52 protein-coding genes are annotated in these 57289 nt (G+C 63.7%); 17 read left to right on the top strand and 35 right to left on the bottom strand.

From position 1 onward, the window contains the following. Positions 1 to 236: 236 nt before the first annotated feature. The 4 genes from galE to PQQ51_RS10925 are packed head-to-tail and all read right to left on the bottom strand — an operon-like array spanning position 237 to position 4547. Positions 237 to 1262 (bottom strand): UDP-glucose 4-epimerase GalE, encoded by a 1026-nt coding sequence (gene galE / locus PQQ51_RS10940; protein ID WP_408496793.1) that lies wholly within the window; start codon positions 1260 to 1262, stop codon positions 237 to 239. A gap of 12 nt (positions 1263 to 1274) precedes the next feature. Further along, on the bottom strand, positions 1275 to 2423 hold the full coding sequence (locus PQQ51_RS10935; protein ID WP_408496792.1) for a glycosyltransferase family 4 protein: 1149 nt from the start codon (positions 2421 to 2423) through the stop codon (positions 1275 to 1277). Between the two features lie 25 nt (positions 2424 to 2448). Then, positions 2449 to 3288, bottom strand: a complete 840-nt coding sequence (locus PQQ51_RS10930) for a glycosyltransferase (RefSeq protein WP_408496791.1) — start codon at positions 3286 to 3288, stop codon at positions 2449 to 2451. Then, positions 3285 to 4547, bottom strand: coding sequence for an oligosaccharide flippase family protein (locus PQQ51_RS10925; protein WP_408496932.1), 1263 nt, complete (start codon positions 4545 to 4547; stop codon positions 3285 to 3287). Before PQQ51_RS10925 ends, PQQ51_RS10930 begins: the two co-directional genes overlap by 4 nt. 295 nt (positions 4548 to 4842) lie before the next feature. On the opposite strand from PQQ51_RS10925, the gene PQQ51_RS10920 reads away from it, so the two are divergent. From PQQ51_RS10920 to waaA, 4 genes are all read left to right on the top strand, one after another. After that, on the top strand, positions 4843 to 6237 hold the full coding sequence (locus tag PQQ51_RS10920; protein ID WP_408496790.1) for a phosphomannomutase/phosphoglucomutase: 1395 nt from the start codon (positions 4843 to 4845) through the stop codon (positions 6235 to 6237). A 237-nt stretch (positions 6238 to 6474) separates the two neighbouring features. Continuing rightward, a complete protein-coding gene (gene waaC / locus PQQ51_RS10915; protein ID WP_408496789.1) occupies positions 6475 to 7476 on the top strand; it encodes a lipopolysaccharide heptosyltransferase I in 1002 nt (333 codons plus the stop codon). A 45-nt stretch (positions 7477 to 7521) separates the two neighbouring features. Next, entirely contained in the window at positions 7522 to 8406 is an 885-nt protein-coding gene (gene kdoO / locus PQQ51_RS10910; protein WP_408496788.1) for a Kdo hydroxylase KdoO, read from the top strand. A gap of 100 nt (positions 8407 to 8506) precedes the next feature. Further along, the gene (gene waaA, locus PQQ51_RS10905; RefSeq protein WP_408496787.1) at positions 8507 to 9820 is read left to right on the top strand and encodes a lipid IV(A) 3-deoxy-D-manno-octulosonic acid transferase; all 1314 of its coding nucleotides are present in this window, start codon (positions 8507 to 8509) and stop codon (positions 9818 to 9820) included. Between the two features lie 67 nt (positions 9821 to 9887). Here the strand turns inward: waaA and ureG are convergent, their stop codons facing one another. The 14 genes from ureG to PQQ51_RS10835 all read right to left on the bottom strand — a co-directional run bounded on the left by ureG (position 9888) and on the right by PQQ51_RS10835 (position 23825). Further along, positions 9888 to 10541, bottom strand: a complete 654-nt coding sequence (gene ureG / locus PQQ51_RS10900) for an urease accessory protein UreG (protein WP_408496786.1) — start codon at positions 10539 to 10541, stop codon at positions 9888 to 9890. A gap of 11 nt (positions 10542 to 10552) precedes the next feature. Then, on the bottom strand, positions 10553 to 11233 hold the full coding sequence (locus tag PQQ51_RS10895; RefSeq protein ID WP_408496931.1) for an urease accessory protein UreF: 681 nt from the start codon (positions 11231 to 11233) through the stop codon (positions 10553 to 10555). Continuing rightward, on the bottom strand, positions 11220 to 11906 hold the full coding sequence (gene ureE / locus PQQ51_RS10890) for an urease accessory protein UreE (RefSeq protein ID WP_408496785.1): 687 nt from the start codon (positions 11904 to 11906) through the stop codon (positions 11220 to 11222). The genes PQQ51_RS10895 and ureE overlap by 14 nt, the downstream gene beginning before the upstream one ends. Before the next feature lie 3 nt (positions 11907 to 11909). Then, entirely contained in the window at positions 11910 to 13625 is a 1716-nt protein-coding gene (gene ureC, locus PQQ51_RS10885) for an urease subunit alpha (RefSeq protein ID WP_408496784.1), read from the bottom strand. 67 nt (positions 13626 to 13692) lie between these two features. After that, positions 13693 to 13998, bottom strand: coding sequence for an urease subunit beta (locus PQQ51_RS10880; RefSeq protein ID WP_408496783.1), 306 nt, complete (start codon positions 13996 to 13998; stop codon positions 13693 to 13695). 28 nt (positions 13999 to 14026) lie between these two features. Beyond that, on the bottom strand, positions 14027 to 14329 hold the full coding sequence (gene ureA, locus PQQ51_RS10875) for an urease subunit gamma (protein WP_012431981.1): 303 nt from the start codon (positions 14327 to 14329) through the stop codon (positions 14027 to 14029). Between the two features lie 177 nt (positions 14330 to 14506). Continuing rightward, positions 14507 to 15310, bottom strand: a complete 804-nt coding sequence (locus tag PQQ51_RS10870) for a transporter substrate-binding domain-containing protein (RefSeq protein WP_408496782.1) — start codon at positions 15308 to 15310, stop codon at positions 14507 to 14509. Positions 15311 to 15509: 199 nt separating this feature from the next. Continuing rightward, entirely contained in the window at positions 15510 to 16391 is an 882-nt protein-coding gene (locus tag PQQ51_RS10865) for an urease accessory protein UreD (RefSeq protein WP_408496781.1), read from the bottom strand. A gap of 119 nt (positions 16392 to 16510) precedes the next feature. Next, positions 16511 to 17203 (bottom strand): urea ABC transporter ATP-binding subunit UrtE, encoded by a 693-nt coding sequence (gene urtE, locus PQQ51_RS10860; protein WP_408496780.1) that lies wholly within the window; start codon positions 17201 to 17203, stop codon positions 16511 to 16513. 46 nt (positions 17204 to 17249) lie between these two features. Then, entirely contained in the window at positions 17250 to 18113 is an 864-nt protein-coding gene (gene urtD / locus PQQ51_RS10855) for an urea ABC transporter ATP-binding protein UrtD (RefSeq protein ID WP_408496779.1), read from the bottom strand. After that, positions 18110 to 19291: an urea ABC transporter permease subunit UrtC gene (gene urtC, locus PQQ51_RS10850; protein ID WP_408496778.1), complete on the bottom strand. Its 1182-nt coding sequence runs from the start codon at positions 19289 to 19291 to the stop codon at positions 18110 to 18112. Before urtC ends, urtD begins: the two co-directional genes overlap by 4 nt. A 1-nt stretch (position 19292) precedes the next feature. Continuing rightward, positions 19293 to 20915 carry an urea ABC transporter permease subunit UrtB gene (gene urtB / locus PQQ51_RS10845; RefSeq protein ID WP_408496777.1) on the bottom strand — a complete coding sequence of 541 codons (1623 nt, stop codon included), beginning with the start codon at positions 20913 to 20915 and terminating at the stop codon, positions 19293 to 19295. 127 nt (positions 20916 to 21042) lie between these two features. After that, a complete protein-coding gene (urtA, locus tag PQQ51_RS10840) occupies positions 21043 to 22347 on the bottom strand; it encodes an urea ABC transporter substrate-binding protein (protein WP_408496776.1) in 1305 nt (434 codons plus the stop codon). Between the two features lie 374 nt (positions 22348 to 22721). Then, the gene (locus PQQ51_RS10835; protein ID WP_408496930.1) at positions 22722 to 23825 is read right to left on the bottom strand and encodes a DUF3443 domain-containing protein; all 1104 of its coding nucleotides are present in this window, start codon (positions 23823 to 23825) and stop codon (positions 22722 to 22724) included. Positions 23826 to 23899: 74 nt separating this feature from the next. Here PQQ51_RS10835 and PQQ51_RS10830 point away from each other — a divergent pair, with 74 nt between their 5' ends. Beyond that, positions 23900 to 24046, top strand: coding sequence for a hypothetical protein (locus PQQ51_RS10830; RefSeq protein ID WP_408496940.1), 147 nt, complete (start codon positions 23900 to 23902; stop codon positions 24044 to 24046). A gap of 199 nt (positions 24047 to 24245) precedes the next feature. Here PQQ51_RS10830 and PQQ51_RS10825 read toward each other — a convergent pair whose 3' ends face one another. From PQQ51_RS10825 to PQQ51_RS10800, 6 genes are all read right to left on the bottom strand, one after another. Continuing rightward, positions 24246 to 24659, bottom strand: a complete 414-nt coding sequence (locus PQQ51_RS10825; protein WP_408496775.1) for a DUF2844 domain-containing protein — start codon at positions 24657 to 24659, stop codon at positions 24246 to 24248. 247 nt (positions 24660 to 24906) lie between these two features. Continuing rightward, a complete protein-coding gene (locus PQQ51_RS10820) occupies positions 24907 to 26205 on the bottom strand; it encodes a DUF3443 domain-containing protein (RefSeq protein ID WP_408496774.1) in 1299 nt (432 codons plus the stop codon). 29 nt (positions 26206 to 26234) lie between these two features. Beyond that, entirely contained in the window at positions 26235 to 26702 is a 468-nt protein-coding gene (locus PQQ51_RS10815; protein WP_408496773.1) for a DUF2844 domain-containing protein, read from the bottom strand. Between the two features lie 92 nt (positions 26703 to 26794). After that, on the bottom strand, positions 26795 to 28318 hold the full coding sequence (locus PQQ51_RS10810; protein WP_408496929.1) for a TolC family outer membrane protein: 1524 nt from the start codon (positions 28316 to 28318) through the stop codon (positions 26795 to 26797). Between the two features lie 103 nt (positions 28319 to 28421). Continuing rightward, a complete protein-coding gene (locus tag PQQ51_RS10805; RefSeq protein WP_115105973.1) occupies positions 28422 to 28745 on the bottom strand; it encodes a rhodanese-like domain-containing protein in 324 nt (107 codons plus the stop codon). A 104-nt stretch (positions 28746 to 28849) separates the two neighbouring features. Next, entirely contained in the window at positions 28850 to 29503 is a 654-nt protein-coding gene (locus PQQ51_RS10800; protein WP_408496772.1) for a protein-L-isoaspartate O-methyltransferase family protein, read from the bottom strand. Between the two features lie 334 nt (positions 29504 to 29837). Here PQQ51_RS10800 and PQQ51_RS10795 point away from each other — a divergent pair, with 334 nt between their 5' ends. From PQQ51_RS10795 to PQQ51_RS10770, 6 genes are all read left to right on the top strand, one after another. Then, positions 29838 to 30902 carry a LacI family DNA-binding transcriptional regulator gene (locus PQQ51_RS10795; protein ID WP_408496928.1) on the top strand — a complete coding sequence of 355 codons (1065 nt, stop codon included), beginning with the start codon at positions 29838 to 29840 and terminating at the stop codon, positions 30900 to 30902. A 3-nt stretch (positions 30903 to 30905) separates the two neighbouring features. Then, on the top strand, positions 30906 to 32393 hold the full coding sequence (locus PQQ51_RS10790; RefSeq protein ID WP_408496771.1) for a sugar ABC transporter ATP-binding protein: 1488 nt from the start codon (positions 30906 to 30908) through the stop codon (positions 32391 to 32393). Continuing rightward, positions 32374 to 33387 carry an ABC transporter permease gene (locus PQQ51_RS10785; RefSeq protein WP_408496770.1) on the top strand — a complete coding sequence of 338 codons (1014 nt, stop codon included), beginning with the start codon at positions 32374 to 32376 and terminating at the stop codon, positions 33385 to 33387. The genes PQQ51_RS10790 and PQQ51_RS10785 overlap by 20 nt, the downstream gene beginning before the upstream one ends. A gap of 83 nt (positions 33388 to 33470) precedes the next feature. After that, positions 33471 to 34433 (top strand): substrate-binding domain-containing protein, encoded by a 963-nt coding sequence (locus tag PQQ51_RS10780; protein ID WP_408496769.1) that lies wholly within the window; start codon positions 33471 to 33473, stop codon positions 34431 to 34433. 103 nt (positions 34434 to 34536) lie between these two features. After that, the gene (locus PQQ51_RS10775; protein ID WP_408496768.1) at positions 34537 to 35586 is read left to right on the top strand and encodes a sugar phosphate isomerase/epimerase family protein; all 1050 of its coding nucleotides are present in this window, start codon (positions 34537 to 34539) and stop codon (positions 35584 to 35586) included. Positions 35587 to 35654: 68 nt separating this feature from the next. Further along, entirely contained in the window at positions 35655 to 36806 is a 1152-nt protein-coding gene (locus PQQ51_RS10770) for a Gfo/Idh/MocA family protein (RefSeq protein ID WP_408496767.1), read from the top strand. Between the two features lie 22 nt (positions 36807 to 36828). Here the strand turns inward: PQQ51_RS10770 and PQQ51_RS10765 are convergent, their stop codons facing one another. The 11 genes from PQQ51_RS10765 to PQQ51_RS10715 form a co-directional block, all read right to left on the bottom strand. Further along, on the bottom strand, positions 36829 to 37089 hold the full coding sequence (locus tag PQQ51_RS10765; protein WP_408496766.1) for a hypothetical protein: 261 nt from the start codon (positions 37087 to 37089) through the stop codon (positions 36829 to 36831). A gap of 102 nt (positions 37090 to 37191) precedes the next feature. Then, positions 37192 to 38478 (bottom strand): D-tagatose-bisphosphate aldolase, class II, non-catalytic subunit, encoded by a 1287-nt coding sequence (locus tag PQQ51_RS10760; RefSeq protein ID WP_408496765.1) that lies wholly within the window; start codon positions 38476 to 38478, stop codon positions 37192 to 37194. Next, the gene (locus PQQ51_RS10755; RefSeq protein ID WP_408496764.1) at positions 38471 to 39454 is read right to left on the bottom strand and encodes a tagatose kinase; all 984 of its coding nucleotides are present in this window, start codon (positions 39452 to 39454) and stop codon (positions 38471 to 38473) included. The genes PQQ51_RS10760 and PQQ51_RS10755 overlap by 8 nt, the downstream gene beginning before the upstream one ends. Next, the gene (locus PQQ51_RS10750; protein WP_408496763.1) at positions 39447 to 40451 is read right to left on the bottom strand and encodes an ABC transporter permease; all 1005 of its coding nucleotides are present in this window, start codon (positions 40449 to 40451) and stop codon (positions 39447 to 39449) included. Before PQQ51_RS10750 ends, PQQ51_RS10755 begins: the two co-directional genes overlap by 8 nt. After that, positions 40448 to 42001 (bottom strand): sugar ABC transporter ATP-binding protein, encoded by a 1554-nt coding sequence (locus PQQ51_RS10745; RefSeq protein ID WP_408496762.1) that lies wholly within the window; start codon positions 41999 to 42001, stop codon positions 40448 to 40450. Before PQQ51_RS10745 ends, PQQ51_RS10750 begins: the two co-directional genes overlap by 4 nt. An 8-nt stretch (positions 42002 to 42009) precedes the next feature. After that, the gene (locus tag PQQ51_RS10740; protein ID WP_408496761.1) at positions 42010 to 42903 is read right to left on the bottom strand and encodes a substrate-binding domain-containing protein; all 894 of its coding nucleotides are present in this window, start codon (positions 42901 to 42903) and stop codon (positions 42010 to 42012) included. A 24-nt stretch (positions 42904 to 42927) separates the two neighbouring features. Then, complete coding sequence (locus PQQ51_RS10735) at positions 42928 to 43743, bottom strand: DeoR/GlpR family DNA-binding transcription regulator (RefSeq protein WP_408496760.1); 816 nt, start codon at positions 43741 to 43743, stop codon at positions 42928 to 42930. Positions 43744 to 44035: 292 nt separating this feature from the next. Next, a complete protein-coding gene (locus tag PQQ51_RS10730) occupies positions 44036 to 47239 on the bottom strand; it encodes an efflux RND transporter permease subunit (protein ID WP_408496759.1) in 3204 nt (1067 codons plus the stop codon). Positions 47240 to 47254: 15 nt separating this feature from the next. Next, positions 47255 to 48415: an efflux RND transporter periplasmic adaptor subunit gene (locus PQQ51_RS10725; protein WP_408496758.1), complete on the bottom strand. Its 1161-nt coding sequence runs from the start codon at positions 48413 to 48415 to the stop codon at positions 47255 to 47257. A gap of 178 nt (positions 48416 to 48593) precedes the next feature. Continuing rightward, positions 48594 to 49760 carry an ABC transporter substrate-binding protein gene (locus PQQ51_RS10720; protein ID WP_408496757.1) on the bottom strand — a complete coding sequence of 389 codons (1167 nt, stop codon included), beginning with the start codon at positions 49758 to 49760 and terminating at the stop codon, positions 48594 to 48596. Between the two features lie 39 nt (positions 49761 to 49799). After that, a complete protein-coding gene (locus PQQ51_RS10715) occupies positions 49800 to 50741 on the bottom strand; it encodes a CysB family HTH-type transcriptional regulator (RefSeq protein ID WP_091796464.1) in 942 nt (313 codons plus the stop codon). 220 nt (positions 50742 to 50961) lie between these two features. On the opposite strand from PQQ51_RS10715, the gene PQQ51_RS10710 reads away from it, so the two are divergent. From PQQ51_RS10710 to cobA, 6 genes are all read left to right on the top strand, one after another. Next, positions 50962 to 52641: a nitrite/sulfite reductase gene (locus tag PQQ51_RS10710; protein ID WP_408496756.1), complete on the top strand. Its 1680-nt coding sequence runs from the start codon at positions 50962 to 50964 to the stop codon at positions 52639 to 52641. A 22-nt stretch (positions 52642 to 52663) separates the two neighbouring features. Further along, positions 52664 to 53203 carry a DUF934 domain-containing protein gene (locus PQQ51_RS10705; protein WP_408496755.1) on the top strand — a complete coding sequence of 180 codons (540 nt, stop codon included), beginning with the start codon at positions 52664 to 52666 and terminating at the stop codon, positions 53201 to 53203. Continuing rightward, entirely contained in the window at positions 53200 to 53949 is a 750-nt protein-coding gene (locus PQQ51_RS10700) for a phosphoadenylyl-sulfate reductase (RefSeq protein WP_408496754.1), read from the top strand. Before PQQ51_RS10705 ends, PQQ51_RS10700 begins: the two co-directional genes overlap by 4 nt. 114 nt (positions 53950 to 54063) lie before the next feature. Next, entirely contained in the window at positions 54064 to 55026 is a 963-nt protein-coding gene (cysD, locus tag PQQ51_RS10695; protein WP_408496753.1) for a sulfate adenylyltransferase subunit CysD, read from the top strand. A gap of 25 nt (positions 55027 to 55051) precedes the next feature. Further along, positions 55052 to 56368, top strand: coding sequence for a sulfate adenylyltransferase subunit CysN (gene cysN, locus PQQ51_RS10690; protein ID WP_408496752.1), 1317 nt, complete (start codon positions 55052 to 55054; stop codon positions 56366 to 56368). Positions 56369 to 56426: 58 nt separating this feature from the next. Further along, positions 56427 to 57182, top strand: a complete 756-nt coding sequence (gene cobA / locus PQQ51_RS10685; protein ID WP_408496927.1) for a uroporphyrinogen-III C-methyltransferase — start codon at positions 56427 to 56429, stop codon at positions 57180 to 57182. Positions 57183 to 57289 lie beyond the last annotated feature (107 nt).

Genomic DNA, 57289 nt, shown 5'->3' with positions numbered 1-57289 from the left:
CTGGACGTAGCGGCCGGTTTATAACTTCCATTGTGAATTGTGTTTCGCCGCAAGCCGCTGTTGTCCGGCTCATGCGGCGACCGCCCAGTTTAAGCGCCATCGCCGCACTCCGTTTCTGAAAGTGCTAATTCCGACATGAGTTTTCAGGCTACCGATAATCGAATACCGTGCATCGTGTCTCGCTTCCCATTCGCGCGATGCCCGGCCACGGCTACCGTTTATCCACCCCTCAGCCCCTAAACCGCAAACCCCCGCGGATTCTGCGACTGCCAGCGCCAGTGATCCGCGCACATCCGCTCGATACCATACTGCGCACGCCAGCCGATAATCCTCTCGGCTGCCGCCGGATCGGCGAAGCACGACGCCACATCGCCCGGACGGCGCGCGACGATTTCATACGGCACCGGCCGCCCGGCCGCCTTCTCGAACGCGTTGACCACGTCGATCACGCTATAGCCCTGGCCCGTGCCGAGATTGACGACGAAGCTCGCGTCGTGCGCGACCAGCGCGTCGAGCGCGGCCAGATGCCCGCGTGCCAGATCCACCACGTGGATATAGTCGCGCACGCCAGTGCCGTCAGGCGTGTCGTAGTCGCCGCCGAACACCCGCAGCTTGTCCAGTTTGCCGACCGCCACCTGCGCGACATACGGCATCAGATTGTTCGGCACGCCGGCCGGGTCTTCGCCGATCAAACCACTTTCGTGCGCGCCGACCGGATTGAAATAGCGCAGCGTCGCGATGCGCCATGACGGATCGGCGAGCTCCAGATCGCGCAGCACCTGCTCGGCGATCAGCTTTGACTGGCCATACGGATTGGTAGCCGACAACGGGAACGATTCGTCGATCGGCGAGCTTTTCGGCACGCCGTACACAGTGGCCGACGAACTGAACACGAACTGCTTCACATTGCGATCGCGCATCACGCCGAGCAGCGTTAACAGGCTGCCGACGTTGTTGCTGTAGTACTCGATCGGCTTCGCAACCGATTCGCCCACCGCCTTCAGCGCGGCGAAGTGAATCGCGCCGGTGATCGGATGAGCATCGAAGATACGCTTGAGCGCCGCTTCGTCGCGTACGTCGGCTTCGTAAAAGGTCACGGGCTTGCCGGTGATTTTCTCCACGCGCCGCAGCGATTCGCGATTGCTGTTCACGAGATTGTCGATTACCACGACGTCGAAGCCGCCATTGAGCAGTTCGACGCTTGTGTGCGAGCCGATGAACCCTGCGCCGCCCGTTACCAGAATCGTGCCCTTCGTGGTCATGCTGTTGCTCCGTTAAAGTAAAACACCCGTCATTTTTTGCACCAGGTCTTTATACGTTTCGACGACGACCCGTTCGTCGAATTCCTGTGCGACTTTCTGTCGGCCGCGTTCAGCCATGGCGCGGCGCTCGGCGCCGCTCATGTCGAGCATCTGTGCGAGTTTTTGCGCAAGGCTCTCCGCGTTGCGCACTTCGCACAGCAATCCGTTGACACCGTCTGCGACTACTTCGCGGCAACCGGGCACGTCGGTGGTGACGATCGGCCGGCCCATCGCCGACGCTTCCATCAGCGTGCGTGGCACGCCTTCGCGATACGACGGTAAAACAATGCAATCGGCATCGGCTATGAAAGGGCGCACGTCGTGCGCCTCTCCAAGATACTCGATGATGCCTTGCTTTTCCCAGTCGGCGACCTCTTCACGCGTGATCGCGCTCGGGTTGTCGACGCCGACCGGGCCGAGCAGTTGGAACCGCGCGTGCGGATAACGTTCGCGCACGCGCCGCGCGGCTTCGACATATTCGCCGACGCCTTTGTCCCACAACAGCCGTCCGATCAGCACGAACTTGAACTCGGCGCGCTCGGGCAGCGGCGTGAACGCGAACTGTGCGAGATCGACGCCCTCGCCATGCAACAGACGCGCGCGCTCGGGATGCACCAGCAGTTTCTGATCGACGAACGCGGCTTGATCGTCGCGATTCAGAAACCAGACTTCGCGCGGAAAGCGGAACGCGAAACGGTACAGCTTCTTCGCGACCTGCGCCGCGCGGCTCTGCTGGATGAACACGTAGCCGAGCCCGGTGGTAACCGCCACCGACTCTACACCCGCCAATTTCGCGGCGATCGAGCCATAAATATTCGGCTTGATCGTGTAGTGGAACACCACGTGTGGGCGAATGCTTTTATACAGCCGGTACAGCGACCACAGTGTGCGCAGGTCGTCGCGCGGATTGGTGCCTTTGGACGCCACCGGCAATTCGATGCAGCGGCAACCCATCGCGCTCAGCAATTCGAACGTGCGGTCGCGCGGCGCGAGCACCGTGACATCGACGCCGCGTCCGACCAGCATGCGGATCAGCCCTTGCCGATACGTATAGATTGCCCACGCGGTGTTACACACGAGTGTAATGCGCAGCGCGGGCGTCGATTTGAAAGCAGGCTTCATGCGGGAACGTGCTCGACGGTGAGGGTTAGCGGCTCGCGCGCGGCGTGCGCAACGTGAGCAACGTGCGTTTGACTCGCTGCAACGCGCGATACGGCGTCACCAGATGCAGCAGATTCTTCGCGAGACCGAGCCAGTCGTATGGATTGGCGACGTTGAAGTGGCGCAGTTGCAGCCGCAGCGTCGACACGATCTGGCGGCGCCGTTTGGTCGCGCTGATTCCGCTTTCGTTCAGTTCGTAGTAAAGGCCGAGTTCTGGCAGGTTCGCGCAGTCGTATTGCGCCATCAGACGCACGAACAGATCGAGATCTTCGGCCGAGCGATAGCGCGCGCGATAGTTGCCGACCGCGCGTACCGCGTCGATACGCAACATCATCGACGGATGCGCGAGGCATGAACGGAAGAAGCGCAGCCGCCGGATCTGCTTCGGCTCGGCCGGCGGGGTCAGCATGAACAGCGGCTCGCCTGCGCGCGTCACCACTTGCGTCCACATGCCGAGGCCGGCCACGCGCGGATGCAACTCCATGAACTCGCGCTGTTTCGCGAGGCGTTGCGGCACGCTGCGATCACCCGCGTCGATGCGGGCCGCGTAACGGAAGCCGCGTTGAGCGAGTGCGTCGATGCCCATTTGCAATGCGCGTTCGATGCCGCCGTTCTGCGGCAGGCGCAGCACTTCGATTTTCAGATTCGCAAGTGCCGGCGCGACGATCGGCGGCGTGCTGCCGTCGTCGACGATCAGTACGTGTACTAGCGCACGTTCGCTGAACGACGCGAGCGTAAGATCGACATCGGCCTGGCCGTTATAGGCGGGTATCAGCACCGCGACGTCGTCGAGGCAGGGTTGCGCGGCGGCGGATGAATTCGTCATGGGCGCAATTTGAAACGGATGTAATAAAGATTGACCGACGCCGCCGCGAGATAACCGACGGCGAGTCCCACCAATGCGCCATAAGCGCCGAGCCGCGGAATCGCCAGAAGATTCACCGCGAAGGCGACGGCCAGCGCCAGCAGCCACTTGGACAGCAGCACGAATTTGGCCTGATATTTGAGCACGATCAGATTGCCGATCGCTTCGATGCCGGCCGGCACCGAGAGCCAGACTGCCCAGCGGAAGATCTCGATTGCGCCTTCGAAGTCCGGCCCGAACACGCGGCGGATGATCACACCGGCGAGCAGGTCGAGCACGAGTGCGCCGCTCACCATCAACGCGGCGGTCATTGCGGTGAGACGCCACATGTTGCGGCGCAGTTGCGCAGCGTCCTGCACACGATAGACAAAGGCCGGCGCGATGGTTTGCGCGAGCATCAACGCGAGCGTGATCCAGTTTTCGTTCAGTTGCTGGGCGGCGGAATAGCGGCCGAGGTCGGCGAACGAAATCGCGCGCTCGAGCATCAGACGGTCCAGTTTCAGGAACAGATACATACAGATCAGGCCGAGCCAGAACACCGTGCCGGCCGTCGCGAAGTGCTTGAACAGCGAACGATCGACGTGCCAGCCGAGCTTGCCGCCATGTCTGCTGATGTAATAAACAAGCAGCACGATACCGATCAGTGCCGATTCGGCGGCCCACAGCCAGCCGAAGCGCGCGGGCGTCGCCATGGCGCGCACCAGCAGATAGACGCAGCCCGCTTTCAGCACCGCGGTGCTCATACTGGTGAGCAATTGCGGCTTGCTGTACGTCATGCTTTGCAGCCACGCGTTGATCACGCCGACGAACGGCTCGCGAAACAGCATGGTCACGGCGAGCCCGGCGAGCATCGCGCCGACCAGCGGATCGAGAACATGCAACGCAATGCCGAGCCAGGTCAGCAGCAGCGCCGCGACGGAAACGGAAAAGCGCAGCGCGAACGCGCTGCCGAGCACGGTGCCCAGTTGCTCAGGCGGACGGTTGACGATGGTGGGCACGAGTATTTCGGCGCCGCATACCCAGGTGATTGGGGAGAGCACGAGGAGAAGCGTATTGGCGTACTGCCATTTGCCGAAGGTATCCGGCCCGAAGTAACGCGCGAGGATGCCGCTGATGACGATCGCAACGCCGATCTGCGTGAGCCGTTCGAGCCCGAGCCAGACGATGTTGGTAAAGGCGCGCGTGACGTCCGGATTGGCAAAGCGTTTGAGCGTCAGCATCCGCTGGCCGCTCGCCGGTGCACGTGCAGGTGCACGGATTGCAATCGCAGCGCGCCGCGCGCGCTTGCCCACCCGGTCGACGGTTGCGGCCACGGCACCGGCCGGTGCGGCAACTTTACAAAAGGAGGGCGTCTAAGCATTAGAATGGTGCGATAAGGCAGGTCCGAAAAGCGCAATTATAAGTTGGAACCGGATCGCTTCCGGCAAGGGCGTATCGTCCGGTTAGAGAGAGTGTTTTACCGATCTCCGGGCGCTGCGCCGGTCAAAATTTTCCATTGCACGCAAGTGAGCCAACATGATCTCCAAATCTATTTTCAAGGCGTATGACATTCGCGGTGTAATCGGCAAGACGCTCGACGCCGATGCAGCGCGTTCGATCGGCCGCGCGTTCGGCAGCGAAGTGCGTGCGCAAGGCGGCGACGCCGTGGTGGTCGCGCGCGACGGGCGCCTGTCGGGTCCCGAGTTGATCGAGGCGTTGTCGGATGGCCTGCGTGAGGCCGGTGTGGATGTCGTCAATGTCGGCATGGTGCCGACGCCGGTCGGCTACTTCGCGGCCAGCGTGCCGCTGCAGCTCGACGGCGGCGAGCGCCGCATCGATTCGTGCATCGTCGTGACCGGCAGCCACAATCCGCCAGACTACAACGGCTTCAAGATGGTGCTGCGCGGCGCGGCGATTTACGGCGAACAGATTCTCGCGCTGCATCAGCGCATCGTCGACGAAAACTTCTCCGCGGGCAGCGGCACCTACACCGAATACGACATCGCCGATGCGTATCTCGATCGCATCACGAGCGACATCAAGCTCGCGCGCCCGATCAAGATCGTGGTCGACACCGGCAACGGCGTGGCCGGCGGCCTCGCGCCGAAGCTCTTCAAGAAGCTCGGCTGCGAACTGGTCGAACTGTTCACCGAGATCGACGGTAACTTCCCGAACCACCATCCGGACCCGGCTCATCCCGAGAATCTTCAGGACGTGATTCGCGCATTGAAGGAAACGGACGCTGAAATCGGTTTCGCGTTCGACGGCGATGGCGATCGTCTCGGCGTCGTGACCAAAGACGGCCAGATCATCTACCCGGACCGTCAACTGATGCTGTTCGCCGAAGAAGTGCTGTCGCGCAACAAGGGCGCGCAGATCATTTACGACGTGAAGTGCACGCGCAATCTGGCGAAGTGGGTGAAGGACAAAGGCGGCGAACCGCTGATGTGGAAAACCGGCCACTCGCTCGTGAAGGCGAAGCTGCGCGAAACCGGCGCGCCGCTCGCAGGCGAAATGAGCGGCCACGTGTTCTTCAAAGACCGCTGGTATGGTTTCGACGACGGCCTGTACACCGGCGCGCGTCTGCTCGAAATCCTCACGCGCGTCGAAGACCCGAGCAAGCTGCTCAACTCGCTGCCGAACTCGAACTCCACGCCGGAACTGCAACTGAAGCTCGAAGAAGGCGAAAACTTCGAACTGATCGCGCGTTTGCAGCAGAACGCAACATTCACCGGCGCGGATAGCGTGCTGAAGATCGACGGCTTGCGGGTCGAATATCCGGACGGCTTCGGTCTCGCGCGCTCGTCGAACACCACGCCGGTCGTCGTGATGCGTTTCGAAGCCGATAGCGACGCAGCGTTGAAACGCATCCAGGAAGACTTCCGCCGCGTGATTCTCGCGGAGAAGGCCGACGCGAAGCTGCCGTTCTGAAGACTCGAACGGCGCCGCGGTTCTCTGCGAGCCGCGGCTGCCGTGAAGACGCGGCGCGGGTTTGATCTACCGCGCCGCGTTTTTTCGTGTCATTTATGCGTAGCACGCTAGAATTGCCGTCCTCGTGAGAAAACCGGATCGCCCAAGGTTTCTCATCCCTCGGGGAGCCTCGCGCGAAGCACGGGGTTCGGGGCTCTTTCAACGCATCTTCGGGCCGGATAGCCGGTTTTCCCACTCTTGAGCGTGCAAAAGATACTGATCGTGAGGGTGTCGTCGCTGGGCGACGTCGTTCACAACATGCCGGTGATCGCCGATATCCGACGCTGCCATCCCGACGCGCAGATCGACTGGCTCGTCGAAGAGAGCTTCGTCGGCCTCGTCGAACTGGTGAGCGGTGTGCGCCGGGCGATTCCGGTGTCGCTGCGCCGCTGGCGCAAGCGCATCCTGTCCGCCGCCAACTGGCGCGAGATCGGCGCGTTCCATCGCGCGCTCGCCGCCGAAAACTACGATCTCGTGATCGACTGCCAGGGGCTGATCAAGACCGCGTGGGTCGCGAGCATGGCGCGCGGACCGGTGGTCGGCCTCGCGAATCGCACCGACGGCGCGGGCTTCGAGTGGCCGGTGCGTTTCTTCTACGACAAACGCGTGCCGATCGAGCCGCGCACGCACGTGGTGGAACGGACGCGGCAACTGGTGGCGGCGGCGCTGAACGACCCGCGCCCGCAACCCACCGACGAGATCGACTTCGGCCTCGATACGAGCCGCGCGGCGCTGGCGTTGTCGCAGGCGAATCTGAACCTTCCAGTGCCTTACGTGGTGTTCGTGCACGCGACTTCGCGCGCCGACAAGCAATGGCCCGCTACCGCGTGGATCGAGCTGGGGCAGTCGCTGGTGCGGCGCGGTGCGTCGATCGTGCTGCCGTGGGGCAGCGACGAGGAACGCGCGACCAGCGAGCAGCTCGCGAAGGAATTCGGCGCGGCGGCAATCGTGCCGCCTAAGTTGAGCCTGCCGGCGGTGGTCGGGTTGATCGAAGGCGCGTCTGCGACGGTCGGTGTTGACACAGGTCTGGTTCACATCGCGGCGGCGCTGAAGCGGCCGACGGTCGAGTTGTACAATTTCGCCACCGCATGGCGCACCGGCGGCTACTGGTCGCCGAATGTCGTCAATCTCGGCACGGCCGGCAAGCCGCCCACGCTGCAGGAAGTCAAGTCCGCGCTGGCCGGTTTCGGCCTGCTGTAACGCGGCGCGCCTCGCCTTACGCTCCATCCGCTTTCAAGGGCGACCATGAACGAAACCCAGATCATCGAAATAGCGAACGCCGACTGGCACGGACGCAATCTGTCCGTGCCGCGCGAAACGCTGCTGGCCGGCGTCGAACGCGGCAAGGTGCTGTATTTCCCGAATCTGCGCTTTGCGATCGAAGGCGGCGAACAGGCGCTGCTCGATCCCGCGCTGGCCGATCCGAGCCGCAAGAACATCAGTCTCGAGCCGAACGGCGGCGCGCTGCACGGCGTGGCTGGCGACGCGGTCGCGCAATCGGCGGTGCGTGCACTGATCGCGCGTTATCAGGCCAATGCGCGCACGTTGGTCGACGGGCTCTTCCCCGAATACAACGGCAAGCTGCGCGTTGCGCCGACCAGCCTGCGGCTTCATCAGGTGGAAGGGCGCGAAACGTCGTGGCGTAAAGACGATAGCCGCTTGCATGTCGATGCGTTTCCGTCGCGGCCGAATTACGGCGAGCGCATTCTGCGCGTGTTCACCAACGTCAATCCGCATGGCGCGCCGCGTGTGTGGCGCGTGGGTGAGCCGTTCGAAGACGTGGCGAAGCGCTTCCTGCCGCACATCAAAGCGCAAATGCCCGGTTCCGCGTGGTTGCTGAACCTGCTGCACGTGACAAAAACGCCGCGCAGCGAATACGACCATCTGATGCTCAATCTGCACGACGGGATGAAGGCCGACCTCGACTATCAGAAGTCGAGCCCGCAGGAGACCATGCCGTTCCCGCCGGGCAGCGTGTGGGTGTGTTTCTCCGACCAGACCTCGCACGCGGTGATGTCGGGCCAGTTCATGCTGGAGCAGACGTTTTTCCTGCCGGTCAAGGCGATGGTGCAGCCGGAGTGCGCGCCGCTCGGTATTCTCGAGCGCCTGAAGGGCAGGGCGCTGGTTTGAGCGCCGCTGTTCTGGTGGATCGCGGGGGGGCGGCTGCGGCTGCGTTTGCGTTTGCGTTGCGGTTCGTGGCGCGGTTCATGTCGAAGCCAACGGAGTGCCGATGCTGAGGGCGATTTATAACGCGCTCTGGTGGATCGTCGCGCCGCTCGCCGTTCTGCGGTTGCTGATCCGTTCGCGCAAGGAGCGCGGCTATCGCGAGCATATCGGCGAACGGTTCGGCTATTCGCGCGGCCGTTTGCCGGAAGACGACACACCGTTGATCTGGGTGCACGCGGTGTCGGTGGGCGAGACGCGCGCCGCGCAGCCGCTCGTCGACGCGCTGATCAAAGCGCGGCCCGACGCACGCATTCTCCTCACGCACATGACGCCGAGCGGCCGCGCGATCGGCGAGCAGATTTTCGGCGATCGTGTAGTGCGCAGCTACTTGCCGTACGACATGCCGCATGCGGTGCGGCGCTTTTTGCGCGCGTGGCGGCCGTCGCTCGGTCTGGTGATGGAGACCGAGGTGTGGCCGACGCTGATCGACGAATGCCGTCGCGCGGATGTGCCGCTGGTGCTGACCAATGCGCGGATGTCGGCGCGTTCGTTCAAGCGCGCGGCGAAGTTCGGCAACGCGACGAAGGGCGTGTTCGGCGGTTTCGAGCGGGTGCTCGCGCAGAGTCCTTCGGATGCGGAGCGTTTGACCGCGCTCGGCGCACGCAACGTCGCGGTGCTCGGCAATCTGAAGTTCGATATGAACACGCCGCCGGAACTGGCGGCACGCGGCCATGCATGGCGCGCGGCGATCGGCGCGCGGCCGGTGTGGGTCGCGGCGAGTACGCGTGAAGGCGAAGAGGAACTGGTGTTGCAGGCGTTTGCGGCGCTTGGCGTCGACGATGCATTGCTGATTCTGGTGCCGCGTCATCCGCAACGCTTCAATGAAGTGGCGGCGTTGGCCGCGAAGCAGGGCTATCGCGTCGAGCGGCGCTCGGCGTGGGCGCCGGATGCGAAGCTGGCGTCCGCGGCTTGCGCTTCGGGCGGCGGCGTGCCGGCGTTGTCCGCGGACGTGAGCGTGCTGCTCGGCGATTCGATGGGCGAGTTGGGCGCTTACTACGCGGCTGCGGATCTGGCGTTTATCGGCGGTAGTTTGTTGCCGCTCGGCGGTCAGAATCTGATCGAAGCGTGCGCGGTCGGCGTGCCGGTGTTGATCGGCCCGCATGTGTTCAACTTCACGCAGGCTACTGCGGATGCGGTGGCGGCAGGCGCGGCGGTGCAGGTGCAGGATCCGGCCGATCTGGCGCGGGCGTTGCGCGAGCTGTTCGACGACCGCGCTCGCAGGCTGGCGATGGGCGGCGCGGCTTCGGCGTTCGCGGCCCGCCATCGAGGGGCGACCGCGCGGACGGTGGATGTGTTGATGGCGTTGTTGCCGGAGTGAGGGAGTGAGGGAGTGAGGGAGTGGGGCGGCAGCGCCCCGCTTTCAGCTCACCGAAGCGGTCCTCGCGTCACACCTTCAACAACCCCTTCTTCTCGATAAATTTCACCACCATATCGAGCCCATCGAGCGCCTTCAGATTGCACATCACGAAGGGCCGTTCGCCGCGCATCTTCTGCGCGTCCGAAGCCATCACGTCCAGATTCGCGCCGACCAGCGGCGCGAGGTCCGTCTTGTTGATCACCAGCAGATCCGACTTCGTAATGCCGGGGCCGCCCTTGCGCGGAATTTTCTCGCCGCCTGCCACGTCGATCACATAGATCGTCAGGTCGGACAACTCCGGGCTGAAAGTGGCCGCGAGATTGTCGCCGCCCGATTCGATGAACACGATGTCCGCATCGGGAAAGCGCGTGAGCATCCGGTCGACGGCTTCGAGGTTGATCGACGCGTCTTCGCGAATCGCGGTGTGCGGGCAGCCGCCCGTCTCCACGCCCATGATCCGTTCGGCCGGCAGCGCGCCTGCCACCGTCAGCAGACGCTGGTCCTCTTTCGTGTAGATGTCGTTGGTGATCGCGACGAGGTCGTATTGCTCGCGCATCGCCTTGCAGAGCATTTCGAGCAGCGTGGTCTTGCCCGAACCGACCGGGCCGCCGACGCCCACGCGCAGCGGCGGCAGTTTCTTCGTACGGACGGACGAGTGGGCGCTTTGATGAGGTGCGTTCATGAGGGTTCTTCTTATGAGCGAAAGAGCCGCGAATATTGCGACTCGTGCCGCGCCGACAGAATGCCGAGCTGCGGCGCGAAAGTGTTGATGTGTTCGGGCGACGTGGTCAACGCACGGGTCACCGCTGCGTCGATCGGCTCGCGCAATGCGACGATGATGCGCTGCCCCGCGAGCTGCCCCAGCGGCACTGCTTTCAACGCGGCGGCCGCCTGGTTTTCGACCCAGCTGAAAGCGTAGGCGGCGAGCGCGGCGTCGGGCGCGGCATCGTGCGCGTACGCGGCGAATGCAAATGCGGTGGGCTGCGCGAGCGGCGTCATCGAGGCGAGCGTGTCGCGCCTCGAAGCATCGCCCCATTCCAGCGATGCGCACAACTGCCGCAGCGACCAGCCCATCTGCTCGGTCTCGCGCCTGAGTTCCGCCGACTCGCGGCTCGCCAGAAACTCGCTATTCGCTTCTCTGAGGCCGTCGGCGTCGTGAGTGCGCCAGCGTTCCATCTGATGCGCGAGAAACGGCAACTCGCCATGCGCGAGCACGTCGGTCAGGCCGCTTGCGATCCATGCGCGTGCGGAGTCGGCGTCGGTGATGAGTTGCGCTTCGATCGCGGCTTCGAGACCCTGCGAGTAGCTGAACGCGCCGATCGGCAGCGCCGGCGACGCGAGATGCAGCAGCGCCGTCAGTTCAGCGATGCGCATGGTGGTGGTGATGCCCGTGGCCGCAGGATTCGTCGTGGACGTGGGCGTCGTCTTCGGCTTTGTGCTCGTGTGCGTGCTCGCCGCCGTGTTCGTGGTCATGGTCGTGACCGTGCGCATGACTGTGGCCGTGATCATGCTCATGCGAGTGATCATGCCCATGATGCTCGCCATAAACCTGCTGCGCCAACGCATAGTCCTCGGCGAACGTCTCGTCATGACCATGCTTATGTCCACCGCCGTACGCGCCGGACTCCGGCTGAAACGGCATCGACACCTGATCGACGCTCGCACCGATGCGCTTCAACATATCGGCAAGCACCGGATCGTATTCGAGCTTCAGATAATCCGTGCCGACTTCGACCGGCGTGTGGCGATTGCCGAGGTGATACGCGGCGCGCGTCAGCGTGAGCACATCTTTCGCGCGCACAACCAGCACCGCCTCAGCCGCGGCGGCGACACGCACAAGGCCGCCATCGTCGGCGACCAGCACATCGCCGTCGCGCAGCACCGTGCCGCGCGGCAGCAGCACCGCCACTTCTTCACCGTTGTCGAGCGTGGCCGCGAGGCGGCTCTTGCGGCGTTCGTCGAAAGCGAGCGTCAAAGTGGGCGCGCGTTTCACCAGCACGGGCGCGAGCTTCAGATGCGGCGCAATCAGTTTGTCGAGAGTACGCATGGTTTAGAACAGGAAGTAGCGTTGCGCCATCGGCAGCACGGTGGCCGGTTCGCAGGTCAGCAACTGACCGTCGGCGATCACCTGATACGTCTCCGGATCGACGCTGATCGCCGGGCGCCACGCGTTGTGGATCATGTCTGCCTTCGAAATGTTGCGGCAGTTCTTCACCGCGACGATACGCTTGTTCAGCCCATAGCGCTCGCCGACGCCCGCATCCGCCGCCAGTTGCGAAACGAAAGTCAGCGACGTGCGACCCAACGCGCCGCCGCGCGTCGCGAACATCTCGCGATAATGCACCGGCTGCGGTGTCGGAATCGACGCATTCGGATCGCCCATCTGCGCCATCGCGATCATCCCGCCCTTCAGGATCAGCGACGGCTTGATGCCGAAAAACGCCGGCTCCCAGAACACCAGATCCGCCCACTTGCCTGGTTCGATCGAGCCGACTTCATGTGCGATGCCGTGCGTGATCGCCGGGTTGATCGTGTACTTGGCGACATAACGCTTCGCGCGGAAATTGTCGTGGCGCGCGTTATTCGCGTTGTCTTCCGGCAGCGCGCCGCGTTGCACCTTCATCTTGTGCGCGGTCTGCCATGTGCGGATGATCACTTCGCCCACGCGGCCCATCGCCTGCGAATCCGACGACAGCATCGACAGTGCGCCGAGGTCGTGCAGGATGTCTTCGGCGGCGATCGTCTCGCGGCGAATCCGCGACTCGGCGAACGCGATGTCTTCCGCGATCGACGGGTCCAGGTGGTGGCACACCATCAGCATGTCGAGATGCTCTTCGAGCGTGTTGACGGTGTACGGGCGCGTCGGATTGGTGGACGACGGCAGCACGTTCGCTTCGCCGCACACCTTGATGATGTCCGGCGCGTGGCCGCCGCCCGCGCCTTCCGTGTGATACGTGTGGATCGTGCGGCCCTTGAACGCGGCCACCGTCGCTTCGACAAAACCGGCTTCGTTCAACGTGTCGGTGTGGATCGCGACCTGCGTGTCGGTATCGTCGGCAACGGACAGACAGTTGTCGATCGCCGCAGGCGTCGTGCCCCAGTCTTCGTGCAGCTTCAAACCGATCGCGCCCGCGGCGATCTGCTCGAGCGCCGGCTGCGGCTGGCTCACATTGCCCTTGCCGAGAAAGCCGAGATTCATCGGATAGCCGTCGGCGGCTTGCAGCATGCGTTCCAGGTGCCACGGACCCGGCGTGCAGGTCGTCGCGTTCGTGCCGGTTGCGGGCCCTGTGCCGCCGCCGAGCATCGTCGTCACGCCGCTCGCGAGCGCTTCTTCGATCTGCTGCGGGCTGATGAAGTGAATGTGCGTATCGATGCCGCCCGCGGTGACGATCAACCCTTCGCCCGCGATCACTTCAGTGGATGCGCCGATCGCGATCGTCACATTCGGTTGAATGTCCGGATTGCCTGCCTTGCCGATCGCATGAATGCGGCCGTTCTTGATGCCGATATCGGCTTTGACGATGCCCCAGTGATCGAGAATCAGCGCATTCGTGACGACCGTATCGACCACGTCGGCATGCACGCGTTGCGACTGGCCCATGCCGTCGCGAATCACTTTGCCGCCGCCGAATTTCACTTCTTCGCCGTAGGTGGTGAAGTCGCGTTCGACTTCGATCAGCAGGTCGGTGTCGGCGAGGCGCACGCGGTCGCCGGTGGTCGGGCCGAACATTTCCGCGTATGCGCGGCGGCCAATGCGTAGGGTCATGGTGTGAGTCCGGAAATGAGCTGGGCGATGAGCGAGGCAGTCGGGGCAGGCGGGCGCGCGGCGCGCATCACAGCTTGCCCATCACCTTGCCGTTGAAACCGTAGACGACCCGGTCGCCCGCCAGTTCGACCAGCTCGACAGTGCGTTCCTGGCCGGGTTCGAAACGTACGGCGGTGCCCGCCGCGATGTTGAGTCGAAAGCCGCGCGCCGCTTCGCGATCGAACGTGAGCGCGTCGTTCACTTCGTAGAAGTGGTAGTGCGAGCCGATCTGCACCGGCCGGTCGCCGGTATTCGACACGACCACCGTGACGGTGGCGCGGCCTGCATTGAGTTCGTGCTCGCCGTCGTCGATGAGGAGTTCGCCGGGGATCATGGGCGCTGCCTTTCGTCGTTATGGAGGGTTAGGGGATCGGATGATGCACGGTGACGAGCTTGGTGCCGTCGGGGAACGTGGCTTCGACCTGGATGTCGGGGATCATCTCCGGCACGCCTTCCATCACGTCGTTGCGCGTGAGCAGCGTGGTGCCGTAGTGCATGACCTCGGCGACGGTCTTGCCGTCGCGCGCGGCTTCCATCAGCGCGGCGGTGATGAAGGCGATCGCTTCCGGGTAATTGAGTTTGAGACCGCGCGCGCGGCGCCGTTCGGCGAGCAGCGCGGCGGTAAAGATCAGCAGCTTGTCCTTCTCGCGGGGTGTCAGCTTCATCGAGTCAGCTTCATCGAAGGTGGGTGTCGGGTTGTGCCGATCCCGCACGGGACCGGTTGCGACAATGATAGGCGCTGCGTGTCATGGCCGCGATCGCATGCTAAGCACGGGATGCAGCCACGACAAGTGCAATGCCGGATAAGCCAGCCACGGTATCAAGTCGGGCTAACGAAGCGCTTACAGATCGGCGGGCAGCGGCGCGCCGAACCACTTCTTCGACATCGTGTTCAGCGTGCCGTCCTGTTTGGCCGTCGCGATCGCCGCGTCGACCTTCTGCTGCAGGCGCGGCTCGTTCTTGTTCATGCCGACGAAGCACGGCGAATTCTTGATCACGAACTTCGGTTCCGGGCGGCGCGGCGGATTCTTCGCGAGGATCGCGGCGGCGACGATGTTGCCCGCGGCGATCAACTGCACCTGGCCGGACAGGAACGCGGCGATGGTCGCGTTGTTGTCTTCGAAGCGTTTGATGGTGGCGTTCGGCGCCATCTGCGTGAGACCGATTTCCTCGAGCGCGCCGCGCGTCGCGCCGACCGTCTTGCCGGTCAGATCGGCGGGGCCCGTGACCTTGATGTCGGCAGGGCCGAACACGCCCTGGTAGTACGGCGCATAGGCGGTCGAGAAATCGATCACCTTGTCGCGCTCCGGCGTTTTGCCGAGCGACGAGATCACGAGGTCCACCTTGCCCGTTTGCAGATACGGAATGCGGTTCGCGCTGTTGACCGGCACGAGTTCGAGCTTCACGTTCATCGACTTCGCGAGCAGCGCCGCGGTGTCGATGTCGTAGCCTTGCGGCTTCATGTCCGGGCCGACCGAGCCGAACGGCGGATAGTCTTCCGGCACGGCCACTTTCAGCACGCCGGCCTTGGCGATGTTGTCGAGCGTGTCCGCGTGGGCGGCCGCCGCAGTGAAGGCGAGGGCGGGGGAGAGCAGCAGGGCGGCAAGCCAGGCGCGACGCGCGGGGCGGGGAGTGGATCGGGTCATGGTGTGCGAGCGGTGGTGGCGAGAAGCGTCGGTTGCCGTCAGGACGCGGCAGCATCGTGCGCGGATGCGATGCAAGGTGTGTGCCATGGCGGTGCAGCATGGGCTGGCGGGGCGGAAATACAGGCGATGCACGCGATTGGGGCAATACCGCGCGCCACGTCGGTGCGGGCGTGGCCCACCCGGGGCCTGTGCCAACCTGTTAAGTACGCCAGATCCGCAAAGGCACAGCCTCAACCCCATGCACGACCGGCCGCAACTGAAGCCAGCACTGAGTCATGGCCCGCTGCAACTGTTCCATCGACCGCGCAACAGCACGCACGAGCAGCACCCCCGAAGTCACGCAAGAGGCCCCAGCGCGTACTGCCTCATTAAACGGGAGCTGCGCAGTCAGCGACTCAGCGAGTGCATCGTCACAAGCGGCTCCAACCGCCCACAGCGTCCCATAAGCAGGAAACCCGGCCAACCCCTGCGCGGCATCTCTTAACGAATCACTCGCCGAGAGGGCGGTCCGTTCGAACCACAGCAACTCACCCTTCGCGCCAACGATCCGCGACACAGTACATAAGCGACCCTCGGACCACCGCTCGCCCGCAGCCTGCCGCCCAAGCTGAGTCGCATCCCATCCGATCGCAGTCGCGCCTTCGCCAAGCGTCAACGAAAAATCGAGCTTCGCATTCGCATGATCGAAAACGATATTGTTCTGAGGCAGCCAGTCGAGCGTGGCCCGCTCGCCGACGCGCACGTCGATCCGCTGCTGCGCTTCACGTCCATTGGACTTGTACCACTTGGTCGCACCAGGCGTAGTCATCACGGCGTGCGCGCCCGCACCGACAGCAACGTCGATAGCCAGCCGGTCGCCACCCGCGACGCCGCCTGGCGGATGCACGATCACCGCGTGACAGATACCTTGACCTTCGGGATAAAGCGGTCGCTGAATCCGCAACGGCCCATCGTGCAGCCGATGCTTGAGCGTGGTCCGCTCCCCTTCCTTGACGAATCCGAGTTCAAGACGCGCGCGCCATTGCGAATGAGCACTGGCTTGTGCGGTAGCGAGCGTGATGTGATTTTCGTGAAGCGACATGCGAATGGAATGCGACCAGACGGAGAAAGCAAAGCGTGCCTGCGCACGTCGGACAACGCTCACCGCGTTGCGTTGCCACAGGATGCGGCGAGAATAGCACGCCCGCTCGCGCGTCCCGCTTATACGGCGATCAATGTGCGTACGCCGTCCGCATCCATATCGGCGCCTGCGCCGCCCGCGATGATCTCACCACGGCTCATCACCCAGTACCGATCGGCGATCTCCTTGGCGAAGTCGTAATACTGCTCGACGAGCAGCACCGTCATGCCCATTTCCTCGACCAGTTGACGCAGCGTACGGCCGATGTCCTGAATGATCGACGGTTGAATGCCTTCGGTCGGTTCGTCGAGAATCAGCAGTTGCGGATCGCTCATCAGCGCGCGCCCAATCGCAAGCTGCTGCTGCTGGCCGCCCGACAGATCGCCGCCCCGGCGGCTCTTCATGTCCTTCAGCACCGGGAACAGTTCGTAGATACGATCGGGGATTTTTTTGGGCGCCTTCTTGCTGGCGGCGCCCACCAGCAGATTTTCTTCGACGGTGAGGCGCGGAAAAATATCGCGGCCCTGCGGCACATAAGCGAGGCCCTTTTCCACGCGCGAGTAGGTCGGCAGTTTGGTGATCGGCGCGCCGCGCCAGGCGATCGAGCCGCTCTTCGTTTGCACGACGCCCATCAGGCAGCGCAGCAGCGTGGTTTTGCCCACCCCGTTGCGGCCGAGCAGCACGGTGAGCTTGCCGTCGGGCACGGTCAGTTTCACATCGCGCAGGATGTGGCTGCCGCCGTAATACTGGTTGAGGTTTTCTACTTCTAGCATGTGCGTTCGACCTTTTCGTTTTATCGGCCCGCTTTACCGACTCGCTTTACCGGCCCAGATACGACTCGATGACCGTCTCGTCGCGCTTCACTTCGTCGAGCGTGCCGTGAGCGAGCACGCGTCCCTCGGCCATCACGGTGACCTTGCCGGCCTTGCCGGATAGCGCCGCCACGAACTCCATGTCGTGTTCGACGACCATCATCGAACAGGTGCCGCGCAGATGATTGAGCAATTCGGCGAGCTGCATGGTTTCGTCGTCCGTCATGCCCGCGGCCGGTTCGTCGAGCAGTAACAGCGCCGGCTTCTGCATCAGCAGCATGCCGATTTCGAGCCGCTGTTTCTGGCCGTGCGAGAGTTCGCCCGCAAGCCGCCGCGCTTCGCTCTCGAGACCGATCAGCGCCAGCGTCTCCTCGATCCGCGCTTGCGCGTCACGATCCAGCCGCGCCCGCAACGACGCCCACCACCCCTTGTCGGCCTTCATCGCCAGTTCAAGGTTTTCCCACACCGGATGCTGCTCGAACACAGTCGGCTTCTGAAACTTTCGCCCAATCCCCGCGCGCGCAATCGACGGCTCGTTCATCCGCGTCAGATCGATCGACTGCCCCAGAAACACCTTGCCGGAATCCGGCTCCGTCTTGCCGGTGATCACGTCCATCATCGTCGTCTTGCCGGCGCCGTTCGGGCCGATGATGCAACGCAGTTCGCCGGCGTCGATAGTCAGCGTCAGCGCGTTCAACGCGCGAAAACCGTCGAAACTCACGGTCACGTCTTCGAGGTAAAGAATCGTGCCGTGCGACACATCGATCTCGCCCGGCGTCACAGCGCGGCCCATGCTGGCGACGCCGCTCAACGAGGTTTCAGTCGCTTCTTCCGGTAAAGCCAGATCAGGAACCATCGGGTTTTCATTCATGAGCGGTTCCTCTTGCGCGTCGCGAGTTCGATCAGCCCCATGATGCCGTTCGGCAACAACAGCGGGACCAGCACGAAAATCAGGCCAAGAAAGAACAGCCAATACTCAGGGAAATTCGCCGTGAAAAAGCTCTTCGCGCCGTTCACCGCGAACGCGCCGATGATCGGTCCGATCAACGTGCCGCGTCCGCCCACGGCCACCCAGATCGCCATTTCGATCGAGTTGCCCGGCGACATTTCGCCCGGATTGATGATGCCGACCTGCGGCACGTACAGCGCGCCGGCAATCCCGCACAACACCGCGGAAACGGTCCACACGAACAGCTTGTACGCAAGCGGGCTGTAGCCGAGGAACATCAAACGGGTTTCGCCGTCGCGCACCGCGGTCACCACGCGGCCGAGCTTCGACGTGACGATCGCCCGCGCGCCGAGGAACGCGAGGATCAGCACCGCGAACGTGATCAGCAACAGCGCAGTGCGCGTGCCCGGATGCGTGATCGGAAAACCGCCGATGCGTTTGAAATCGGTAAAGCCGTTGTTGCCGCCGAAGCCCGTTTCGTTGCGATAGAACAGCAGCATCGCGGCGAACGTCATCGCCTGCGTGATGATCGACAGATACACGCCCTTCACCCGCGAACGGAACGTGAAGAAGCCGAATACCCACGCGACCACTGCCGGCACCAGCACCACCAGCAGCAGCGCGTAACCGAGATGCTGCGTGCCTTGCCAGTACCACGGCAGTTGATGCCAGTCGAGAAACACCATGAAGTCGGGCAGATCGCTGCCGTACTTGCCGTCGTGGCCGATCGCGCGCATCAGGTACATACCGATCGCGTAACCGCCGAGCGCGAAGAACAGCGCGTGCCCGAGACTCAGGATGCCGCAGTACCCCCACACCAGATCCAGCGCCAACGCGGCGATCGCGTAGCACATGAACTTGCCGGTGATGGTCATCGCATACGCGGACAGATGCAGCGCGCTCGTGTCCGGCACCACCAGTGTGGCGAACGGCACGCCGAGTCCGAACACGATGATCAGCGCGATCAGCGCGAGCCACGCGCGGCGCGACAGCAGCGCCGGACGCGGCGGCAGGCCGAGCGCGAAGCCGGATTGCGCTTCGCGTTGTGCCGCGGCGCCGGCGTTCGCGCCGACATGAGCCGGTGAAGTCGCAGATGTCATGTCATGCCTCCGCGCTGCGGCCCTTGAGGGCGAACATGCCCTGCGGACGCTTCTGGATGAACAACACGATCAGCACGAGCACCGCGATCTTCGCGAGCACGGCGCCCCAGAACGGTTCGATCGCCTTGCTGACGAGACCCAGCCCGAAGCCGCCGATCACCGTGCCGGCCAGTTGGCCGACGCCGCCCAGCACCACGGCCATGAACGAATCGATGATGTAGCTCTGCCCGAGGTCCGGACCGACATTGCCGATCTGCGACAGCGCGCAGCCGCCGAGACCCGCGATGCCCGCGCCGAACGCGAACGCATACGAGTCCACCCGCGCGGTTTTCACGCCGACGCACGCAGCCATCCGCCGGTTCTGCGTGACGGCGCGCACGAACAGCCCGAGCCGCGTCTTCGTGAGCACTGCCCACGCGATGCCGACGACGATCAGCGAGAACGCGAGAATCGCCAGCCGGTTGTACGGCAGGATCAGATTCGGCAGCACGGTGACGCCGCCGCTCATCCACGACGGGTTGATCACCTGCACGTTCTGCGCGCCGAACAGCATCCGCGTCGCCTGAATCAGGATCAGGCTCACGCCGAAAGTCGTCAGCAGGGTTTCGAGCGGACGTCCATAAAGATGCTTCAACACCAGCCGTTCGAGCACGATGCCGACCAGTCCGGCCGCCGCGAACGAGGCCGGCACCGCGAGCAGCGGATACCAGTCGAAAGCGCCCGGTGCGAAGCGTTGAAACAGGTTCTGCACCACGTAGGTCGCGTACGCGCCGATCATCAGGAATTCGCCGTGCGCCATGTTGATCACGCCGATCAGCCCGTATGTGATCGCAAGGCCGAGCGCCGCGAGCAGCAGCACGCTGCCGAGCGACAGGCCCGCGAACAGCGTGCCCGCGATCTGGCTGCGGCGCTGGATCGAATCGAGTTCGTCGATGCCGCTTTGCGCGGCGGCGCGCACCCGGTCGTCCGGTTCGTTGAAGGTGCCGTCCGGCTTCTTCGCGACGAGCGGACGCAGCAGTTCGTTCATGTCGAGGTCGTGGCGCGCGGCGACCAGTTGCACGGCTTCGAGCCGTTTGGCCGCGTCGGTGTCGTGCAACGCGGTCATCGCCCACAGCGTGTCGAGACGCTTCTTCAGCGCGGGATCGGTTTCCTTCGCGCGAGCCGCGTCGACCAGCGGCTTGATCGACGGATCGGGGTTTTGCAGCAAAGCGGTGACTGCGGCATCGCGCGTCGCGAGGTCCGGCGAGTCGAGTTGCAGGCCCGACAGCGCGCCCGCCACTTTCGAGCGCAGCAGGTTGTTCAGCGTGACCGGTTGCGCGTCGCCCGCGGCGACGGTCTTGCCGGTGATGGCGTCCTTCGCGGTGTCGCCGTCCTGCAGCAGCACGGCGCCGGCATCGGTCGCGAGCGCGCTGTCGTCGGAAAGCGCTTTGAGTACCGCGAGCGATTCCTTGTCGTGATTGGCGATCAGTTTGTCGATGGCCGCGGATTTCGCGTCGAAGTCGTCGCTCGCGAGCGGCGCGACATCGGCCTGGGTGAGCGCAAAGGCGGCGAGCGGCGCGCTGACGAGCAGCGCGAGCGCGAAGCCGGCGACGCGTCTTGCGAGTATCGGGAATGAAAACGCCATGATGGCCTTTGAAGAAAATCCGGCGGAGCGGCGCGGGCGATACATCGCGCCGCGCCGTCGTAGTGCGTGTGCAGCGGCGTGCCGGGCGTCGTCGTCGATATCGAACGACGCTGCCCGGCTTCATGCATCAGACGATGCGCGAACGCGAGCGCTTCAGGAACGCCGGAATCGAACTGACCACGTCCGGCTTGCTCGAATTGCCGGCGATAAACGGGCTCCACGGCTGCGCGCGGATCGCCGTCTTGGTGCGCCACACGACATTGAACTGGCCGTCGGCGCGCACTTCGCCGATCATCACCGGCTTATGCAAATGGTGATTGCCGTCCATTTCGAGCGTGAAGCCCGACGGCGCAGCGAAGGTCTGACCGACCATCGCGACGCGCACCTTGTCGACGTCCGTGCTCTTCGCTTTCTCGACTGCCTGCTTCCACATATGGATGCCGACGAAGGTCGCTTCCATCGGATCGTTCGTCACGCGCCTGGTGCCCCCGGGCAGGTTGTTCTGCGCGACCCATGCGGCCCATTGTTTTTTGAACTTCTCGTTGGCCGGATTGCGCAGCGACATGAAGTAGTTCCATGCCGCGAGGTTGCCGACTAGCGGCTTCGTATCGATACCGCGCAACTCTTCTTCGCCGACCGAGAACGCGACGACCGGCACATCCGTTGCCTTCAGCCCCTGGTTGCCGAGTTCCTTGTAGAACGGCACGTTCGAGTCGCCGTTCACGGTCGAGATCACCGCGGTCTTGCCGCCTTGCGAGAAAGTCTTGATGTTTGCGACGATGGTCTGATAATCGCTGTGGCCGAACGGCGTGTAGACCTCCTGGATGTCGGCCTCCTGCACGCCTTTCGACTTGAGGAACGCGCGCAGGATCTTGTTGGTCGTGCGGGGATACACATAGTCGGTGCCCAGCAGGAAGAAGCGCTTCGCACCGCCGCCTTCCGCGCTCATCAGGTATTCGGTCGCCGGAATTGCCTGCTGATTCGGCGCGGCGCCCGTGTAGAACACGTTGCGCGACATTTCTTCGCCTTCGTACTGCACCGGGTAGAACAGCAGGCCGTTCAGTTCCTCGAACACCGGCAGCACCGACTTGCGCGACACCGAGGTCCAGCAGCCGAACACCACGGCGCACTTTTCCTGCGTGATCAGTTGGCGCGCCTTCTCCGCGAACAGCGGCCAGTTCGACGCCGGGTCCACCACCACCGGCTGCAACTGGCGGCCCATGACGCCGCCGTTCTTGTTGATCTCCGCGATGGTCATCAACGCGGTGTCTTTCAGCGATGTCTCGGAGATCGCCATCGTGCCCGACAGCGAGTGCAGGATGCCGACCTTGATTGGACCGCTGCCGGACTGCGCCTGTGCGAACGGGACCTGACCAGCAAGCGCCAGTGCGCCCGACATGGAGCCGAACTTCAGCAGACTACGACGTTTCATGTGTTTCCCCTTGCCATTGATGGTGACTGTTTATGGGCGTCGATTTCAGCCAGCAGGGCTTATCCCGCATGACTTGCCGTTTGTGTACTGCAAGGCACGTGCCATGTAGTAATTTCGACATAAACGCCGCGTCTTGCGTGCGGTGGCGAGGATCCAGGAAACGTCAGTTATGCTGAACGACGTACTGTGTTGGTGCAGGGGAGGATGGATCGCCTCGTTTGGGTGCGTGGTGCGCCGCAACGAGGCGCATGTTTCCGCCAGCGTGCTGCGGCGGTGCATGGCCGCTGTGCCGTTGTGCATGCGGCGCGCGCCGGTTCAGGCGCGCGCCGTTTCCTCATGCGCAGGAAGGGGAGGCAGGCACTGGGCGACGGCGCTCAGAACGCGATGAACGGTCCGGCCTGCTTGCCGATGGTCACGTTATTGAGCACGGTGTAGACGCTGCGGCCGAAGAAAAACGGCAAGCCCCACAGGAACATGCTCGCCGATGGCGAGCCGAGGCTGTCGTAGGCCGCATACCGGTTCGTCAGCAGGCTCGAGCCGTTGGCCAGCGAGAACGGCACAGTGATCGAGGTGGCGGCCTTGTCCGCGCCCGTCAGCAATGCGGACAGGCTGAGCGTGGTCGCGGGCATATACCAGTCGCCCGCATAGGGCACCGTGTAATCCGCGAAGATGTTCGCGTTCGAGCCGCTGTCGATAGCGCTTGAATACGATCGGCCGGCGTACGTCGTTTGAAAGTAGCCGTTCTGGTTCAGCGCCAGGATTTTCGGGTTCGACGGCAGCGCGTTGTTCGTCTGCGTGCCGATGCCGAACACCAGCTCGCCCGTCGCGCTCAACTGGCCGCCGGCGGGCAACGCGGGCAGGCGGATGATCGTGCCGTTGTTGTCGGACGTGAAGTTGGCGACCGGATTCATGACCTGTGTGTCGAGCGGCACCCGCGCGTTCGCGCACGACGACGCGGACGCGCAATAGTAATAAGCCGACGGCAGCACGGTTTGCGCGGCGGCGGGAAAGTCGCTCGACGCCGGACCGATCCCGAGCACGCCGTTCGCGCCGAGCGCGGCTACGCTGCCGAGATTGTTGACGCCGCGCGACGCGCAATCGGATGGCGTCGCGTAGGGGCCGTCGGCGATCACCTGCACGGGCAGATTGCCCGCTTTCTTGCCGCCGATGCTCACGTCGGCCCGCCTGATCGGCCCCCACGTGTAGCCCGAGCCGAAGACCGCGCATTCCGCGATCGGCGCATTGCCGGTGGGATCGTTGCTGGCGCCCGATTGGGACGGCAGGCGGCTGGCGAGAGCGGAGCCTAGTGCGCTTGCGAGGACGCGCACGCCGACCGAGCCGGTATCGACCTGCATGTGGTCGATCGTCGCGCATTGGTTGCGACCCTGTGCGCCGGGGAGGCATAGCGTGACGGTGACGTAGGGCGTGTTGACGTAATCGGTCGTCCAGCGCTCGACGGTGATGGGGACGGTGTTGATGTCGGGGGTTGGTGTTGGTGTCGGAGCCGGTGTCGGTGTCGGTGTTGGTGTTGGTGTTGGTGTTGGAGTTGGAGTTGGAGTTGGAGTTGGAGTTGGAGTTGGAGTTGGAGTTGGTGTTGACGTTGACGTTGAAGTCGGGGTTGGTGTTGGTGTTGGAGTCGGAGTCGGAGCCGGAGCCGGACTCGGCGTGGAAGCAGGCGTGGAAGACGGACTCGGCGTGAGAGTGGGCGTCGAACCCGAGTCATCCGAAGACGTCCCCACCGGGTTCGAGTTATTTTTCGTCGCGTTCGCGTCACCGCTGTCGCCGCCACCTCCGCCACCACAAGCCGAGAGCGCTGCACCGGAAATCAGAATCGCGAAGCAAAGTGTCTTATTGAAATTTTTCATTTTCTTGTTTTTGCAGCGAATCGCTGCACGATTTCACAGCAAATCTTCCACACGGACGTTGACGGGGACGAGACGCGGTACATACGCCTTACCGAAAAAATGTCCGGCGTGTCCGGCCGATTCGATGTGAAACTCGTTCGTGTGCTCCACCAACGGGCCGGTGCCTCGCGCGCGCGCCTCGCTTGCAGACACGAAGGCCGGAAGGTAACTGCCGAGCAGCGCGTTCATATCCGGGCGCACGGGGCCTTCCCACGTGAGTGCGAACACGACGTTGTCGGGCAGCACGTATTCGCGGATCGTCACGCCGTCGCTGCCATGTGCCTCACGCACGGTGTACGGCAAAGCGGCGGAAGAGGCCGGCGCCGGCGCCGCACGGAGTAGCGAATGCGTTGGAGTCGAACTCGCAAGCGGCGCCCCACCTAACGCCGCGTAGGAAGCCAGGGGCATCGACGCCGCTGCAGCCAGTAACACCTTCACACATCTCATCACATTGCTCCGGAAGTCAGGTCGGCGCATGTTGCCTGCGGGCATTTTTTGAGATGGTTGGAAAGGTCCTAAGCGTGAGTAGGAAACGCCGATGGCACTTGCTGCACATTTTTCCCGCGATGAGGAAAAGCAGGCGACGGGCAGGAGACAAGCGGGCGACAAGCAGACGACGCCAGAGACGTCGTCTGCTCGATCATGAACCCAGCCGCTAGAACGCGACGAACGGTCCAGTCCGACTACCGACCTTGGCGTTGCCGATCACGGTGTACACATTGCGGCCGAAGAAGAACGGCAGCCCCCAGAGGAACATGGTGTTGCTGCTGTTAGAGAAGTACATCCCCAGATTGTTGTAGGCCGCGTAGTTGGTCGCGAGCAGACCGGTCGCATTGCCGATCGCGAAACTCAGACTGACCGGCGATCCGCTGCCGTCGGTGGACTCCATCGACGCGCTCAGCGCCAGCGGAGTGGCCGGCGTGTACATGCTGTCCGCGGATGGAATCGCGTCGTCGGCAAACGCGAAGGCCGGCGTGCCGCTGTCGATTGCGCTCCAGTTCAGCACCCGGCCTTTGTATTGTGTGGTGAACGTTCCATATGCGTCCACTGCCAGCACGGTTGCGCTCGCCGGCAACATATTGTTCTGCTGCGTGCCGACGCCGAACACGAGTTGCCCGGTCACGCTCGTCTTGCCGCCCGCCGGTACTGCGGGGAGCCGGATCACGGTGCCGTTGTTGTCGGTGGCGAAGCCGGTGACCGGGTTGCGCACTTCCTTGGCCGCCGGCATGCGCGTACTGACACAGCCATTGCTCGACGGGCAATAGTAGTAGAGCCCGGGCAGCGCGATCGTGATCGCGTCGAGCGAGTCGCTCGTGAAGTTGTCGATGCCGAGAATGCCGTTGCCGCCTATGACGGCCGGCGTACCCAGGTCGGCGCCGCCGCGCGACGTGCAATCGGACGGCGTGGCGAACGCGCCGTCCGACATCACCTGAATGGGCATGTTCGCCGCCGTTTTGCTGCCGATCCGGATGTCCGCGCGCTTGACCGATCCCCATGTGAATCCCGAAGCGAACGGCATGCATTCGGCGATCGGAGAGGCGCCGTCTTTATCGTCGGTGGCGCCGGCCTGCGTGAGCAGAAGCGGGGCCAGCGTGGGAATGGCGCTGGCGGCAATGCGCAGCCCGGTCGAGCCGGTATCGACGATCACGTTCTTGACGGTGGCGCACTGCGCCGCGCTTTGCGTGCCGGGCACGCACAACGTGACCGTGACGTAAGGCCGGTTGATGCTGCCCATCGACATATCGACGCTGATCGGCACCGTGTTGTCGCCGGTGGCTGCGGGGCTGGAGTTGTCAGACGTGCCGGAGCTTCCTGAGCTGCTCGAGTTCCAGTCGGGCGTGGGGTTCCAGTCGAGCGAATTGCTTCCCTGGCTGCCGCTTCCGCCGCCGCATGCGGCGAGCGCCGCGCATGCGCTAGCCGCGACGAGCCAGCGCAAATGATTGCGTAATTTCATGGTGGAGTGTCCGTGAGGTCGAGCGCGACTTATTGCAAATCGCTCGGGCGCACGCCGGCGGGCATGAGACGCGGCAGATACGCAGTACCGAAAAAATGTCCGAGACGGCCAGCCGACTCGACGCGCAATTCGCCGTTGTCGCCGAATAACGGGCCTGTGCCGCGCCCGGACCTCTTGCCGGCGTCGACATAGTTGCGGAAGTAGGTGCCGAGCAGCGTGCTCATGTCCGGCCGGATCGGTCCGTTCCATGTGACCGCGAAAACGAGGTTGCTGGGCAACGCGTATTCGCGGATCGTGACGCCGTTGGCGTCGCGCGTTTCACTGACGGAGTAAGGCGAGGTTGCGGCTGTGGGAGGCTGGCTGGCGGCTACGGAAGACGGCGTGGCGCGCAGGATGGCCGGGGACGACGCGCCGTTACCGGGCGCCGCGCCCAGCGTCGCGTACGACGCGAGCGGAAGCAGCGTTGCTGCCGCCATCGCGAACTTTATCAATCTCATCGAGTTGCTCCGAAGAAAAACGGTCGGGGCATGTTGCCTGCACGATGATCAGGAAAACGTAAGAAATTTCCGTCGAGGCAAGCGGAAGACGCTTAACGAACGGGCGCGGCCGGAGAGGGCGCAGTCGCATTGGGCATCGCGCGCCGTCCCAGCTTGCCCGCCGCGCCTTTCGCCGCGACGCCCGGATGCGGCACGCTCGGCACCTGAGGCAGTGCGGTCAACGCGCCGTCGTCGACGGGGGACAGCAGCGCGCTCAACTGCAGCACGTCCTGGTCCGTGAGATTGGCAGTGGAAGCCTTCAGCTTCAGGCTGTTGATCAGCGTGTCATAGCGCGCTTTCGCCAGATCGCGGCGCGCCGAGAAGAGCTGGTCCTGCGCATTGAGCACGTCGATGTTGATGCGCACGCCGACCTGATAGCCGAGCAGATTCGATTCGAGCGAAGTATTCGCGGAACGCTCGGCGGTCTGCAATGCGCGAACCTGCGCGAGGCCGCTCACCACGCCGAGGAATGCCTGGCGCGCCGAGAGCGCCGCGTTGCGCCGCGCGGTATCGAGATCGGCGGACGCCTGATCTTCCAGCGCGAGCGTTTGCCGCACGCGGCTTTGCGTGGCGCCGCCCGCGAAGATCGGAATCGTCACCTGCACGCCGATCGTGCTGTTCGTGTAGTACGAACCGAGATTGCCGAACTCCGCTGCGAGCGGGGGCGTGCCGGGCACGGGCGTGTTCGCGCCGCTGCCGAAGCCGCCGCCGAAATTGCCGCCGAAGTTGCCCGCGCCGGCCGCGCCGAGACTGCTGCGCGAGCGGCTTGCCACCAGATCGACGGTAGGCAGATGGCCGGCTTTGGCCTTCGACGTTTCGCGTTGCGCGCTGTCGAGCGCGATCTGCTTGAGCACGACCTGGTAGTTGCCGTCGCTCGCGGCATCGACCCAGATGTTGATGTCGGCGGGCACGGGCGGCGGCAGCGGCGCGCCGGCGGCGAGGCCGTCGACACGTTCGACCGGATGCCCGACGATCTGCTGCAACGACGCCAGCTTCACCGCCAGATCGTTCTGCGCGGCGATTTCCTGCGAGATCGCCTGATCGTATTTGGCCTGCGCTTCGTTGGTATCGGTGATCGTGGTGTTGCCGACTTCGAATGAACGTTTCGCCGACTCGAGTTGCTGTGCGATCGACGCCTTCTGCGAACTCACGATCGCGAGACTGTCCTGCGCGGCGAGCGCATCGAAATAGGCCTGGCCGAGCCGCACGATCAGATCCTGACGTGCCTGCGCAAACGACGCCTGCGCCGAGTCGACCGCGAGTTTGCCCTGAGCGTAGCCGTACCAGTTGTCGACGTGAATCAACGGCTGCGTAAGCGAAATCACGTAGCCGTCGCTATTGCCGTTGGACGAAGGCAGGCCGCCGCCGAAATCGGTGTTCTGGCGATTCGCGCTGAGCGACGCGGAGAGTTGCGGCAGCAGTTTGGCGCGTGCGAGCGGAAGCTCTTCGCTATTGGCGGCGAGCGATGCGCGCGCGCTTTGCAACTGCGCGTCGTTCGACAACGCTTCGTCGTAGAGTTGGGAGAGGCCGACAGCGTTGGCGGATGGCGGCGCAAACGCGGTGAACGCGACGGCCATCAAACTGAACGCAAGGACACGCCGCAGCGGCCCGTGAACCTCGCCGCGCTCTGCGAACGCGGCTGCGAAGTCCGGCACTCGCCGCGTCATCGAGACCGTGCGATCAGTAAGTCGGAACGGACGGATCGACCTGACGCGACCACGCGTCGATCCCGCCTTGCAGATTGAACACGTTGGTGTGGCCGCGCGATTCGAGGAACATCGCGACCTGGGCGCTGCGCGCGCCGTGATGGCAGACGCAGACGATCTGCGCGTCGTCGTCGAGTTCTTCGCTGCGGGCGGGAATCTCGCGCATCGGGATCGACACGGCGCCGGCGATCGACGCCGTCTGGATTTCCCACGGCTCGCGCACGTCGAGCAGCACGGGAGCGGGACGCGATTGATCGGCGAGCCATTCGGCGAGCGCGGGAGCGGACAGATTTTGCATCAGCAGGACATCCAGTTCAGGTTGCGGCGAAGCGGCGGCAGGCGCGGGTTCAATGCGCGTGCGGAAAGAGCCTGCGGCAAACGCCGGTAGAGCGGCGGCGTGTCTTAAAACTTGAAACGCGGCGGCTGCACGGCGTTCAGCAGCGGCTCGACATAAGTTTCGAAGACGTCGGCAATGCGGTATTGCTTTTCGTCGATACGCGTGATGATCTGCGCCTTCATGACCGGCGCGGTACCGACAAAAGCCGCCAGACGGCCGCCCACTTTCAGATGTTCGAGGATTTCCTGCGGCAGCACCGGCAGCCCGCCCGACACGCAGATCACGTCGTACGGCGCGGCGCCGGCCCAGCCGCGCGATGCGTCGCCGGTGGCGACTTCGGCGTTCAGCACGCCGTTGGCGATCAGGTTGTTCTTCGCCAGTTCGGCCAGTTCCGGTTCGATGTCCACCGTCAGCACGTGCTGTGCGCGATGCGCGAGCAGCGCCGCCATGTAGCCCGAACCCGCGCCGATTTCGAGCACGCTTTCGTGTTTCTTCACCGCCAGTTCCTGCAGCACGCGCGCTTCGACGCGCGGCGCCAGCATGTGCTGGCCGGCCGGCAGCGGCACTTCGAAGTCGACGAAGGCCAGATCGCGATACACGGCGGGGACGAAATTTTCACGCTTGACGATCGAGAGCAGATTCAGCACGTCCTGGTCGAGCACTTCCCAGGGGCGGATCTGCTGTTCGATCATGTTGAAACGCGCTTGCTCGATGTTCATGGTGGGTTCGGCAGTTTGGTTTTAGCGAGTTTGGCGATTTTTACCGCTGACCGGCAGCTCGCGGGTAGGGTCCGCAGATACGACCCGGCGGTACCGCTTGGGTACGACTCAGAATGCAGGCCACGGCGCGGGTAACTGCGGGATTGTACCAAATGACGGTGTCAAGCCGCCCTGTCGCGGACACCGCACGCGGCGCGAGGCGCTCGCGGCGGCGCTCGACCTGTGTGGCTCGCCCCCGTGTTAATCCCTAGCATTTCGTCCTTGCGATTCCGCGTTTGATCGCGCAAAAATGTAATCGATTACATTTTTCGTGCGAGTTCACTTGTCCCGATCGATGCCCAAAGCGCCGCCCAAGCCGTCTTCGAAAGCTCCGTTGAGCGCCGGAACGCAGCCGCCGCGTGCGGCCGAGGGCCTGTCGATTGCGGGTGTCGCCGAGCAGGCGGGGGTGTCGGTGGCGACGGTGTCGCGCGTGCTGAACGGCCACGACAATGTGCGGCCGGCCACCCGCGACAAAGTGAGGGCCGCGATCGACGCGAGCGGCTACCGCGTCAACGAACTCGCGCGCAATCTGCGCACCGCCGAGAGCCGTCTGCTGCTGACGATGGTCCCCGATGTCGGCAACCCGTTCTATGCGGAGATCGTGCGCGGCATCGACAGCGTCGCGCGTCAGCACGGCTACTTCATGCTGCTGTGCGATACCGGCGCCGATCCGGGCCGCGAACGCAGCTACTTCGATCTGCTGCGCCGCCGCCGCGCGGACGGCGCGATCTGCCTCGATCCGGCGACGATCCAGCAGGCGCTGGGCGACGCTTCCAGCGCGCTGCCGTGGGTCGCCTGCTGCGAGTTCGACCCGGCGATGGGCGTGCCGTATGTCGGCATCGACAACTACCGCGCGGCCGGCGACGCGGTGCGGCATCTGCTCGCGCGCGGCCACCGGCGCATCGGCCTGATCAACTCGGATGTCGACTATCTGTATGCGCGGCAGCGTCAGCAAGGCTATCTCGACGCCTTGACCGAAGCCGGCATCACGCCGAACCCACGCTGGCGGATGAATCTGAACAGCCTCGACTACGAAGCGGGCGCCTCGGCCGCAGCCGTGCTGATGGAACAGCGCGCCGCGCCGAGCGCGATTTTCGCGGTGTCCGATACGTTGGCGATCGGCGTGATCCACGGTTTGCGCAGTGTCGGCAAGCGGGTGCCGGACGATGTCGCGGTGGTCGGCTTCGACGACATCTCGCTCGCCGCGCAAATCGATCCGCCGCTCACCACGATCGCGCAGCCGATGCGCGAACTCGGCGAAACCGCCGCGCACCTGCTGTTGCAGCGCCTCGCCAATCCGTTGGCGAACGTGCCGGGTGTGCTGCTGCCGCACCGTCTCGTCATCCGCGGGAGTGCCTGAACCATGAGCCTCGCCGTCCGTTTCGACGACATCCGCAAAGACTTCGGCCCGGTGCGCGTGCTGCACGGCGTGAGTTTCGAGCTGGCGCCGGGGCGCATCTACGGTTTGCTCGGCGAAAACGGCGCGGGCAAATCGACGCTGATGAAAATCCTCGCCGGTTATGAAACGGCGAGCTCGGGCAGTGTGCTGATCGACGGCCACGCGCAACAGTTCGCCGGTTCGCGCGACGCCGAAGCGCAAGGCATCGTGCTGATTCACCAGGAGTTCAATCTCGCCGAGCATCTGACGATCGCGCAGAACATGTATCTCGGTCACGAGAAGAAGCGCGGCTGGTTCGTCGACGACGCCGCGATGCGCGCCGACGCCGCCCGTTATCTCGCGCAAGTCGGCTTGGACAAGGTGCCGGACACGAAGGTGCGCGAGTTGATCGTCGCGGAAAAGCAGATGGTGGAAATCGCCAAGGCGCTGTCGCGCCGCGCGCGCCTCCTGATCATGGACGAACCCACCGCCACGCTCACGCCGTCCGAAACCGAGCGCCTGTTCACGCTGATGGCGAAGCTCAAGGCCGACGGCGTGACGATCGTCTACATCTCGCACAAGCTCGACGAAGTGGAGCGCATCACCGACGAAGTGATCGTGATGCGCGACGGCCGCTTCGTCGCACGCAGCGAAACCGCGGGACTCGCGCGGCAGCAGATGGCGAACCTGATGGTCGGTCGGGAGCTGTCCGACATGTTCCCCGACAAGATCACGGTGCCCGCCGACGCGCCGCTCGCGCTGAACGTGACGGGCCTCACGGTGCCGGACTGGGTCGAAGACCTGAGCTTCGACGTGCGCGCGGGCGAGGTGCTCGGCTTTGCGGGCCTGGTCGGCGCGGGCCGTACCGAAGCATTCGAAGCGATCATCGGTCTGCGCAAACGCACGGCGGGCCGCATCGAAATAGCCGGCCGCGCGGCCGATCTGAAAAGCCCGCGCGACGCGATGCGCCACGGTCTCACGTACCTGAGCGAAGACCGCAAGGGCAAAGGCCTGCATGTGAACATGAGCCTGCAGGACAACGTCACGCTGATGACGCTCGAACGCTACGCGCATCCGCTGCTCGACCTGAAAGCGGGACGCGCGGCGCTGACAAAAGCGGTGAGCGACTTCGGCATCCGCACCGGCGATCTGTCGAGCCGCGCGCGCATGCTGTCCGGCGGCAATCAGCAGAAGCTCGCGCTCGCCAAGTTCCTGCAGCCGGACCCGAACGTGATCGTGCTCGACGAGCCGACTCGCGGCGTCGATGTCGGCGCGAAACGCGACATCTATTTTCTGATTCATCGTCTCGCCGCGCAGGGCCGCGCGGTGATCGTCATTTCATCCGAACTGATCGAGCTGATCGGCTTGTGTCATCGCGTCGCGGTGATGCGAGCGGGCCGTCTGCAAGCGACGCTCACGCTCGAGCATCTGACCGAAGAGGAGTTGATCGCCCATGCGACCGGCACCCACTGAAGCCGTCCAATCCGGCCGCGCGTGGCGTTTCGCGCACCGTCTCTATGCGCTCGGGCCGCTCGTCGGGCTGATCGCGCTCTGTGTGGTCGGCACGCTGCTCAATCGCGATTTCGCGACCGTCGACAACCTGATGAACGTGCTCACGCGGACGTCGTTCATCGGCATCATCGCGGTCGGCATGACCTTCGTGATCATCTCGGGCGGCATCGATCTGTCGGTCGGCTCGATGGCCGCGTTGATCGCGGGCAGCATGATCTGGCTGATGAACGGACTCGCGGGCGGCGTCGGCGGCCATACGTTCGCGCCCTTGCTGATCCTTGCGCTCGGCATCGGGTTCGCGCTGGTGCTCGGCGCGCTGTTCGGCTGCGCGCACGGTTTGCTGATTACGAAGGGGCGCATCGAGCCGTTCATCGTCACGCTCGGCACGCTCGGGATTTTTCGCGCGGTGTTGACCTGGCTCGCGGACGGCGGCGCGCTGACGTTGGACAACTCGCTGTCCGATCTGTACGGGCCGGTTTATTACGCCAGTCTGTTCGGCGTGCCGGTGCCGATCTGGGTGTTCGTCGTGGTCGCGGCGGGCGGCGCGCTCATTCTCAATCGCACCGCGTTTGGCCGGCACGTGCAGGCGATCGGCTCGAACGAACAGGTCGCGCGATATGCGGCGATTCGCGTCGACACGGTGAAGATCGTCACGTACATGCTGCTCGGCATTTGCGTGGGCGTCGCAACGGTGCTGTACGTGCCGCGGCTCGGCTCGGCGACGCCGACCACCGGCTTGCTGTGGGAGCTGGAGGCGATCGCGTCGGTGGTGGTCGGCGGCACGGCGCTGAAGGGGGGCGAAGGGCGCGTGGTCGGCACGGTGATCGGCGCGATCCTGCTCTCGGTGATCGCGAACATTCTGAATCTGACCAGCATCATCAGCGTGTATCTGAACGCGGCGGTGCAGGGCGTGGTGATTATCTTCGTCGCGTTCGTGCAGCGTGGACGACGGTAGGTGGCAGGCGGTGAGCTTCAGCGAATATAACGGTGAGTTGAAATATCGGGGCGCATGTACGCCTCACAATTGGAGACATAACCATGAAGCAGATCATTCGAGCAGTCGGCGCCGGCATGCTGGCGGTGGGGATACTGGGCACCGCGGGCGTCGCGCGGGCCGATGAAAAAGTCACGCTGGGCGTTGCGATTCCGACCGCCGACCACGGCTTCACCGGCGGCATCGTCTGGTGGGCGAACAAGGCGAAGAGCGATCTGGAGAAAGCGCACCCCGATCTCAAGGTGATCGTGAAAACCGCGGCCGGCTCGCCCGAACAGGCGAACCAGTTGCAGGATCTGGTGACCGTGAACAAGATCAATGCGCTGGTGATCTTCCCGTTCGAATCGGCCTCGCTCACGCAACCGGTCGCGCAGGTGAAGAAGAAGGGCGTGTACGTGACGGTGGTCGATCGCGGCCTTACCGACACGAGCGCGCAAGATGCGTACGTGGCCGGCGACAACACCGCGTTCGGCAAACTGCCTGCCGAATACATCGCGAAAGGACTGGGTGGCAAGGGCAATATCGTTGCGTTGCGCGGCATTCCGACCACGCTCGACAACGAACGCTATACCGCCTTCACGAACGTGATCAAGAACTACCCGGAGATGAAGATTCTGGACGCGAAGTATGCGAACTGGAATCGCGACGACGCGTTCAAGGTCATGCAGGATTACCTGACACGCTTCAAGCACATCGACGCCGTGTGGGCCGCCGACGACGACATGGCCGTCGGCGTGATCAAGGCGATCGATCAGGCGAAGCGCAGCGACATCAAGATCGTGTTCGGCGGCGCCGGTTCGAAGGGGATGGTGAAGAACGTGATGGACGGTGCGCCGATGATCAAGGCCGACGTGTCGTACTCGCCGAAATTCATCTACGACGCGATCAAGCTCACCGCCGAAGCGCGCCTGAAGGGCGAAAAATTGCCGGCTACGACGATCATTCCGTCGGTGCTGATCACGAAGGACAACGCGCAGCAGTTTTACTTTCCTGACTCGCCGTTCTGATTGCGCATCCGCGGCACGCTCGCGGCGCGTAGTTCGCGTGGTCGAGCCGGAGCGTGCCTTTTCACTTGCCCTTGCCTTTGCCCTTGCCTGAAGGAGCCGTACGATGAAAACCATCAAGGGGCCGGCGATCTTCCTCGCCCAGTTCATGGGCGACGAGGTGCCGTTCGACAACCTTGCGCATCTGGCCGGCTGGGCCGCGAGTCTCGGCTTCAAGGGGATCCAGGTGCCGTGCGATCCACGCCTGATCGATCTCGAACAGGCCGCCGCGAGCCAGACCTATTGTGACGAACTGCGCCAGCTTGCCGACGACGCGGGCGTGACGATCACCGAACTGTCGACGCATCTGCAAGGGCAACTGGTCGCCGTGCATCCGGCCTATGACGTGTTGTTCGACGGCTTCGCCGCGCCGCACGTGCGCGGCGATCCGGCGGCGCGCACCGAATGGGCAGTTGCGCAAATGAAGCTCGCCGCGCAGGCGTCGCGGCGCCTGGGTCTCACCGCGCATGTGTCGTTTTCCGGCGCGCTGGCGTGGCCTTATCTGTATCCGTGGCCACAGCGGCCCGCGGGTCTCGTCGAAGCCGCATTCGACGAACTCGCGCGCCGCTGGACACCGATTCTCGACGCGTTCGACGAAGCTGGCGTCGACGTGTGCTACGAACTGCACCCCGGCGAAGATCTGCACGACGGCGTGACCTTCGAGCGCTTTCTCGACTCAGTGAAGCAGCACCCGCGCGCGAACATCCTGTACGACCCGAGCCACTTCGTGCTGCAGCAACTCGACTACCTTGCGTTCATCGATATCTATCACGAGCGTATCAAGGCGTTTCATGTGAAGGACGCGGAGTTTCGTCCGACCGGCAAGCAGGGCGTGTACGGCGGCTATAGCGGCTGGGTCGAACGCGCGGGGCGCTTCCGTTCGCTCGGCGACGGCCAGATCGATTTCGGCGCGATCTTCTCGAAGATGGCGCAATACGATTTCCCCGGCTGGGCCGTGCTCGAATGGGAATGCGCGCTGAAGCATCCACAGGACGGCGCGCGCGAAGGCGCGGAGTTCATTCGGCGGCACATCATCCGCGTGGCGGAACACGCGTTCGACGATTTCGCGGGCAGCGGCGCGGATGCGGCGCAGTTGAAGCGCGTGCTGGGTATCTGATCGAGTGCGAGTGCGAGTGCGGTTGCGATAAGGCTCGGGTTAGGCGAAATCACATAGGAGCGATAGAGATGCCGCAAAGAAAGCTCAGATTAGGAATGGTCGGCGGTGGTCAGGGCGCGTTCATCGGCGCGGTGCACCGGCTCGCGGCGCGACTCGACGATCGTTTCGACCTGGTGGCCGGGGCGCTGTCGTCCGATCCGCGACGCGCGCAGGCGAGCGCCGACGAAGCCGGCATCGCACGCAGTTACGCGGACTGGCGCGCCATGGCGCGCGCCGAAGCCGCTCGCGACGACGGTATCGATGCGGTGGTGATCGTCACGCCGAATCATCTGCACGCGCCGGTGGCGACTGCTTTCCTCGCAGCGGGTATCCACGTGATCTGCGACAAACCGCTGGCGATTTCGCTGGCCGAAGGCGAGGCGCTCGCGAAACTCGCGCGCGAGAAACACAAACTGTTTGCGCTCACGCATACGTATTCCGGTTATCCGCTGGTGCGTCATGCGCGTGAACTGGTCGAAGCGGGCACGCTCGGTGAGATTCGTGTGGTGCAGGTGGAGTACGCGCAGGACTGGCTCGCGGAGCCGGTGGAAACGAGCGGCGACAACAAACAGGCTGGGTGGCGTACCGATCCTGCGTTAGCGGGACCGGCTGGCTGTCTCGGCGACATCGGCACGCATGCGTACCATCTCGCGGCGTTCGTCACCGGGATGACGCCGGTGTCGCTGTCCGCGGAGTTGCATACGTTCGTGCCCGGCCGCCGTATCGACGATCACGTGCAGGCGATGCTGCGCTATCCGAACGGCGCGCGTGGGATGCTGTGGGCGAGCCAGGTGGCGAGCGGCGCGGAAAACGCATTGCGTTTGCGGGTTTATGGAACGAAGGCGAGCTTGAGCTTCGATCAGGAGAATCCGAACGAACTGTGGGTCACGCCGCTGGGTGGCGTGGCCGAGCGTCTTAGTAAAGGGCGGGTTAAAGGCGCGGTCGCCGCGCACGCGACGCGTGTGCCGGCGGGGCATCCTGAAGGTTATCTGGAGGCGTTCGCGCAGTTGTATAAGGATGCAGCGTTGCAGATCGAGGCGCTGGATGCGGGTCAACCGGTGCCGGCCGAAAGTTTGCTGCTCACCACGGTGGACGACGGGGTGGCGGGTTTGCGTTTCATCGATGCCGCGTTGGCAAGCAACGCGGCGGATGGTCAGTGGCGTGAAGTCCGGAATGGCTGAGCAGAGGGCGCATGGCTGAAATTCAGCCGCCCTTGCTTTTCCTGAGTTGCTCTTCAAACGCAACATCGAGCTTGCTGGCTTTGCGCGGTTTCGGCGGCCCATATCCGTCGACGAATTTCACGAAGTCGTCGAGCGTCAGCGGATCGGAGACTTTCTTGTCCGTGCCGCCCGATTTGTCGACCAGATAGAACAGGCCGCCGGACAGGCTGATCGCGGCGAACTGCGGATTGCCGCTGCGGGTTTTCAGCCGCTCGACGGCGTGGATGGCTCGGGTGGTGCGCATGGTGGGAGAAGCCGCGGATTGAAGGTACGCACTTTACCAGCAATCCGCCGGGTTACTTTTTCGGCGCGCCGCTTGCATGTGGGCCAAGCAGCCGCTCAGCGCTCATCCCCCTCGGCAAGCTCGCGCGTAACTCCGAATCACCTCGCGAACCTTGCTCTCGACGATGCTCTTCGGCGAACCGTCGATTTCGCCGCTGCGTATTTGCCAGTACTGAACCGGCAAATACTGGCTCAGCAGATTTTCCGGAATCGCGACGCCAGTGAGATTGGACAGCAGTTTTTGCGCCGCCGCTTCGACCGTAGGGTCGGCCCAGTAATAACGCACCCGATCGCTATAGCTATAAGTCCGCAGCAACCGCTGTTGCCGTTCGTCGCCGTGATAATACTTTTCCCAGTTGGCGGGTTTTTGCAGCATCACGGTTTCAACCACGTCGCGCAGATTCGAGCGTTCCGAGGCCGGTAGAAGAGCGGTTTCGATATCGGCCAGCGCATACAGCGCCTCGCGCAACGCAAAAGTAACCCCCGGACCGACTTTCAGAATCGCAAAGCCGTCCCGAACGAGTGCGTGCAGCGCGTCAGGCCTCTGGTAATCGGTCGAATGCGCTTCGAACACCATGCCGGGCATTGCCTTCAATGCGGCGGAAAGACCGGTCGCCAACTGCGGTTGATAGTCGATGACCTTCGTATGGTCGAATTCCACGCCCGGCTGCACGACCAGCGCAATCACCCGTTCCCATGCGTGATCCAGATGGCGCGCGCGCCATGCGTCGCGATGCACGGCGACGGTTTCGAGCGCAGCCTCTTTACCGGTGACTTCAACGGTGTCGAGCGCCTCGCTGGCGCCGCCGGGCACCGGCACTTCGGTGCCGATCACGTACACCGGTTTGTTGCCCGCGCCGGCGCGCCCGGCGGCGGCCTCGGCAATCGCGCACAGACGCGACGCGCGTTCAGCCACCACGCGATCCGAAAGCCGCTCGGGATCGCCGCCGCAACTCATGCTGGTGTCCAGGTGGATTTTCGTGAAGCCCGCCGACACATACGCGTCGATCAACGCATCGGCACGCGTCATCGCTTCTTCGGCGGGCAGGCTGCGCCATGCGTTCGGCCCCAGATGATCGCCGCCGAGGATCAGCCGGTCGCGCGGAAAACCGGTGGTGTCGGCGATCCGGTGCACGAACGCAACGAAGTCCGCCGGGCGCATGCCGGTATAGCCGCCGAACTGGTCGACCTGATTCGACGTCGACTCGATCAGGAGCGGCGTGCCGTCGTCGAGCGCCTGCCGCATGGCCGCGGCCAGCACCGAGGGATGCGCCGAGCAGATCGAGTAAATGCCCTTGAGCGCGGCGGCGGCCGGATGGCCGTTGGAAAGACGGGCGACGATGTCAGTCATGGTGAGTCTCCGGGCTGGCGATGAATACGTCGAGTTCCGCAAAGGTCGCCGTGCCTTCCATCGGCCCGCGCCGCGTCACCGCCCGCGCGCCGCTCGCGCACGCATAACGCAGCGCCGTTTCGACACCCATGCCCTGGCTCCAGCAGGCGATGTACGTCGCGCCGAAGCAGTCGCCCGCGCCGGTCGGATCGATTTCGTCGACGGCGAATGCGGGCAAATGCAGCGTGCGCTCGCCGTCGTAATAGCTGCAGCCGTCCTGGCCACGCTTGACGACCACTTCGCGCACGCCGCGTTCGAGCAGCTCGTCGATCGCGGCCTGTTCGGAACTCGCGTTCGCGAGCAGCGTGACTTCATGACCGCTCGGCAGGAACACGTCGGTGTAATCGAGAATGAAGTCCAGCGCTTCGCGCATTTCTGGAATCCTCAACATCTCCTTGCGGATGTTCGGATCGAAGCTCACGGTGCCGCCTTGCCCCTTCACCGTCTCGATCGCCTTTTTCATCGCCTCGATAATGCGAAACGAGAACAGCGACGAACCCATCACGTGAAAATGCCGGCAGTCGGCGAGCAGATCGTCGCGCACGTTCGCGGCCGACAATTGCGCCGACGCGCTATTCGTGATGTTGAAGATGAAGTCGCGCTCGCCGTTCTGCCGGTACGTGACGAACGCGCTGCCGGTGGTCGCGCCTTTGACGACGGCGATGCCGGACACGTCCACGCCGTCCTCGCGCAGGCGTTCGACGTTCAGCGCGCCGAAGTCGTCGTCGCCGACACAGCCGATGATCGCCGCCCGGCTGCCGAGTCGCGCGACCTGGTCGATGAAAATGGCCGGCGCGCCGCTCGCGTAAGGACCGATCAGCGTGCCCGGCCGGCGGAACGATTGACCGCGTTCGGTCGCCATGATTTCGACGAGGATTTCACCCATCGTCAGGATGGTGCCGGACTGGCCGGCGGCTTGCGATTCGGAATTACGCATGGCGCTTCTTCGTTTGAACATCGATGCAGACGGCGACCAGAATCACGACGCCCTTCACGATGAGTTGATAGAAATACGGCACGCTCAGCAGATTCATGCCGTTGTTGATCACGCCGATAATCAGCGCGCCGATCAAGGTGCCGACGATCGTGCCGTACCCGCCGCTCAGGCTGGTGCCGCCGAGCACCGCGGCGGCGATCGCATCGAGCTCGTAACCCATGCCGGCATTCGGCTGCGCGGAGTAGAGGCGCGAGGTCATCAGAATGCCGCCGATACTCGCCATCAAACCGGAGATCATGAAGATGCCGATGCGCAGGCGCCGCACGTTGATACCCGAATACAGCGCGGCTTCGCGATTGCCGCCGGTGAGATACGCCTTGCGGCCGAACACGGTGCGCGACAGCACGAAGTGATTGATCAGCAGCAGCGCGGCCAGCACCCAGATCGGGATCGCGATGCCGAGCAGCGTGCCGTTGCCGAGCGCGGCGAAGCGGTCGTCGTCCACCGAGATCGGCAGACCGTCCGACGTGATGTACGCGAGTCCGCGAAACACGCCCATCGTGGCGACCGTGACGATGAACGACGGAATGGTCAGTAGCGCGGACAGCGCACCGTTGACCCAGCCGAGCACGACGCCGGCGAGCATCGCGGCGAGCACCGCAAGCGCCGGATGCACGCCGTGCTGCATCGCGAACGCCGCGATCCCGCCGACCAGTGCCATCACCGCGCCGACCGACAGGTCGATATCGCCGAGCAGCAGCACATACGTCATGCCGAAGCCGAGTATCGCGATGATCGACACCTGCATCACGATGTTGAGCAGGTTGCCGAGCGACAGGAAGTTCGGCGATAACGCGCTGAACAGCACGCACAACGCGATCAGGCCGCAGACGATGCCGCCGTAATGCCGGAGCAGTTTCGACAGCGCGCCTGCGCTGACGAGGCCGCGCCGCGGTTCTGCGGCGCGGGCGTCCGGCTGGAGTTGGGTCGGTTTCATGACTGCATTGCTCCTGTTGCATACGACATCACGGTCTCGGGCGTGAGGCCCGCCATGTCGAACTGTTTGACGATCCGCTTCTCGCGCATCACGGCGAGCCGGTCGCTCATCGCGAGCGCTTCCGGCAACTCGGACGACACCAGAATGATCGCGGTGCCGGCGGCCGCCAGTTCGCGAATCACGCGGTAGATTTCGAATTTCGCGCCGACGTCGACGCCGCGCGTGGGTTCGTCGAGGATCAGCAGTGTCGGCTTCAGCGCCAGCCATTTGGAGAACACGACTTTCTGCTGATTGCCGCCGCTCAGATCGCCCACCGCCTGATGCGGCCCGGCGGATTTGATGTTCATCCGCGCGATCGCGTGACGCGTTTCGGTCTCTTCGAAACGGCTCGCGAGAATGCCGAAGCGCGAACCCTTGCGCTCGAAGCTCGCCATCGTCACGTTGTGCGCGATCGAATGCATCAGCACGAGGCCTTCGTGCTTGCGGTCTTCCGTGACGAACGCAATGCCGGCCGAGATCGCCTGTTCCGGCGAGCGCAGTTTCAGACGCTTGCCGTTCATCACGATTTCGCCGCTCGGGCGACCGATACCGAACAGCGCGTTCATCACGTCCGAGCGGCCCGCGCCGATCAGCCCGAAGAAGCCGAGAATTTCGCCGGCATGGACCTCGAAGCCGACGTCGTGGAATTTCCCTTGCAGCGTGAGGCCGCTCACTTTCAGCAGCGGCTCGGTGGGGCGCACATACGCTTGCTCGCGGCGCGGATAGACGTCGCTCATTTCGCGGCCCACCATCAGCGTGATCAGCGCGCCGATGGTGGTGTCGTGCTTGTTCGCCGTGGTGATGTAGCGGCCGTCGCGCATCACCGAAATGTCGTCGGAGATGCGCATGATTTCGTCCATGCGGTGCGAGATATAAACGACCGCCTTGCCGCGCGAGCGCAATTTCATCACGATGTCGAACAGGATTTCGGCTTCGCGGTCGCTCAGCGACGAAGTCGGTTCGTCCATGATCACGAGATCGGCGTCGCGGCTCAAACCCTTCGCGATTTCGACGAGCTGCCGCTCGGCCATCGAAAGACGCGACACCGGCGCGCCCGGATCGATCCGGATGCCGAGGTCGTCGAGCAGGTGTTGCGTCTGCCGCGTGAGCGCCCGGAAATCGACAATACCGAAGCGGCGCGGTTCATGCCCGGCGAACACGTTTTCCGCGACGCTGAGATTCGCGGCGAGACTCAATTCCTGGTAGATGATCGAGATGCCGGCTTGCTGTGCATTCGCTGGCGTGGCGAACGCGACCGGCCGGCCGTGCAGCAACACCTCGCCGCGCGTCGGCTGATAAACGCCGGCGAGGATTTTCATCAGCGTGGATTTGCCCGCGCCGTTTTCGCCGAGCAGCGTATGGACACGCCCGCGATGCAGCTTGAGCGACACATCCTTGATCGCCTCGACCGGGCCGAACGATTTTGCGATCGAACGCAGTTCGAGAAGCGGTGCGGCGAGCGCGTCATCCGCCGCGCCGGCGGCGCGGGCAGCGGCATCGCGTGAGTCCATGCGCGCGTTCATTTTGCGGCTTCGTGCAGATAGACGCCGGGCGTCACCGGAATCAGTTTCTCGACGGGTTGTTTCTGCGCGACCTTCACCGCGGTGTCCACGGCCAGCGCGCCCATCTTCTCCGGGTACTGGCGAATCACGCCGACGAAGTTCGGGTTCTTGTCGACCGCGGCGCGCGCTTCGGGCATGCCGTCGAAGCCGATCACCTTCACGCGATTGCCCGCCGACTTGCCCGCCACCGCGGCGGCCATCGCGGCGTCGTCGCCGAAACCGAAGATGCCGTCGAGATCCGGATGCGCCTGCAGCATGTTTTGCGCGGCGCTCAGTGCGTCGGCGCGCGTAATGCCCGGCTGCACGGCGACGACCTGCACGCCGGGGCACGCGCCCAGCGCCTTCTTGAAGCCGGTCACCCGATCGATCACCGACTGGATCGTCGGATAGTCGATGATGCCGACCTTGCCCTTGCCGCCCAGCACCTTGCACATCAACTGGCCGGCGCTCAGGCCGCCCGCGTAATTGTCGGTGGCGATATGCGACGAGACTTCCACGCCCTGCGCGGCAATGTCGACGGTGATCACCGGAATGCCCGCGCGTTCCGCGGTCAGCACCGCGGCCTTCACGCCTTTGGAATCGACCGGCGACAGCACGATCACATTCACCTTGCGGGTCACGAAGTCCTGCACGTCCGCGATCTGCTTGCTGAGATCCTGGTTGGCGATCGCGACATCGAGTTGCGCGTGGTCTTTGGCGGCTTCCTGCTTCATCGCATCGGCCAGCGCGACATAGAACGGATGCTGCTGGGTGAGCAGCGATACGCCGATTTTCACGTCGGCGGCTTGCGCGGCGGCTGCGCCAAACAAGGTGGCGAAGGCGGCGAGCGCGGCAATGGAATTGCGTTTCATGTGTCTCTTCCTTTGATGATGGGATTAACGCGTGGATTTTCGGAATTCGAGGATTCCGTTTTCTCTTCTATGAAGTTCAAGGTGCTTGCTGGGAAACAGATCCATCGTCGGCGCATCGATGCCGTCGTCGAGGATCGCGACGTCGATGTCGGCGAGATTGCAGAACACGTGGCCGTCGCGCTCGGAAAGGCGCGGCTGCCACGCGAGCACGACGGTGCGGCTCGCGCTGCGGCAGGCGGCCTGGAAGACGCGCGCGAGTTCCGGGTCGGCGCACAGCAGATTGCCGTCGGCATCGAGCCCGGACGCCTCGAGAATGCACAGGTCGAGCGAACGCGCGCTCACCGAGCGTTCGGCGTCCGGGCCGCTCAGCACGGCGCTGTCTTCTGCGAGGTGGCCGCCCGTCAATTGCAATTCACAGTGGATGAAGCGCTGCGCGGTTTGCGCCATGGCGATGTCGTTCAGCAGCAGCGCGAGATTCGTACGGTCGGACAGCAGCGGCAGGAGTTTGTGAACGATCTCGCCGGCGCCGAGCATCAGCGATTCGTAGTCGTCCACGCACTCGGCCGCGAAACGCGCGAGCGCCATTTCGCCTGCCTTGCGGGCCGCGGAATCGGACACCGGCATCAGCACGCTTTCGCCGGGCCGCTGCGCGAGATAGCGCGCCTTGCCGAACGAACGCACCAGATAGCGCTGCTGTTCGAGATAGGTCAGATCCGAGCGGATCGTCACGCTCGACACGTCGAACGCCTGGCTCAGCTCTTCGACCGAAACCTCGCCGCGTTTGCGGACCATTTCGACGATCTGCAAGCGCCGCTTCAGTGAACTCTTGTTCGCCAGCATGTCTCCACTCTTCGAAAGAAATGTCTTTTGCTTCGAAAGAGTTTAGTTTCGAATCGAAAGTGAGTCAAAACAAATAACGGGAGGGGTTTTCCCTGGATAGGGAAGGGGAGGCAGTGGCGGAGAGTGCGCAGATGCGCAAAACGCGCGGACGCCGCAAGCGCGGATGCCGCAAAAAAGCGTCCGCGCGTTTTGGAGGGTGTCGATCGGAAATGGGCGGCGAAGCCGCCATCGGCGCCGCCGTGTTGTGGCGCCTACCGGAGTGAAGGCGCTGCGTGTCGAGTAGCAGGCGTGCTCAGGAGCCAGTGGCGGTTTTCTTGCCGAATTTCTTCCGCAGCCACTCCGCCCAATCCTCGAGCACCGTATAAACCACCGGCACCACCACCAGCGTCAGAATCGACGACGTAATCACGCCGCCGATCACCGTCTGCCCGAGCGGGCCGCGTTGCTCGCCGCCTTCGCCGAGCGCGGCGGCGAGCGGCAGCATGCCGAAGATCATCGCGAGCGTGGTCATCAGGATCGGCCGCAGACGCACGCGCGCCGCTTCGAGCAGCGCCTCGCGGCGCTCCATCACGCGACCTTTGCCCGACGCGTCGAGCAGCGTGCCGCGCCGCGCCTGGTTCGCGAAGTCGATCAGCAGAATCGCGTTCTTCGTGACGAGCCCCATCAGCATCACGAAGCCGATGATCGAGAACATGTTCAGCGTGCTGCCGAACAGCAGCAGCGCGATCAGCACGCCGATCAACGTGAGCGGCAGCGACGCCATGATCGCGAGCGGCTGTGCGAAGCTCGCGAACTGCGAGGCCAGAATCATGTAGATGAAAATCACCGCCAGTGCGAGCGCCTCAAGCGCGAACACGAACGACTCGTTCATGCTCCTGGTCGAGCCTTCGAAACGATAGTGATAGCCCGCCGGCAGATGCATCGCGTCGAGCGTCTTCGCGATGTCCGACGCCACTTCGCCGGGCGAGCGGCCGTTCACGTTCGTCGACAGCAACACCTCGCGTTGCAGATCGCGCCGATTCAGCACGTCCGGTCCGGTCGTTCTGACGATATCCGCGATCTGCCGCAGCGGCACCAGCACCGGCGCGCCGTTCGCATCGGTACGGTTGGTCGCGATCATCAGCTTGGCCAGATCGTCGACGTCCTCGCGCTGCGCGCGTGGCAAGCGCACGCTGACGTCGTAGTCCTGATCGTCGGGCGCGCGCCACGTGCTGATCGCGTCGCCGGACAGAAGCGGCCGCAACGCGGTGCCGATGTCCGCCACGCCCACGCCGAGGTCCGATGCCAGTTCGCGCTTCACGTTGATCGCGACGATCGGCTTGTCGGCCTTCAGGCTCGAATCGAGATCGACCACACCCGGGATCTTCGCGATACGCGCTTGCGCGGCGTCGGCGAGCCGGCGCAGTTCGTCGATGTTGTCGCCCTGCAAGCTCAACTGGATCGCTTTCGTGCTGCCCGCGCCGTCCGGCACGCCGATTTCGGTGATCGTCACGCCGGCCACCGACGCGAGCCGCGCGCGAAACACCTGGTTCAGTTCGAGCATCCCGCGCGAGCGGTCGCGGCGGTCTTGCAGGCGCACGGTGATCGACGCGGTGTTCTTGCCTTGCGTGTTGCCCGAGTTGACCGTCGCGTAGGTGAAGCGCACTTCCGGATACGTGGCGAGAATCGCCTGCACCTGTTTCACTTTGTCGGACGTGGCTTCGAGCGAGGTTCCGACCGGCGTAGTCAGGCCGATCTGCGTTTCGGAGAAGTCCGCGTTCGGCACGAACTCGGTGCCGACGAACGGCACGAGAAACAGGCTGCCGAAAAACGTCGCGGCGGCCACCGCCAGCGTGATCGCGCGATGCCTGAGCGACCAGCCGAGCAGACGCTGATAGAACGCGGTGAGGCGCTCGATCTGCCGGTCGAACAGATGCAGCGAGCGCTCGACGATGCGGCCATACCGATAGCCTTTGCGGCCCGTGTCCGCGTCGTGCAGATCGGGGTCGGGCCAGATCGACGACAGCATCGGATCGAGCGTGAACGACACGAACATCGAGATCAGCACGGCCGCCGCCACGGTAATGCCGAACTGATGGAAGAAGCGCCCGATGATGCCGCCCATGAACCCCACCGGCAGAAACACGGCGACGATCGAGAAAGTGGTGGCCAGCACCGCGAGCGCGATCTCCCTGGTGCCGTCGAGCGCGGCCGTGCGGTGATCTGCGCCTAACTGCACGTGACGCACGATGTTCTCGCGCACCACGATCGCGTCGTCGATCAGCAAGCCGACGCACAGCGACAACGCCATCAACGTGATCACGTTGATCGTGAAGCCGCACGCGTACATCACCGCGAAGGTGCCGATCAGCGCGATCGGCAGCGTGAGGCCGGTGATCACCGTGCTGCGCCACGAGCCGAGGAACAGGAACACGATCAGCACGGTCAGCAACGCGCCCTCGAGCAGCGTGCGCTTCACTTCGTTGACGCTGTCTTCGATATTGATCGACGAATCGTCGGTGATGCTGAGTTGCACGCCCGGCGGCAATTGCGGCTGCAAACGCGCGACTTCGTCACGCACGCCGTGCGCCACGTCCACGGTGTTTTCGCCCTGCGCCTTCACGATCGTCAGGAACAGCGCGCGCCGGCCGTTCAGCAACGCCATGCTGTCGGGTTCCTGCTGACCGTCGATCACGTCGGCGACCTGGTCGAGCGTGACCGGCTGCGTGCCCGAGTTCTCGGTCGGAATCGCCGATTGCGAGCCGCGCCGCGCGACGATGATGCGTTTGAAGTCGTCCGGCTTTTCGAAACGGCCCTTGACCTGCACGGTCTGCTCGACCGAACTCGACGTCAACGGTCCTGCCGGTATCTCCTGATTCTCGTTCTGCACCGCGCGTATCACCTGGTCGACGCCGATCGACAGCGCCTGCAGCTTCTCCGGATTCACGTCGATCTGCACCTGCCGTTTCACGCCGCCCACCAGCGATACGGAACCGACGCCGCGCACCGTTTCGAGCCGTTTGCGCACGATCTGATCGGCGACGGTGGTGAGGTCGCGCGTGGATAGCGACGCACCCGGCGCATTCGACACCGCCACCGTGACGATCGGCATATCCGCCGGGTCATAACGCAGCACGCGCGGTTCCTTCACACCGTCGCGCAGATCGGGGCGAATCAGCGCGATCTTGTCGCGCACGTCCTGTGCGGCTTGAACGGCGTCCACCGAGAGGTCGAACTGCACGATCACGACCGACTGCGCGTCGTACGAGCGCGACGTGATTTCGTCGATGCCGCTGATCGTGTTGACCGCTTCCTCGATCTTGCGCGTGACGTCCGACTCGACCGATTCCGGCGACGCGCCCGGATACGCGGTCTGCACGACCACGACCGGGAAGGTGATGTCGGGGAACTGGTCGACCTTCAAGCGCTGATAGGAAAACAGCCCGATGACGAGAAAGGCCATCATCATCATCGTGGCGAGCACCGGGTTGCCGATGCTGATGCGGGTGAACCACATAGGCGAGGGCTCCGGTCAGCGCGCGGCGGAGGCGGCTACGGCCGGGGCTGCAGCCGGTTGCACGACATGTACCGTGCTGCCGATTCGCAACGACCCGAGATTGTTCTTCACGATGCGCTGACCGAACGCCAGCGGACCGCCCGCGATCTCGGTCCACGTGCCGCCGTCGGCCTCGCCGGTGACGCCGGTCTGCACCGTCTGTTCGACCAGCTTGTCGCCGACCACCGCGTAGACGCTACGGCGTGTGCCGTCGCTGCGCACCGCGGCGGCCGGCACTACCAGCACGTTCTCACGGCTGCCGATCGCAATCGTGCCGGTGCCGAACATGCCGACCCGCAACGTGCCCGCCGGGTTGGCGACCTGGATGTACACCATGATCGAGCGCGAACCCGCCTGCGCGGCCGGGTTGATGCGGGTGATCGCGCGTTGCACCGGCGCGTCGATCCCGTCGAAGGCGATCTGCACCGGCTGGCCGATCCGCACGCGGCCGATTTCGCCGACCGGCACCGGTGCTTCCAGTTCGAGCGTGCGCAGATCGACCACGTCGAACAGTTTGGTATCGACGGCGACTTTTTCGCCCGGCTCGACCGAGCGCGACGCGATCTGGCCGTCGAGCGGCGAGCGCACCACCGTATCGGCCAGCGACAGACTCGACGACGCGAGCGCCGCCTTCGCCGCATCGAGATTCGCGCGGGCGATTTCATACTGGCTTTGCGCGGTGTCGAATGCGTTCTTCGAAATGAAGCCTTTTTCCACCAGCACGCGATTGTTGTCGAGCGTCTGCTTGGCGATGTCGAGCTGACCGGCCATCGCTGCCATCTGGCCGCGGCTTTGCTCGGCGCGCGCGACGTAATCGCGGGCATCGATCTTCGCAAGAATCTGGCCGGTCCTGACCGGATCGCCTTCGCGCACCATCACGTCGAGCGCGGAGCCCGCTACCTTCGATTTGACCGCGGCTTGCGTGACCGCGCGCAGCGAACCGGTCAGCGGCAAGGTTTCGGAGAGCGTGCGGCGGCTGACGGTGCTGAGGTCTTCGGGAGCGAACTCGACGACGGAAGAGGGCGTCCCGGTAGCGGCGGGAGCGCCGCGCTTGTGAATGGCCTGGGCGATGGCGATCGCGAGGATCACGACGGCTACGGCAGCGGCGATGAAAATGCGTTTTCTGGTTTTTTGCATGCGCGGTCTGACGGACTTCACGGACTCGCGACACGCGGCGTCGGGACACGAGTCCCGACGCGCCGCGTTCGCGCGGAATCGGCAAATTAGCCTGAGCTCGCGACTGACTGCAAGCTGGCCGTCAGCATGGTACACGTCCGCGGCGCGTGCGCCGCGGTTGATGCCGCGGTCGAAAGGTTTATTGGCTCAAATAGACGAACTTGCCGTTCCGGATGATGCCCATCACGCTCGCGCGCTGATCCAGACCGACGTGATCCTTCGCGCTGGTGTTGACCACGCCGTTCGGCACGACCAGTTCATGCGCGTGTTCCAGTTCGTCGCGCAACGCGATGCGAAACGCCGGCGTGCCGGGCTGCGCGGTCTTCAGCGCGCGCGCCACCGCGTCCTGCAAACGCGGATAGACACCCGCCGCGTCGCCCGCGAATTGCGTCACGCTGCCCGCGCCGTACTTCGCTTCATAGTCGTTCGTGAACGCGAGTGCGGCCTTCTTCGCCGGATGATCGGCCGGCAACGTATGTGCGACCACCACCGGCTGCGTCGGGAACAGTGTGCCTTCGACGTCCTTGCCGCCCAGCTTGATGAACTCGGGCGTTGCTATCCCGTGCGTCTGATAGATCGGGCCTTTGAAGCCGCGCTCGATCAGCGTGCGTTGCGGCAGTACGGTCGGCGTGCCCGCGCCGGCAATCAGGATCGCGTCTGGCCTGGCGGCCATCAGCTTCAGGATCTGCCCGGTGACGCTGGCGTCCGTGCGGTTGTAGCGCTCCGTCGCGACCACCTGGATGTGCCGCAGCGCGGCGAACTTGCTGAACTCGTTGAGCCAGCTTTCGCCGTAACCGTCCGCGAAACCGATGAAGCCCACCGTCTTCACGTTGTGGTTCGACATATAGCGCGTCATCACGTCGGCCATCGCGCTGTCGGTCTGCGCCATCTTGTAGGCCCACACCTTCTTGCCCTCCTGCGGCTCCACGACGCTCGCCGAGCCGATCAGCGTGATCATCGGCGTCTGGCTTTCGGCGACCGGATCGAGCGCGGCCATCGCCGCCGGCGTGATGTTCGGGCCGACGATCACGTCGACGTGGTCCTCGTTGATCAGCTTGTGGATGTTGCGCACGGCGGCGCCGGGGTCGGACGCATCGTCGAGGAAGATGTAGTCGGCTTTCTGGCCGGCGATCGTCGCCGGCCACATCAGCATTGCGTTCTTGCTGGTAATGCCGATCACGGCGGCCGGGCCGGTGCTCGACAGATCGATGCCGACCTTGATGTCGGCGTGTGCCGCGCTGGCGAGCAAAAGCGCGCCCAAACCGAAAGCGGCGAGGCCGCTGATCTTTTTCTTATACGACGTCATCGAAGGGTCTCCATGGCGGGAAGCGTGGTGATATCAGAGTCAGAGTTCGTAAGTTTCGTGTTCGCCCTTGAGCGCCTGCTCGATCAGCTTGCGATTCATGCTCGGCGACAGCAGCTCGACGAGCGTATACACATAGCTGCGCAAGTAAGCGCCCTGTTTCAGCGCGACCCGCGTCACGTTGCTGCCGAACAGGTGGCCGACCGGCATTGCGCGCAAGTGGCGGTCGCGCTCGGCGTTGAACGCGATGTCCGCCATGATGCCGACGCCCAGACCCAGTTCCACATAGGTCTTGATCACGTCGGCGTCGATCGCCTCCAGCACGATGTCCGGATGCAGCCCGCGCAGGCGGAACGCCTCGTTGATCTTGGTGCGGCCGGCGAACGCGTTGTCGTATGTGATCAGCGGATATTGGGTCAGATCATCCAGCGACAAAAGCTTACGGTCGAGCAGCGGATGATCTGGCTGCATCACCGCGACGTGGTGCCACTGGAAGCACGGCAGCGAGACCAGTTCCTTATAGTTGGAGATCGCCTCGGTGGCGATGCAGAGGTCGGCCTGGTCGTGGATCACCATTTCGGCGACCTGGGTCGGGCTGCCTTGCAGAATCGAAAGGTGAACTTTCGGGAAGCGCTTCTTGAATTCGGCGATCGCGGCCGGAAGTGAATAGCGGGCCTGCGTATGGGTCGCGGCGATCACCAGATTGCCCTGATCCTGGGCCGCGTAATCTTTACCGACCCGCTTCAAACTCTCGACTTCCTGCAGAATCTTCTCGACTGACTGCAAAATGATGCGTCCCGGCTCGGTCAGCGAGCGCACCCGCTTGCCGTGACGTGTGAAGATTTCCACGCCCAGCTCGTCCTCCAGCTCGATGATCGCCTTGGAGACGCCGGGCTGGCTTGTAAACAGGGCTTTGGCCGCTTCGGTCAGATTGAAATTCTGCCGCACAGCCTCGCGGACGAAGCGGAATTGATGCAGGTTCATATATAACCTCTCCGCATATCAAAAGAATTTTTTAGTCGTTTGAAATATAAAGCGAGTTTATTACGATCTGTCCATCTTTTTCAATATGGATATCTGTATTTGTCATAAGCAAATGAACGACGGGTCTAAACGTTCATGAGCAGAGGCCGACAAACAGAGGTGTTCAACAGCGCGGCGGAACCGGACCGCTGCGTATCACTGCAAAAATTGGGGTCCCCGAATGTACCAATACGATCAGTACGACCAGACCATCGTCGATGAACGGGTCGCGCAGTACGCCGATCAGGTTCGCCGCCGCTTGTCGGGCGAATTGAGCGAAGAGGAGTTTCGTCCGCTGCGTCTGCAGAACGGTCTGTATATGCAGCGCCACGCTTACATGCACCGTATCGCGATTCCGTACGGCAACCTGCGCAGCGACCAGATGCGCGTGCTCGCCGAGATCGCGCGTGTGCACGACCGCGGCTACGGCCATTTTTCGACGCGCTCGAACATCCAGTACAACTGGATCCAGCTCGAAGAAACGCCGGAAATCCTGCGCAAGCTCGCTGCGGTGCAAATGCACGGCATCCAGACCTCGGGCAACTGTATCCGTAACATCACGGCCGACCAGTTCGCGGGCGTCGCGCCGGACGAAGTGGTCGACCCGCGCCCTTGGGCTGAAATCCTGCGTCAATGGTCGACGTTCCACCCGGAATTCGCGTGGCTGCCGCGCAAGTTCAAGATCGCCGTGTCGGGCTCGAAAGAAGACCGCGCTGCCGTGCAGATTCACGACATGGGCGTGTATCTGAAGAAGAACGAGCAGGGCGAACTGGTCGCCGACATCCTGGCCGGCGGCGGCATGGGCCGCACGCCGATCATCGGCGCGATCATCCGCAAAGATTTACCGTGGCAGCATCTGTTGACCTACTGCGAAGCCGTGCTGCGCGTGTACAACCGCTACGGCCGCCGCGACAACATGTACAAGGCGCGCATCAAGATTCTCGTGAAGGCGCTGAGCCCGGAGAAATTCTCGGCGCAGGTCGAAGAAGAATGGCAGCACCTGAAAGACGGCCCGTCGACGCTCACGCAAACCGAAGTGGATCGCGTGTCGCAATACTTCCAGCCGCCGGTGTACGAAAAGCTGCCGGATACGGACGCTTCGTTCGAAAAGCATCTGCTGGAAAACCGCGCGTTCGCCCGTTGGGTCGAACGTAACGTGCGTCCGCACAAGGTGTCGGGTTACGCGTCGGTCACGCTGTCGCTGAAGCCGACCACGATCGCCCCCGGCGACGCCACCGATGCGCAGATGGAAGCCGTCGCCGATTGGGCGGACGAATACTCGCTCGGCGAAATCCGCGTGTCGCACGAACAGAATCTGATTCTCGCGAACGTGCAGAAGCGTGACTTGTTCGCGCTGTGGGAAAAGGCCAAGGCGCAAGGTTTCGCAACGCCGAACATCGGTTTGCTGACCGACATCATCGCGTGCCCGGGCGGCGATTTCTGCTCGCTCGCGAATGCGAAGTCGATCCCGATCGCGCTCGCAATCCAGGAGCGTTTCAACGACCTCGACTATGTGTACGACCTGGGCGACGTGTCGCTGAACATCTCGGGCTGTATCAACGCGTGCGGTCACCATCACATCGGCAATATCGGCATTCTGGGCGTCGATAAGGACGGCTCGGAGTGGTATCAGGTGACGCTCGGCGGCGAGCAGGGCACGGGCGCCACCGGCGCGCACCTCGGCCGCGTGATCGGCCCGTCGTTCTCGGCGGAAGAAATGCCGGACGTGATGAGCGAGGTGATCGATACGTTCGTGGAAAACCGCCACGAAGGCGAGCGCTTCATCGAAACGTACAACCGCATCGGCATGGCTCCGTTCAAGGAACGTGTGTACGCGTCGCGTCAACCGGCTCACGCGTAACCGCGAAAAGGATACTGAACAGATGGCTTCTATCATCAAGAATCGCGCGATCGTCAACGACGACTGGACCGTAGTGCGCGCCGCTGAAGACGGCACGCTGCCCGCAGTGAACGATTTGCCGGCCGGCAAGGTGCTGGTGCCGCTCGCGTTGTGGCAGGCTTCCCGCGACGCGCTGAGCGCGTCGCGCAACGCTGCGGAGATCGGCGTGTGGCTCGCGGCGGACAGCGAACCTGCGGAGATCGTCGGCGACTTCGACAAACTCGCGCTGATCGCCGTGGATTTCCCGGTGTTCCGCGACGGCCGCGGCTACAGCATCGCCCGCCTGCTGCGCGAACGCTACGGCTACAAGGGCGAACTGCGCGCGATCGGCGACGTGCTGCGCGACCAACTGGCGTTCATGCTCCGCTGCGGTTTCGACGCGTATGCACTGCGTGCCGACAAGGATTTCGATGACGCGCTGAAAGCGTTCGACGAATTCAGCCTCAACTATCAGGGCGCGGTGAATTCGCAGCCGCTGTTCCGCCGTCGCGAAGCAGGCGAACTGGCGAAGGCGTCGGCATGAGCGACGCACAGCCTCTCACGCCGGAACTCGCCGCGAAGGTCGAGCGCCTCGATGCGTTGCTCGACTCGATCGCCGCGCGTCACGCGAACGTGAAGCTCGCCAGCAGCCTCGCGGCGGAAGACATGCTGCTCACGCATGCGATCCTGTCGCGCGGCGTGAAGATCGGCATCTTCTCGCTGAACACCGGCCGTCTGCATGCGGAAACGCTCGGCATGCTCGATCGCGTGAAAGAACGTTATGGCTACGCGATCGAGCAGTTTCATCCGCAAGCCGCCGCCGTGGATGAATACGTCGGCTCGCACGGTCTGAATGCGTTTTACGAAAGCGTCGATCTGCGCAAGCGTTGCTGCGAGATCCGCAAGGTCGAGCCGCTGAACCGCGCGCTGTCGGATGTCAGCGCGTGGGTGACCGGCCAGCGTCGCGAGCAGTCGGTGACGCGCGCCGAACTGCATGCTGAAGAACATGACGCCGCGCGCGGCATCGCCAAGTTCAATCCGCTCACGGACTGGACCGAGGCCGACGTGTGGGCGTATCTGAAAGCGTTCGACGTGCCCGTCAATCCGCTGCATGCGCGCGGTTATCCGAGCATCGGCTGCGAACCCTGTACGCGTGCGATCCGTCCCGGCGAAGATAGCCGCGCGGGGCGCTGGTGGTGGGAGTCGCGCGATACGAAGGAATGCGGACTGCACGTCACCACGATCACGCCGATTCCGTTTGGCAGCACCGGCGAAAGCGCGTCGGCATAAAGCATTTTCGGCGGCTCAGGCGCTGGCTTCCGGCCTGAACGCCGCACTTACCGATTTGAATACTTCCGCGATGCGAGCAACCGCTTGCGACGCGAACCAACGAAGGACCCGAACATGAGCACCACGCTCGATTCCACTGTCAATGCACCGCTCGCCAACACGGCGAACCGGATGGATCACCTCGATTGGCTCGAAGCCGAGTCGATTCACATCCTGCGCGAACTGGTTGCCGAATGCAGCAAGCCCGCGCTGCTGTTTTCGGGCGGCAAGGATTCGGTCGTGGTGCTGCATCTGGCGCTGAAGGCGTTCGGCATCGGCGCGAATCGCAAGACCGTGCTGCCGTTCCCGCTCGTGCATATCGACACCGGTCACAACTACGACGAAGTGATCGACTTCCGCGATCGTCGTGCCAAAGAAATCGGCGCGGAACTGGTGGTGGGGCATGTCGAAGATTCGATCAGGCGCGGCACGGTGCGTTTGCGCCGCGAAACGGATTCGCGCAATGCCGCGCAAGCCGTCACGCTGCTCGAAACGATCGCGGAATATGAGTACACCGCGTTGATCGGCGGCGCGCGCCGCGACGAAGAAAAGGCCCGCGCGAAAGAGCGGATCTTTTCGTTCCGCGACGAATTCGGCCAATGGGATCCGAAGGCGCAACGCCCGGAACTGTGGAGTCTGTATAACGCGCGTCTGCATAACGGCGAACACCTGCGCGTGTTCCCGATTTCGAACTGGACCGAACTCGACGTGTGGCAGTACATCGCTCGCGAACAGCTCGAACTGCCGTCGATCTATTACGCGCATCAACGCAAGATCGTGCGCCGCAATGGTTTGCTCGTGCCGGTTACGCCGCTTACGCCGATGCGCGAAGGCGAGACCAGTGAAACCGCGCTGGTGCGTTTCCGGACCGTCGGCGATATCAGCTGCACGTGCCCGGTGGAAAGCGACGCGGACGATCTCGAGAAGATCATCGCCGAAACGGCCGTGACCGAAATTACGGAACGCGGCGCGACGCGGATGGACGACCAGGTGTCCGAAGCCGCGATGGAACAGCGCAAGAAGCAAGGCTACTTTTAAGCACACGAACGAGGGTAAGACAATCATGAGCGGTATTCATCAACCAGAAGACCTCGGCGTGCTGCGTTTCATCACCGCGGGTAGCGTCGACGACGGCAAAAGCACGTTGATCGGCCGCCTGTTGTACGACAGCAAGGCGGTATTGAGCGACCAGCTCTCGGCGTTGTCGCGCGCGAAGAACAAGCGCACTGTCGGCGACGAAATCGATTTGTCGCTGCTGACGGACGGCCTCGAAGCCGAGCGCGAGCAAGGCATCACGATCGATGTCGCGTACCGTTATTTCGCCACGGCCAAGCGCAAGTTCATCATCGCCGACACGCCGGGCCACGAGCAATACACGCGCAACATGGTGACGGGCGCATCGACTGCGCACGCCGCGATCATTCTGGTCGACGCGACGCGGGTGACGTTCGTCGACGGTGTTGCGCAATTGCTGCCGCAGACCAAGCGTCATAGCGCGCTCGTGAAGCTGCTTGGTTTGCAGCACGCGATCGTCGCGATCAACAAGATGGATCTCGTCGATTACAGCGAAGCGCGCTTCAACGAAATCCGCGACGCATATATCGATCTCGCGCATCAACTGGGTTTGAAGGATGTGCGCTTCGTGCCGGTGTCGGCGCTGAAGGGCGACAACATCGTGACGGCCAGCGAAAGCATGCCGTGGTACGGCGGCGAACCGCTGCTCGATCTGCTCGAAGCGTTGCCGGTCGACATTCCGACGGGTCAGGCGCTGCGTTTTCCGGTGCAGTGGGTGGCACGCCAGGACGGCAGCCAGGCCGACGATTTCCGCGGCTACATGGGCCGTGTCGAAGCGGGCGAAGTGAAGGTCGGCGATACGATCGTCGTGTTGCCGGCTCACCGCGAAGCGACGGTCGCCGAGATCATTGCGCCGGTGGTGGGCGGCACCGCTGCGGTGGATCGCGCGTTCGCCGGCCAAACGGTGACGATCCGTTTGACGGAAGACGTCGACGTGTCGCGTGGCGATACGTTCGTGCTGCGTGAAGCCGCACCGGAACCGGCGAAGAAGCTGGAAGCCGACTTGTGCTGGTTCGACGACACGCCGCTGTCGACGCAACGCAAGTATCTGTTGAAGCAGACCACCAACACGGTGTTTGCGCGGATCGGCGCGATCAAGGAAGTGCTCGACGTGCATACGCTGTCGCAGGCGACGGATCGCAAGGATCTGACGATGAACGACATCGGCCGCGTTGCGCTGACGTTGCAAAAGCCGCTGGTGTGCGATGTGTACGACTCGCATCAGGGCACGGGTGCATTCGTGCTGATCGACGAAGCGACGCATCACACGGTCGCGGCCGGGATGATCCGGGCGTTTTCGGCGTAAGCGGTGGAGGGCGTCCGATTGCGTGTCGCGGGCGCCTTAACGGAACAGGTTGATGCAAATGGGTAAGGTTTATCTGATCGGCGCGGGACCTGGTGCTGCGGACCTCATCACGGTGCGCGGCGCGCGGCTTCTCGGCACGGCCGACGTGGTGTTGCACGATGCGCTGGTCGAACCCGCGATGCTCGACTATGCGCCGGCGCACGCGCGGCGGATTGCGGTGGGCAAGCGTTGTGGGCAGTTGTCGACGGCACAGCAGTTCATCAACAAGCAGATTGTGGATGCTGCGCTTGAGCACGATGTCGTGGTGCGGTTGAAAGGCGGTGATCCGATGCTGTTCGGCCGCGCCGATGAAGAAATGCGGGCGCTGGAGGCGGCGGGCATCGAGTATGAGGTGGTGCCGGGGATTACCGCGGCGCTTGCCAGTGCGGCTTCGTTGAAGCGGTCTCTGACGTTGCGGGGTGTTTCGCGTAGCGTTGCGTTGGCTACGTTTAGTCGGGCGCCTGGGTCTGATGAGATTCGCGAGCAGGTGAATGCGGATTCGCTCGTGTTTTACATGGGGCGTGATAGTGGGGTTGAGATCGCGCAGCAGTTGATCGATGCTGGGCGCGATGTGGGGACGCCGGTGGCGATTGTTGAGGCTTGTAGTACCGAGCGGGAGCGGTGTATTACGCTGACGCTCGAAGGGCTCGCTGCTGGAGAGGCCCAGCGGTGGGTTGATGCTTCGCAGCCTAGTCTTGTGATGATTGGAGAGGCGTTTGCTGCGCGGGGTGCTTCTGCTGCGCGGGCTTCTGGTGGGGTGTTAGTGGCGGCTTGATTTTTTTGTTTTTGCCTACGGTGTTGTTTGGGGTTTTTTCATTTCTTATCTTATTGGTCTATTCGTGTTGCCCCTGTGCGGGGCGGCACTTACTTTCTTTGCCGCGG

The sequence above is a fragment of the Paraburkholderia xenovorans genome (assembly GCF_046030735.1).
GTDB classification, from domain to species: domain Bacteria; phylum Pseudomonadota; class Gammaproteobacteria; order Burkholderiales; family Burkholderiaceae; genus Paraburkholderia; species Paraburkholderia xenovorans_A.
This window is presented reverse-complemented; position numbering and strand designations above follow the sequence as displayed.

Bases quoted from the DNA above. Each gene is read 5' to 3' on its own strand.
- PQQ51_RS10745 (WP_408496762.1), bottom strand. From the start codon at position 42,001: ATGGACTCACGCGATGCCGCTGCCCGCGCCGCCGGCGCGGCGGATGAC.
- PQQ51_RS10880 (WP_408496783.1), bottom strand. From the start codon at position 13,998: ATGATCCCCGGCGAACTCCTCATCGACGACGGCGAGCACGAACTCAAT.
- PQQ51_RS10810 (WP_408496929.1), bottom strand. From the start codon at position 28,318: ATGGCCGTCGCGTTCACCGCGTTTGCGCCGCCATCCGCCAACGCTGTC.
- ureE (WP_408496785.1), bottom strand. From the start codon at position 11,906: ATGCGTACTCTCGACAAACTGATTGCGCCGCATCTGAAGCTCGCGCCC.
- PQQ51_RS10870 (WP_408496782.1), bottom strand. From the start codon at position 15,310: ATGACCCGATCCACTCCCCGCCCCGCGCGTCGCGCCTGGCTTGCCGCC.
- ureC (WP_408496784.1), bottom strand. From the start codon at position 13,625: ATGACCCTACGCATTGGCCGCCGCGCATACGCGGAAATGTTCGGCCCG.
- urtA (WP_408496776.1), bottom strand. From the start codon at position 22,347: ATGAAACGTCGTAGTCTGCTGAAGTTCGGCTCCATGTCGGGCGCACTG.
- PQQ51_RS10735 (WP_408496760.1), bottom strand. From the start codon at position 43,743: ATGCTGGCGAACAAGAGTTCACTGAAGCGGCGCTTGCAGATCGTCGAA.
- PQQ51_RS10820 (WP_408496774.1), bottom strand. From the start codon at position 26,205: ATGAAATTACGCAATCATTTGCGCTGGCTCGTCGCGGCTAGCGCATGC.
- PQQ51_RS10790 (WP_408496771.1), top strand. From the start codon at position 30,906: ATGAGCCTCGCCGTCCGTTTCGACGACATCCGCAAAGACTTCGGCCCG.
- PQQ51_RS10705 (WP_408496755.1), top strand. From the start codon at position 52,664: ATGGCTTCTATCATCAAGAATCGCGCGATCGTCAACGACGACTGGACC.
- cysD (WP_408496753.1), top strand. From the start codon at position 54,064: ATGAGCACCACGCTCGATTCCACTGTCAATGCACCGCTCGCCAACACG.
- PQQ51_RS10925 (WP_408496932.1), bottom strand. From the start codon at position 4,547: ATGCTGACGCTCAAACGCTTTGCCAATCCGGACGTCACGCGCGCCTTT.
- ureA (WP_012431981.1), bottom strand. From the start codon at position 14,329: ATGAAGCTGACACCCCGCGAGAAGGACAAGCTGCTGATCTTTACCGCC.
- PQQ51_RS10710 (WP_408496756.1), top strand. From the start codon at position 50,962: ATGTACCAATACGATCAGTACGACCAGACCATCGTCGATGAACGGGTC.
- PQQ51_RS10895 (WP_408496931.1), bottom strand. From the start codon at position 11,233: ATGCGCATCGCTGAACTGACGGCGCTGCTGCATCTCGCGTCGCCGGCG.
- PQQ51_RS10800 (WP_408496772.1), bottom strand. From the start codon at position 29,503: ATGAACATCGAGCAAGCGCGTTTCAACATGATCGAACAGCAGATCCGC.
- waaA (WP_408496787.1), top strand. From the start codon at position 8,507: ATGCTGAGGGCGATTTATAACGCGCTCTGGTGGATCGTCGCGCCGCTC.
- PQQ51_RS10760 (WP_408496765.1), bottom strand. From the start codon at position 38,478: ATGACTGACATCGTCGCCCGTCTTTCCAACGGCCATCCGGCCGCCGCC.
- PQQ51_RS10740 (WP_408496761.1), bottom strand. From the start codon at position 42,903: ATGAAACGCAATTCCATTGCCGCGCTCGCCGCCTTCGCCACCTTGTTT.
- PQQ51_RS10715 (WP_091796464.1), bottom strand. From the start codon at position 50,741: ATGAACCTGCATCAATTCCGCTTCGTCCGCGAGGCTGTGCGGCAGAAT.
- PQQ51_RS10775 (WP_408496768.1), top strand. From the start codon at position 34,537: ATGAAAACCATCAAGGGGCCGGCGATCTTCCTCGCCCAGTTCATGGGC.
- PQQ51_RS10920 (WP_408496790.1), top strand. From the start codon at position 4,843: ATGATCTCCAAATCTATTTTCAAGGCGTATGACATTCGCGGTGTAATC.
- urtD (WP_408496779.1), bottom strand. From the start codon at position 18,113: ATGAATGAAAACCCGATGGTTCCTGATCTGGCTTTACCGGAAGAAGCG.
- PQQ51_RS10785 (WP_408496770.1), top strand. From the start codon at position 32,374: ATGCGACCGGCACCCACTGAAGCCGTCCAATCCGGCCGCGCGTGGCGT.
- urtC (WP_408496778.1), bottom strand. From the start codon at position 19,291: ATGACATCTGCGACTTCACCGGCTCATGTCGGCGCGAACGCCGGCGCC.
- PQQ51_RS10700 (WP_408496754.1), top strand. From the start codon at position 53,200: ATGAGCGACGCACAGCCTCTCACGCCGGAACTCGCCGCGAAGGTCGAG.
- galE (WP_408496793.1), bottom strand. From the start codon at position 1,262: ATGACCACGAAGGGCACGATTCTGGTAACGGGCGGCGCAGGGTTCATC.
- PQQ51_RS10770 (WP_408496767.1), top strand. From the start codon at position 35,655: ATGCCGCAAAGAAAGCTCAGATTAGGAATGGTCGGCGGTGGTCAGGGC.
- PQQ51_RS10720 (WP_408496757.1), bottom strand. From the start codon at position 49,760: ATGACGTCGTATAAGAAAAAGATCAGCGGCCTCGCCGCTTTCGGTTTG.
- PQQ51_RS10755 (WP_408496764.1), bottom strand. From the start codon at position 39,454: ATGCGTAATTCCGAATCGCAAGCCGCCGGCCAGTCCGGCACCATCCTG.
- PQQ51_RS10765 (WP_408496766.1), bottom strand. From the start codon at position 37,089: ATGCGCACCACCCGAGCCATCCACGCCGTCGAGCGGCTGAAAACCCGC.
- kdoO (WP_408496788.1), top strand. From the start codon at position 7,522: ATGAACGAAACCCAGATCATCGAAATAGCGAACGCCGACTGGCACGGA.
- PQQ51_RS10935 (WP_408496792.1), bottom strand. From the start codon at position 2,423: ATGAAGCCTGCTTTCAAATCGACGCCCGCGCTGCGCATTACACTCGTG.
- PQQ51_RS10930 (WP_408496791.1), bottom strand. From the start codon at position 3,288: ATGACGAATTCATCCGCCGCCGCGCAACCCTGCCTCGACGACGTCGCG.
- PQQ51_RS10795 (WP_408496928.1), top strand. From the start codon at position 29,838: ATGCCCAAAGCGCCGCCCAAGCCGTCTTCGAAAGCTCCGTTGAGCGCC.
- PQQ51_RS10825 (WP_408496775.1), bottom strand. From the start codon at position 24,659: ATGCCCCTGGCTTCCTACGCGGCGTTAGGTGGGGCGCCGCTTGCGAGT.
- ureG (WP_408496786.1), bottom strand. From the start codon at position 10,541: ATGAACGCACCTCATCAAAGCGCCCACTCGTCCGTCCGTACGAAGAAA.
- PQQ51_RS10815 (WP_408496773.1), bottom strand. From the start codon at position 26,702: ATGAGATTGATAAAGTTCGCGATGGCGGCAGCAACGCTGCTTCCGCTC.
- urtE (WP_408496780.1), bottom strand. From the start codon at position 17,203: ATGCTAGAAGTAGAAAACCTCAACCAGTATTACGGCGGCAGCCACATC.
- urtB (WP_408496777.1), bottom strand. From the start codon at position 20,915: ATGGCGTTTTCATTCCCGATACTCGCAAGACGCGTCGCCGGCTTCGCG.
- PQQ51_RS10730 (WP_408496759.1), bottom strand. From the start codon at position 47,239: ATGTGGTTCACCCGCATCAGCATCGGCAACCCGGTGCTCGCCACGATG.
- PQQ51_RS10805 (WP_115105973.1), bottom strand. From the start codon at position 28,745: ATGCAAAATCTGTCCGCTCCCGCGCTCGCCGAATGGCTCGCCGATCAA.
- PQQ51_RS10750 (WP_408496763.1), bottom strand. From the start codon at position 40,451: ATGAAACCGACCCAACTCCAGCCGGACGCCCGCGCCGCAGAACCGCGG.
- PQQ51_RS10865 (WP_408496781.1), bottom strand. From the start codon at position 16,391: ATGTCGCTTCACGAAAATCACATCACGCTCGCTACCGCACAAGCCAGT.
- PQQ51_RS10725 (WP_408496758.1), bottom strand. From the start codon at position 48,415: ATGCAAAAAACCAGAAAACGCATTTTCATCGCCGCTGCCGTAGCCGTC.
- PQQ51_RS10780 (WP_408496769.1), top strand. From the start codon at position 33,471: ATGAAGCAGATCATTCGAGCAGTCGGCGCCGGCATGCTGGCGGTGGGG.
- cysN (WP_408496752.1), top strand. From the start codon at position 55,052: ATGAGCGGTATTCATCAACCAGAAGACCTCGGCGTGCTGCGTTTCATC.
- cobA (WP_408496927.1), top strand. From the start codon at position 56,427: ATGGGTAAGGTTTATCTGATCGGCGCGGGACCTGGTGCTGCGGACCTC.